Annotated in this window: 59 protein-coding genes and 2 tRNA genes (2 of these 61 running past the window's edge); 15 read left to right on the forward strand and 46 right to left on the reverse strand. The window is 33.1% G+C overall.

All coding sequences use genetic code 11. The features are described from left to right. On the reverse strand, positions 1 to 315 hold the beginning of the coding sequence (locus ACZ098_RS13045) for a M28 family peptidase (RefSeq protein ID WP_487312195.1). 618 nt of this gene lie to the left of the window's left edge; only the first 315 of its 933 coding nucleotides appear in the window; it begins with the start codon at positions 313 to 315; its stop codon lies off the left edge, out of view. A 138-nt stretch (positions 316 to 453) separates the two neighbouring features. On the opposite strand from ACZ098_RS13045, the gene gldA reads away from it, so the two are divergent. Beyond that, positions 454 to 1,353, forward strand: a complete 900-nt coding sequence (gene gldA / locus ACZ098_RS13050; RefSeq protein ID WP_487312196.1) for a gliding motility-associated ABC transporter ATP-binding subunit GldA — start codon at positions 454 to 456, stop codon at positions 1,351 to 1,353. A 163-nt stretch (positions 1,354 to 1,516) separates the two neighbouring features. On the opposite strand, the gene ACZ098_RS13055 is transcribed toward gldA, so the two are convergent. The 4 genes from ACZ098_RS13055 to gldB all read right to left on the reverse strand — a co-directional run bounded on the left by ACZ098_RS13055 (position 1,517) and on the right by gldB (position 5,112). Beyond that, a complete protein-coding gene (locus ACZ098_RS13055; RefSeq protein ID WP_487312197.1) occupies positions 1,517 to 2,272 on the reverse strand; it encodes a head GIN domain-containing protein in 756 nt (251 codons plus the stop codon). A gap of 2 nt (positions 2,273 to 2,274) precedes the next feature. Then, on the reverse strand, positions 2,275 to 3,366 hold the full coding sequence (locus ACZ098_RS13060; protein ID WP_487312198.1) for an acyloxyacyl hydrolase: 1,092 nt from the start codon (positions 3,364 to 3,366) through the stop codon (positions 2,275 to 2,277). A 454-nt stretch (positions 3,367 to 3,820) separates the two neighbouring features. Continuing rightward, positions 3,821 to 4,153 (reverse strand): gliding motility protein GldC, encoded by a 333-nt coding sequence (gene gldC, locus ACZ098_RS13065; RefSeq protein ID WP_487312199.1) that lies wholly within the window; start codon positions 4,151 to 4,153, stop codon positions 3,821 to 3,823. Next, complete coding sequence (gene gldB / locus ACZ098_RS13070; protein ID WP_487312200.1) at positions 4,153 to 5,112, reverse strand: gliding motility lipoprotein GldB; 960 nt, start codon at positions 5,110 to 5,112, stop codon at positions 4,153 to 4,155. Before gldB ends, gldC begins: the two co-directional genes overlap by 1 nt. A 299-nt stretch (positions 5,113 to 5,411) precedes the next feature. Between gldB and nadE the strand changes: the two genes are divergently transcribed. Further along, positions 5,412 to 6,218, forward strand: a complete 807-nt coding sequence (gene nadE / locus ACZ098_RS13075; protein ID WP_487312201.1) for an NAD(+) synthase — start codon at positions 5,412 to 5,414, stop codon at positions 6,216 to 6,218. Between the two features lie 83 nt (positions 6,219 to 6,301). After that, positions 6,302 to 6,931, forward strand: a complete 630-nt coding sequence (locus ACZ098_RS13080) for a LuxR C-terminal-related transcriptional regulator (protein ID WP_487312202.1) — start codon at positions 6,302 to 6,304, stop codon at positions 6,929 to 6,931. A gap of 103 nt (positions 6,932 to 7,034) precedes the next feature. Here ACZ098_RS13080 and ACZ098_RS13085 read toward each other — a convergent pair whose 3' ends face one another. The 3 genes from ACZ098_RS13085 to sppA all read right to left on the reverse strand — a co-directional run bounded on the left by ACZ098_RS13085 (position 7,035) and on the right by sppA (position 12,136). Next, positions 7,035 to 7,517, reverse strand: a complete 483-nt coding sequence (locus ACZ098_RS13085) for a hypothetical protein (RefSeq protein ID WP_487312203.1) — start codon at positions 7,515 to 7,517, stop codon at positions 7,035 to 7,037. A gap of 71 nt (positions 7,518 to 7,588) precedes the next feature. Further along, the gene (locus ACZ098_RS13090) at positions 7,589 to 10,201 is read right to left on the reverse strand and encodes an AsmA family protein (RefSeq protein ID WP_487312204.1); all 2,613 of its coding nucleotides are present in this window, start codon (positions 10,199 to 10,201) and stop codon (positions 7,589 to 7,591) included. A 177-nt stretch (positions 10,202 to 10,378) separates the two neighbouring features. Then, positions 10,379 to 12,136 carry a signal peptide peptidase SppA gene (sppA, locus tag ACZ098_RS13095; protein WP_487312205.1) on the reverse strand — a complete coding sequence of 586 codons (1,758 nt, stop codon included), beginning with the start codon at positions 12,134 to 12,136 and terminating at the stop codon, positions 10,379 to 10,381. A 138-nt stretch (positions 12,137 to 12,274) separates the two neighbouring features. Here sppA and folK point away from each other — a divergent pair, with 138 nt between their 5' ends. Further along, on the forward strand, positions 12,275 to 13,411 hold the full coding sequence (folK, locus tag ACZ098_RS13100; protein ID WP_487312206.1) for a 2-amino-4-hydroxy-6-hydroxymethyldihydropteridine diphosphokinase: 1,137 nt from the start codon (positions 12,275 to 12,277) through the stop codon (positions 13,409 to 13,411). A gap of 1 nt (position 13,412) precedes the next feature. Here the strand turns inward: folK and ACZ098_RS13105 are convergent, their stop codons facing one another. The 3 genes from ACZ098_RS13105 to ACZ098_RS13115 all read right to left on the reverse strand — a co-directional run bounded on the left by ACZ098_RS13105 (position 13,413) and on the right by ACZ098_RS13115 (position 16,669). Continuing rightward, a complete protein-coding gene (locus ACZ098_RS13105; protein ID WP_487312207.1) occupies positions 13,413 to 15,539 on the reverse strand; it encodes an Ig-like domain-containing protein in 2,127 nt (708 codons plus the stop codon). 56 nt (positions 15,540 to 15,595) lie between these two features. Then, positions 15,596 to 16,129, reverse strand: coding sequence for an RNA methyltransferase (locus ACZ098_RS13110; protein ID WP_487312208.1), 534 nt, complete (start codon positions 16,127 to 16,129; stop codon positions 15,596 to 15,598). A 66-nt stretch (positions 16,130 to 16,195) separates the two neighbouring features. Continuing rightward, complete coding sequence (locus ACZ098_RS13115; protein WP_487312209.1) at positions 16,196 to 16,669, reverse strand: DUF1573 domain-containing protein; 474 nt, start codon at positions 16,667 to 16,669, stop codon at positions 16,196 to 16,198. Positions 16,670 to 16,860: 191 nt separating this feature from the next. On the opposite strand from ACZ098_RS13115, the gene mutS reads away from it, so the two are divergent. The 3 genes from mutS to ACZ098_RS13130 all read left to right on the forward strand — a co-directional run bounded on the left by mutS (position 16,861) and on the right by ACZ098_RS13130 (position 19,759). Next, on the forward strand, positions 16,861 to 19,428 hold the full coding sequence (gene mutS / locus ACZ098_RS13120) for a DNA mismatch repair protein MutS (protein ID WP_487312339.1): 2,568 nt from the start codon (positions 16,861 to 16,863) through the stop codon (positions 19,426 to 19,428). Positions 19,429 to 19,560: 132 nt separating this feature from the next. Further along, a tRNA-Gly gene (locus ACZ098_RS13125) sits at positions 19,561 to 19,633 on the forward strand. A gap of 41 nt (positions 19,634 to 19,674) precedes the next feature. Next, a tRNA-Leu gene (locus ACZ098_RS13130) sits at positions 19,675 to 19,759 on the forward strand. 90 nt (positions 19,760 to 19,849) lie between these two features. Here ACZ098_RS13130 and ACZ098_RS13135 read toward each other — a convergent pair. The 11 genes from ACZ098_RS13135 to ACZ098_RS13185 form a co-directional block, all read right to left on the reverse strand. After that, on the reverse strand, positions 19,850 to 23,221 hold the full coding sequence (locus ACZ098_RS13135) for a tape measure protein (RefSeq protein WP_487312210.1): 3,372 nt from the start codon (positions 23,219 to 23,221) through the stop codon (positions 19,850 to 19,852). Then, positions 23,218 to 23,781, reverse strand: coding sequence for a hypothetical protein (locus ACZ098_RS13140; protein ID WP_487312211.1), 564 nt, complete (start codon positions 23,779 to 23,781; stop codon positions 23,218 to 23,220). Before ACZ098_RS13140 ends, ACZ098_RS13135 begins: the two co-directional genes overlap by 4 nt. Beyond that, positions 23,778 to 23,921: a hypothetical protein gene (locus ACZ098_RS13145; RefSeq protein WP_487312212.1), complete on the reverse strand. Its 144-nt coding sequence runs from the start codon at positions 23,919 to 23,921 to the stop codon at positions 23,778 to 23,780. The genes ACZ098_RS13140 and ACZ098_RS13145 overlap by 4 nt, the downstream gene beginning before the upstream one ends. 57 nt (positions 23,922 to 23,978) lie before the next feature. Further along, positions 23,979 to 24,509, reverse strand: coding sequence for a terminase small subunit (locus ACZ098_RS13150; protein ID WP_487312213.1), 531 nt, complete (start codon positions 24,507 to 24,509; stop codon positions 23,979 to 23,981). 3 nt (positions 24,510 to 24,512) lie between these two features. Next, positions 24,513 to 25,208: a hypothetical protein gene (locus tag ACZ098_RS13155; RefSeq protein WP_487312214.1), complete on the reverse strand. Its 696-nt coding sequence runs from the start codon at positions 25,206 to 25,208 to the stop codon at positions 24,513 to 24,515. A gap of 105 nt (positions 25,209 to 25,313) precedes the next feature. After that, positions 25,314 to 26,228, reverse strand: coding sequence for a hypothetical protein (locus ACZ098_RS13160; protein WP_487312215.1), 915 nt, complete (start codon positions 26,226 to 26,228; stop codon positions 25,314 to 25,316). 16 nt (positions 26,229 to 26,244) lie between these two features. Further along, positions 26,245 to 26,754, reverse strand: coding sequence for a hypothetical protein (locus tag ACZ098_RS13165; protein WP_487312216.1), 510 nt, complete (start codon positions 26,752 to 26,754; stop codon positions 26,245 to 26,247). A 78-nt stretch (positions 26,755 to 26,832) separates the two neighbouring features. Continuing rightward, positions 26,833 to 27,114, reverse strand: a complete 282-nt coding sequence (locus ACZ098_RS13170) for a helix-turn-helix domain-containing protein (protein WP_487312217.1) — start codon at positions 27,112 to 27,114, stop codon at positions 26,833 to 26,835. A gap of 90 nt (positions 27,115 to 27,204) precedes the next feature. Beyond that, positions 27,205 to 27,987 carry a hypothetical protein gene (locus ACZ098_RS13175; RefSeq protein ID WP_487312218.1) on the reverse strand — a complete coding sequence of 261 codons (783 nt, stop codon included), beginning with the start codon at positions 27,985 to 27,987 and terminating at the stop codon, positions 27,205 to 27,207. A 51-nt stretch (positions 27,988 to 28,038) separates the two neighbouring features. Beyond that, the gene (locus ACZ098_RS13180; protein ID WP_487312219.1) at positions 28,039 to 28,533 is read right to left on the reverse strand and encodes a hypothetical protein; all 495 of its coding nucleotides are present in this window, start codon (positions 28,531 to 28,533) and stop codon (positions 28,039 to 28,041) included. A gap of 272 nt (positions 28,534 to 28,805) precedes the next feature. Next, entirely contained in the window at positions 28,806 to 29,036 is a 231-nt protein-coding gene (locus tag ACZ098_RS13185; protein ID WP_487312220.1) for a hypothetical protein, read from the reverse strand. A 196-nt stretch (positions 29,037 to 29,232) separates the two neighbouring features. Here ACZ098_RS13185 and ACZ098_RS13190 point away from each other — a divergent pair, with 196 nt between their 5' ends. Further along, the gene (locus tag ACZ098_RS13190) at positions 29,233 to 29,490 is read left to right on the forward strand and encodes a hypothetical protein (protein WP_487312221.1); all 258 of its coding nucleotides are present in this window, start codon (positions 29,233 to 29,235) and stop codon (positions 29,488 to 29,490) included. Between the two features lie 62 nt (positions 29,491 to 29,552). Here ACZ098_RS13190 and ACZ098_RS13195 read toward each other — a convergent pair whose 3' ends face one another. The 3 genes from ACZ098_RS13195 to ACZ098_RS13205 all read right to left on the reverse strand — a co-directional run bounded on the left by ACZ098_RS13195 (position 29,553) and on the right by ACZ098_RS13205 (position 33,490). Continuing rightward, complete coding sequence (locus ACZ098_RS13195) at positions 29,553 to 30,386, reverse strand: hypothetical protein (RefSeq protein ID WP_487312222.1); 834 nt, start codon at positions 30,384 to 30,386, stop codon at positions 29,553 to 29,555. Between the two features lie 186 nt (positions 30,387 to 30,572). Continuing rightward, complete coding sequence (locus ACZ098_RS13200) at positions 30,573 to 32,018, reverse strand: ATP-binding protein (RefSeq protein WP_487312223.1); 1,446 nt, start codon at positions 32,016 to 32,018, stop codon at positions 30,573 to 30,575. A gap of 164 nt (positions 32,019 to 32,182) precedes the next feature. Beyond that, positions 32,183 to 33,490: a tyrosine-type recombinase/integrase gene (locus ACZ098_RS13205; RefSeq protein ID WP_487312224.1), complete on the reverse strand. Its 1,308-nt coding sequence runs from the start codon at positions 33,488 to 33,490 to the stop codon at positions 32,183 to 32,185. A 287-nt stretch (positions 33,491 to 33,777) separates the two neighbouring features. On the opposite strand from ACZ098_RS13205, the gene ACZ098_RS13210 reads away from it, so the two are divergent. After that, entirely contained in the window at positions 33,778 to 34,143 is a 366-nt protein-coding gene (locus tag ACZ098_RS13210; protein ID WP_487312225.1) for a YegP family protein, read from the forward strand. 73 nt (positions 34,144 to 34,216) lie between these two features. Here the strand turns inward: ACZ098_RS13210 and ACZ098_RS13215 are convergent, their stop codons facing one another. The 4 genes from ACZ098_RS13215 to ACZ098_RS13230 all read right to left on the reverse strand — a co-directional run bounded on the left by ACZ098_RS13215 (position 34,217) and on the right by ACZ098_RS13230 (position 38,521). Continuing rightward, entirely contained in the window at positions 34,217 to 34,459 is a 243-nt protein-coding gene (locus ACZ098_RS13215; protein ID WP_487312226.1) for a hypothetical protein, read from the reverse strand. A 156-nt stretch (positions 34,460 to 34,615) separates the two neighbouring features. Further along, complete coding sequence (locus ACZ098_RS13220) at positions 34,616 to 36,763, reverse strand: S46 family peptidase (RefSeq protein WP_487312227.1); 2,148 nt, start codon at positions 36,761 to 36,763, stop codon at positions 34,616 to 34,618. Positions 36,764 to 36,789: 26 nt separating this feature from the next. Next, on the reverse strand, positions 36,790 to 37,233 hold the full coding sequence (locus tag ACZ098_RS13225; protein WP_487312228.1) for a GNAT family N-acetyltransferase: 444 nt from the start codon (positions 37,231 to 37,233) through the stop codon (positions 36,790 to 36,792). Positions 37,234 to 37,252: 19 nt separating this feature from the next. Continuing rightward, positions 37,253 to 38,521, reverse strand: coding sequence for a 3-deoxy-D-manno-octulosonic acid transferase (locus tag ACZ098_RS13230; protein ID WP_487312229.1), 1,269 nt, complete (start codon positions 38,519 to 38,521; stop codon positions 37,253 to 37,255). 391 nt (positions 38,522 to 38,912) lie between these two features. On the opposite strand from ACZ098_RS13230, the gene ACZ098_RS13235 reads away from it, so the two are divergent. The 3 genes from ACZ098_RS13235 to ACZ098_RS13245 all read left to right on the forward strand — a co-directional run bounded on the left by ACZ098_RS13235 (position 38,913) and on the right by ACZ098_RS13245 (position 41,433). Continuing rightward, the gene (locus tag ACZ098_RS13235; RefSeq protein ID WP_487312230.1) at positions 38,913 to 40,052 is read left to right on the forward strand and encodes a DegT/DnrJ/EryC1/StrS family aminotransferase; all 1,140 of its coding nucleotides are present in this window, start codon (positions 38,913 to 38,915) and stop codon (positions 40,050 to 40,052) included. 82 nt (positions 40,053 to 40,134) lie between these two features. Beyond that, the gene (galE, locus tag ACZ098_RS13240; protein WP_487312231.1) at positions 40,135 to 41,151 is read left to right on the forward strand and encodes a UDP-glucose 4-epimerase GalE; all 1,017 of its coding nucleotides are present in this window, start codon (positions 40,135 to 40,137) and stop codon (positions 41,149 to 41,151) included. A gap of 39 nt (positions 41,152 to 41,190) precedes the next feature. Beyond that, positions 41,191 to 41,433 carry a hypothetical protein gene (locus ACZ098_RS13245; RefSeq protein WP_487312232.1) on the forward strand — a complete coding sequence of 81 codons (243 nt, stop codon included), beginning with the start codon at positions 41,191 to 41,193 and terminating at the stop codon, positions 41,431 to 41,433. A gap of 25 nt (positions 41,434 to 41,458) precedes the next feature. On the opposite strand, the gene ACZ098_RS13250 is transcribed toward ACZ098_RS13245, so the two are convergent. The 4 genes from ACZ098_RS13250 to fabD form a co-directional block, all read right to left on the reverse strand. Beyond that, the gene (locus ACZ098_RS13250) at positions 41,459 to 41,710 is read right to left on the reverse strand and encodes a hypothetical protein (protein WP_487312233.1); all 252 of its coding nucleotides are present in this window, start codon (positions 41,708 to 41,710) and stop codon (positions 41,459 to 41,461) included. Between the two features lie 98 nt (positions 41,711 to 41,808). Continuing rightward, the gene (locus ACZ098_RS13255; protein WP_487312234.1) at positions 41,809 to 42,192 is read right to left on the reverse strand and encodes a DUF3037 domain-containing protein; all 384 of its coding nucleotides are present in this window, start codon (positions 42,190 to 42,192) and stop codon (positions 41,809 to 41,811) included. Beyond that, entirely contained in the window at positions 42,170 to 42,958 is a 789-nt protein-coding gene (locus tag ACZ098_RS13260; protein ID WP_487312235.1) for a HipA family kinase, read from the reverse strand. Before ACZ098_RS13260 ends, ACZ098_RS13255 begins: the two co-directional genes overlap by 23 nt. 313 nt (positions 42,959 to 43,271) lie before the next feature. After that, on the reverse strand, positions 43,272 to 44,144 hold the full coding sequence (fabD, locus tag ACZ098_RS13265; RefSeq protein ID WP_487312236.1) for an ACP S-malonyltransferase: 873 nt from the start codon (positions 44,142 to 44,144) through the stop codon (positions 43,272 to 43,274). Between the two features lie 137 nt (positions 44,145 to 44,281). On the opposite strand from fabD, the gene ACZ098_RS13270 reads away from it, so the two are divergent. Beyond that, a complete protein-coding gene (locus tag ACZ098_RS13270) occupies positions 44,282 to 45,913 on the forward strand; it encodes a hypothetical protein (RefSeq protein ID WP_487312237.1) in 1,632 nt (543 codons plus the stop codon). 77 nt (positions 45,914 to 45,990) lie between these two features. Here ACZ098_RS13270 and ACZ098_RS13275 read toward each other — a convergent pair whose 3' ends face one another. Next, positions 45,991 to 46,518, reverse strand: coding sequence for a YceI family protein (locus ACZ098_RS13275; protein ID WP_487312238.1), 528 nt, complete (start codon positions 46,516 to 46,518; stop codon positions 45,991 to 45,993). 98 nt (positions 46,519 to 46,616) lie between these two features. Here ACZ098_RS13275 and ACZ098_RS13280 point away from each other — a divergent pair, with 98 nt between their 5' ends. Beyond that, on the forward strand, positions 46,617 to 46,739 hold the full coding sequence (locus ACZ098_RS13280) for a hypothetical protein (RefSeq protein WP_487312239.1): 123 nt from the start codon (positions 46,617 to 46,619) through the stop codon (positions 46,737 to 46,739). A gap of 87 nt (positions 46,740 to 46,826) precedes the next feature. On the opposite strand, the gene ACZ098_RS13285 is transcribed toward ACZ098_RS13280, so the two are convergent. The 12 genes from ACZ098_RS13285 to ACZ098_RS13340 all read right to left on the reverse strand — a co-directional run bounded on the left by ACZ098_RS13285 (position 46,827) and on the right by ACZ098_RS13340 (position 54,961). Next, positions 46,827 to 47,771 carry a bestrophin family protein gene (locus ACZ098_RS13285; RefSeq protein WP_487312240.1) on the reverse strand — a complete coding sequence of 315 codons (945 nt, stop codon included), beginning with the start codon at positions 47,769 to 47,771 and terminating at the stop codon, positions 46,827 to 46,829. Between the two features lie 22 nt (positions 47,772 to 47,793). Further along, a complete protein-coding gene (locus ACZ098_RS13290) occupies positions 47,794 to 48,522 on the reverse strand; it encodes a hypothetical protein (RefSeq protein ID WP_487312241.1) in 729 nt (242 codons plus the stop codon). An 83-nt stretch (positions 48,523 to 48,605) separates the two neighbouring features. Next, positions 48,606 to 49,982, reverse strand: coding sequence for a HAMP domain-containing sensor histidine kinase (locus ACZ098_RS13295; protein WP_487312242.1), 1,377 nt, complete (start codon positions 49,980 to 49,982; stop codon positions 48,606 to 48,608). Positions 49,983 to 49,984: 2 nt separating this feature from the next. Further along, complete coding sequence (locus ACZ098_RS13300; RefSeq protein ID WP_487312243.1) at positions 49,985 to 50,656, reverse strand: response regulator transcription factor; 672 nt, start codon at positions 50,654 to 50,656, stop codon at positions 49,985 to 49,987. A 52-nt stretch (positions 50,657 to 50,708) separates the two neighbouring features. Then, positions 50,709 to 51,239, reverse strand: a complete 531-nt coding sequence (locus ACZ098_RS13305) for an NADPH-dependent FMN reductase (RefSeq protein WP_487312244.1) — start codon at positions 51,237 to 51,239, stop codon at positions 50,709 to 50,711. A gap of 1 nt (position 51,240) precedes the next feature. Further along, complete coding sequence (locus ACZ098_RS13310) at positions 51,241 to 51,450, reverse strand: hypothetical protein (protein WP_487312245.1); 210 nt, start codon at positions 51,448 to 51,450, stop codon at positions 51,241 to 51,243. Next, positions 51,447 to 51,857 carry an AtaL-like protein gene (locus ACZ098_RS13315; RefSeq protein WP_487312246.1) on the reverse strand — a complete coding sequence of 137 codons (411 nt, stop codon included), beginning with the start codon at positions 51,855 to 51,857 and terminating at the stop codon, positions 51,447 to 51,449. The genes ACZ098_RS13310 and ACZ098_RS13315 overlap by 4 nt, the downstream gene beginning before the upstream one ends. A gap of 1 nt (position 51,858) precedes the next feature. After that, entirely contained in the window at positions 51,859 to 52,086 is a 228-nt protein-coding gene (locus tag ACZ098_RS13320; RefSeq protein WP_487312247.1) for a (4Fe-4S)-binding protein, read from the reverse strand. 2 nt (positions 52,087 to 52,088) lie between these two features. Next, positions 52,089 to 52,496 (reverse strand): OsmC family protein, encoded by a 408-nt coding sequence (locus ACZ098_RS13325; protein WP_487312248.1) that lies wholly within the window; start codon positions 52,494 to 52,496, stop codon positions 52,089 to 52,091. Positions 52,497 to 52,512: 16 nt separating this feature from the next. Then, positions 52,513 to 52,794 (reverse strand): GNAT family N-acetyltransferase, encoded by a 282-nt coding sequence (locus ACZ098_RS13330; protein ID WP_487312249.1) that lies wholly within the window; start codon positions 52,792 to 52,794, stop codon positions 52,513 to 52,515. Positions 52,795 to 52,898: 104 nt separating this feature from the next. After that, entirely contained in the window at positions 52,899 to 53,615 is a 717-nt protein-coding gene (locus tag ACZ098_RS13335) for a pirin family protein (RefSeq protein WP_487312250.1), read from the reverse strand. 137 nt (positions 53,616 to 53,752) lie between these two features. Continuing rightward, positions 53,753 to 54,961 carry a response regulator transcription factor gene (locus ACZ098_RS13340; RefSeq protein ID WP_487312251.1) on the reverse strand — a complete coding sequence of 403 codons (1,209 nt, stop codon included), beginning with the start codon at positions 54,959 to 54,961 and terminating at the stop codon, positions 53,753 to 53,755. A 491-nt stretch (positions 54,962 to 55,452) separates the two neighbouring features. Between ACZ098_RS13340 and ACZ098_RS13345 the strand changes: the two genes are divergently transcribed. Continuing rightward, positions 55,453 to 57,671 carry the 5' portion of a T9SS type A sorting domain-containing protein gene (locus ACZ098_RS13345; protein ID WP_487312252.1) on the forward strand. Its footprint extends 118 nt past the window's final position, so only the first 2,219 of its 2,337 coding nucleotides appear in the window; the start codon lies at positions 55,453 to 55,455; its stop codon lies off the right edge, out of view.

Genomic DNA, 57,671 nt, shown 5'->3' on the forward strand with positions numbered 1-57,671 from the left:
AAAAATAACGTATTCGTTGGCTTTAGATTTTCCTGGTAAAATACCAATTACATTGTTGGCTGCTTTATTTTTGACTGTAAACTCTTGTCGGTAATTTTTTAAATCGCCGTAAAAAGCCAATCCAACTTTAGCAAATTCTTTTTCGATAAATGCCGAAGCTAAGTCTATACCAGGTGAAAACAAGGCTCTTCCTTGCATTTTATCTGAAGCCAATTCGGTTTCAATTCGAATTACTTCCTCGCTTTGAATGGCGACTTTTTTCTGTGCTTGCGTAAGAAACGTCAAAAACAAAACTACAATGTGATACTTTTTCATTTTTTAAAAATTTGTTGAATTGAAGGATAATAGTGGTAAATATAGAAATCTAATTTTGAATAAAAAAGAAAGTTAATCGGAACAGAAAAATACTAAAGCAATGAAATTTCTGTTTACATTTGCTACAAATACAAAGTTATGTCGATAGAAGTTAAAAATATTTCAAAAAATTATGGCGCTCAAAAGGCGTTGGACAATGTTTCATTTTCTGTTCAAAAAGGTGAAATTGTAGGTTTTCTTGGTCCGAATGGCGCAGGAAAATCAACATTGATGAAAATTTTAACAACCTATATAACTTCTGATTCTGGAGCTGCGATTGTAAATGGACATGATGTAGGTGAGAATCAAAAAGCGGTACAACTTTCGGTGGGTTATTTAGCTGAGCACAATCCGTTGTATTTGGATTTGTATGTTCGAGAATATTTGGCTTTTAATGCCGATGTATATAAAGTTGCTAAATCTAGAATTGAAGAAGTAATTCAACTTACTGGATTATCGCCAGAAAGTCATAAAAAAATTAGTCAGCTTTCTAAAGGCTATCGCCAGCGAGTTGGCTTGGCGTCGGCTTTGTTACACAATCCAGATGTTTTAATTTTGGACGAACCTACTACAGGTTTAGATCCGAATCAGTTGGTAGAAATTCGTGATTTGATTCGGAATATTGGCGTTGATAAAACGGTTTTTTTATCTACACACATTATGCAAGAAGTTGAGGCTATTTGCGACCGCGTGATTATTATAAACGAAGGCAAAATTGTGACCGACAAGAAATTGGATAAAATATTTTCGGAAACTAAAGAACAAGTTATTGAAGTGGAATTTGACTATAAAATTGAGGAAGAAGCGATAAAACGAATTCCGCATTTAAAATCTTGGAAAAATACACACGACATGACTTGGGAATTGACTTTTGAAAGCGACAAAGACATGCGTCCTGCAGTATTTGATTTTGCTCATGACAATGGCTTGAAAACACTTCAATTGAATCAAAAGAATAAAAATCTTGAAGCCGTTTTTAGAGAAATGACTAAAAAATAAGCAATTACTTCTTGTGTTGGCTTAGCACTGATAGTAGTGAAAAGCTTGGCGCAGGAAAATTATACTTTTTCTTGAGCGAAAATTGCGACCAACGGAAGCACATTTTGGCTCGTAGAAAAATAGAATTTTACCAGCCAACTTGAACGGATAGCAGGAATAGCTTCTAATTATAAATAACACGACCTTGGTACAACTCTTGAACGTTGACAATTGGCGGATTATTTTTGAGTATTACATTGCCAGTACTTACCATTTTTCCGGTAATACTTTGAATTGGCCTAACAATCATATCATTGGAACCGCGATGAAAAATCTTGATGTTTTGAGCTGTTAAATTTCCTGCTTCTATGCGCGAATCGCCTTCGTAGCAATTCAGCAAGGCTTCGTTGGTTTGTCCAGAAATATAAAAACGTGCTATGTTGTTGGTCTCGATTACCAATTGCATGTTGTTAATTTGGAGATGAAAATCGTTGGTTCCTGCGCCTGGAATACCGTCAGCATCAGAGTCCAAAGCATACAAACGCAATATTGGATAGGTTAAAACTCCGTTAGAGGAAATATCTTTTTCGGTTTTAGAATAAATTTCGATAAGGTTAGGTGCGGTGATGAAAACTTTGGTTTGACCGTATTTTCGCACCCAGTTGCAGGTGGTATTGTCTTTTATCGACAGTATTGAATCTGATTGTTTTACTTCAATATCGGGCATTAAGTTGTCTCCAGTTTCTACCGTAACACTGTACGTTTCGCCTTCGGTAATAATCAATTCTATTCCAGCATTAACTTTTACAACATTAAAAGGTGTAACGGCCACTTCTTGAGTTATAGTAGTTCCTGAAGCGGTAATGCAATCGGATGGTTTTTCGCATCCAACTATCATAAAAAGGAGAACCAAAAGCAGTAGTGTTTTATTTGACTTCATAATTATAATCTTATGCCTATTACAAATTCCAGGGCTTCTGCTAAAAACAAATGGGTTTTTAAAGAAACTCCAGTAAATACTTTTTTATTGATGTAGTACTTCAATCCCAATCGGTCGTATATAGGGATGTCAAACTTGTACGGTTGATATATGTAATATCCTACTTGAGCTTCGAACGACAGCTTGTTGATAAACAACTCATGACCTATAAATAGTCCAGCTCGTTTATAATCGGTATTTGGATCTAGGTTTTCATTAGGATAAGCAACCGATTGGTATTTGATAAAATCTTTATTGTACTGCGACAAAAACAATTCGGTTCCTAGTTGCAAAGCACTTTTTCTAGAAATACGTTTGTCGACAAAAAATCCAATATGATAAAATGGATGTTGCCCACTATTAACTACTGAACTTTCATTTACACCGCCACGAAATACAATAGTGTACCGAAGTGGTTCGGTGAATTTGACAACGCTTTTGGTAGTATCAAGTTGCTTAATTGGAGCATCTTCAATACTGTAATTAATACCAAGACTGATGTTGTAGGTATTTATACCGCTGTTTGGAGATTTTGTACGACCATTGGAATAATGAGTGAAAAGTAAACCCGTTTCTAATCCAAAATTCCCAAGAAGGTTTGTTTTTTTATAGGCCAAACCCATATTGATATTAGACATGAATTTGGAACCAAATGCGTTATTTTTACTATTTGTTTCTTTGTCGTATGGATTGGTTGTTGCTGCAATTCCGGTTGCAATTTTAAACTGAAGGTTTCGGTGTAAAAAATAAAAATTGTAATGTAAACCGACTGCGTAGTTCTTTCCTAAAATTTGATTTTTAAAATCTTGGTGTAAAAAATAGACGCCATAATCAGGATAATTATATAATTTTTCCCAGTCGTTTTCACCAGTCGTTTTTTTAGAAAAACTAACCATTATTCCTTCGGGATGGCCTGTTATGAGATGATTCAGTTTGTCGGTATGGGCTAAAACATTTCCTCTTAAAAAATTGGCTTCAACATCAAAATGGGTTTCCGGAGTTTGACCAAAAACTGAAAAACATAGCAACACCAATAGACAAAAACTTCTTTTCATTTGGAAATATATGACCGCAAATATAACAGAATATAGTCAACAGCAATTCATTTAAAATGTATAAAAAAAGACTCGTAAAATAAATTAACATTACATTTGAGCACTTACTTTTACAATTATGATTGAATTTAAAAAAGAGTGGCATAAAGATTTTGCCTACATTATCTTGATAATTCTGTTTAACATCTCATTTCCATTAGCTAAGAACTTAAGCATTACAATGAGCTTGACTACAATTCGCTATCTAGCATTGGGCGTTTTTGCTATCTTTTTTTTGGCTATAACAATTTTTACAAAAGTTAAAAACAAAAACACTTTTTTTGAATCCTTTAAAAACGATTGCACTTTTCGTCAAACGGTACTATTTAAAAGTACAGCAATACTAGGAATAGTGTTGATTAGTATATTATATAAAAATTAAAAAGCAACCCTTTAGGCTGCTTTTATTTTAAACTTATTTTTTCAATTCTAATTTTTCGGCAAAATAATCGCAAAAATCGCGCATGGTATCGGCCATTTTCTCGTCTTGAGTAGCACGCTGAAAAGTATCGGCCATTGCCACCAATGTTTGATGAAAAAAGATTTTCATTTCATCTACTGGCATTTCTTTTGTCCATAAATCAATTCGCAATGTTTCTTGCGCTTTGCCATCCCAAATAGAAAGCAACATAGCTTTTGCTTCTTCCAACTGAACTCCGCCATCTTGCGCTGTCCAAGTTAATTTTTCGGGAACTCTATTTTCGTCTAGTTCTACTAGAAATTTTATTTCTGATGTAATTGTGCTCATTATTTTTTGGGTTTGTATTTTGATTTTTCAAATAATTCTTTGGCATCCATTTTTAGTAAATCCTTGATTGCCACTTCTGGATTATTTTCCATAAACGATCGTACAATTTGCCAACCAATCCACTGACCTATTCTACCTGGTGTTTCGTTGTCTATTTCTAAGTAAAATTTTGAAAACGGCGCCACATTAATAAAACGATTTGCCAATTTGGAATCGGAACTAAACAACAGATTTTCGTTTACAAATTGGGTCCAAATGTACTGTTCATTTTCTTGACTGAATTTTATTTGATCCTCAGTATATCCTATTTTTTCAGCATCAGTATAGTCGGGAAGCAAGATATCTTTCAGATACAACTCTTTACCTGCATAAATCATCTGCGACATGAATGTGTTATCTTTTGGCGGAGGAATTACACCAAATGCAAAACTCTGAACCACGTCGGGCAACATTTGTCTTGGTTCAAAATTAGCTTTTTGATAAGCTGGAAACGGCTGATAATATTGACAATCTTTTCCCAAATACAATTCTAATGCAATAAGCAACTTATCATTAGCATATATGGCTTTACTATTGGGATCAACATTGGCTATTAGGGTGTAAACTTGCGGCGTTATTACTTGCGGGAAATAATATTTTATGTGTTTAAAAAGTGCCTCAATCTCGGTTTGTTGCGCACTAAAATCTTTAAACTTTTTTTGCGATTCTTTGTACAAACCACGCCAATCTGGATTTTGCATTTTTTCAATCCAATACGCATCGGGTGTACCTTCGTCAAAGAAAAAAGGATATGCTGTTTTAAGCTTGGGCAAATCGGTTGGTTGGGCTTCAAAAAATGCTTGATCAAAACGAGTTACTTTCATTTCGACAGGAATTTCTTCTACTTCACGTTCGATTTTGGATTTTTTATCGCAAGAAATTATCAGAACGCTTAAAACCAATAACAGTATTTTCTTCATGTGTTTGAATTATTTTTAGCGGAAATCTAGACTATCTTTTTTGAATCATTTTTGTTTTGCATCAATCCAATGTATTATCAATAGCATTGCGAGTTTTTGAAATTATCTTGTTGCATTTTATTAAATAATTACTCGAAATAACACTTATTCCTGTACTTGAAACAAAACTAAAAACTTGACAAACCTTAGTTCAACAACTATTAAAACCTTGAAATTGCTAGATAAACTAGAACGAATTTAATTTTAAATTATTATTTTTGGCAAAGATACATTACGAATTTTTAATTATACCAACTGTTATGAAAAAAACTAGTACAATTGCGGTAGAGAAAGTAAACGATTGGATTGTAGATTGGTTAAAGACGTATGCCAAACAGTCAAAAGTAACTGGTTTTGTTATCGGAATTTCTGGTGGTGTTGATTCGGCAGTAACCTCAACACTTTGTGCGCAAACTGGCTTTCCAACGTTGTGTGTAGAAATGCCTATTCATCAAGCGGAAAATCAGGTTAGTCGTGGTCGCGAACACATCAACCAATTGATGGAGCGCTTTAGTAATGTATCAACAATACAGGCCGATTTAACACCAACATACGAATCGTTCAAAAGTGCAATGCCAACGTACGATGACCAAGCCAAGTACAACCTGTCGTTGGCTAACACACGAGCACGATTGCGCATGACAACTTTATATTATTTTGCCGGAATTCACGGTTATCTAGTAGCTGGAACCGGAAATAAAGTTGAAGATTTCGGCGTAGGTTTTTATACCAAATATGGTGATGGTGGCGTTGATGTAAGCCCAATTGCCGACCTGATGAAAAGTGATGTTTATGCGCTTGGAACGTATTTAAAAATTCCTGACAGCATACTTGAAGCGGCGCCAACAGACGGATTATTTGGCGACAACCGAAGCGATGAAGACCAACTTGGTGCGAGTTACGACGAACTAGAATGGGCAATGCTAGAAAGTGAAAAAGGAAGTACAACAGCACAATTTTCTGGAAGAGAGCATGAAGTTTTCGCCATTTATACCCGCTTAAATAGCATCAACCAACACAAGATGAAGGCTATACCAGTTTGTGAGATTCCAAATAATTTTAGATAAATACTACAATTGATTAACAATTGTTTACAAATTTTTATTAACTTTACAATTATTTAGAATAGTTTCTACTAAAATTTAAAATTATGATAAACGTTTGTCTAGCCGATAATTATCCAGTTGTGCATTTTGGTGTAAAGTCCTATTTTAAAGACCATCCAGAAATAAGCGTAGTATCTAACGTTGGAAGTTTTTTTATGGTTCCTGACGCACTTAGAAACAAGGAAATAAATGTTTTAGTTATAGACTTAGAGTTAGACGGTTTAAAAAGTATCTACGAACTCAAAGCCATTATCAAAAATTTTCCAAACACCAAAGTATTAGTTTTCACAAGTCTTAACGAGCAAATTTATGCTCCAAATGCAATAAAATCAGGAGTTTCTGGATATGTACACAAATCATCAAAACTAGAAACACTCGGAACTACAATTATAAGAGTACACCAAGGTTTGGTAATGATGAGTGACAGTATCAAGAAAAATTTAGCCTTAATATCCAAACAAAACAAAAGCGAACGCTTGTACCGCAAGTTATCTAACAGAGAAATTGAAGTATTACGCTACCTGTGTGATGGTAAAAAAAACAACGAAGTCTCTAAAATTTTAGGACTTAACGAAAAAACAATTTCAACTTACAAACTGCGATTGCTTCAAAAACTTAATGTAACCAACTTGGTTGACTTGGTAAATAAAGCCAAAACGTTAGATATCGTATAATAAAATATTTTTGTATTAAATGATTAAAAAAAATCCAAACTGTAATAAGTTTGGATTTTTTTTATGGATTACTTGAATTCAAATAAAATAATTTCTACAACGTTTAAAACTCTGATAAATGTATAGAAGTTATGACATCAGCCGAATTATAATTGATGACTATAAATTCATCTGCAGCAACTCCAGAATTCAATTGTAGATTTATGATTACAAACCCTAATCCATTTTTAACCTCTCTATTCGAATAGGAAAGTGGATATGCAGATGCCAAATTAGTGATATTTGCACCTATCTTTATACTTGAACTAATAAAGTAATAAGTTGAATCGTTTAATGAAAAATCAACTAATTTATCGCCTGAAAAATAGAAATCGTTACGATTATGAACATATTTATTGTACTTTTCATTCGTTAACTCAGAAACATATGCTATTGGTAATTCTTTAATTGCTAAAGAAGTTAAAATGGTGTTTTTACTTGCGTCTAACAGTACATTATTAATCTTGAGTTGACTGTAATTTATTATATTGTTTTGAGCGTACATTGTACCCACGAACAGCAAAAAAATACCTATTATTTTTCTCATAATTACTATTGATTGATTTTATAAATATATAAAAAAAATCCAAACTTAGTACAGTTTGGATTTTTTATACTTTAAGGCGTCGTACTCGTTGGCGCTGGTTTTTCTTTCTTCTTCAACAAACCATTAATTAAATCTTTAGCCTTAGTTTTAACTTCTTCTTTAGTAGCTGGCGTTGCCGTCTTTGAAGTATCACTCGGTTTTTTATTTTTATTGATTAAATCGGTTAATGCCGAAGTTCCTTTGCCAATTAATCGTTCTTTTTGCTGCTTAACCAAAGCATTAACCATCGTAGTAGTTGCCGCTTTAATATCTGTTGTTATTTTAGGCTGCGTAAAAGTTCCTGCTAACATCGCGTTTATAGGAATACTTTGCAACTTACTGGCATCGGCAGGACTTAACTTAGCAATCAAAGCATTGGCTTCGGTTCCTAAATATTTGGCTGGAACATCAAATTTTAAGGTGTAATTCATACTTTGGTCGAATCCGTGCGTACCACCAACATTCACTTTAATATCTTGGTATTTAATGTCAAATGGTTTTACGTTTACTTTACCATCTTTAAAAGTCACGGCAGCTTTCAAATCGTTAAGATTTATTTTCTTTAAATCTAAAAATTTTATGTTGCTCGTTAACGCTGTAAGCAATGTTGAATTACTAGAATTAACAGTGGTAGAAAGCAGCTGTCCGAGTAAGTCGCCTGTTAGAGTTTTCAAATCAGGTGTCATTTCTTTGGCATCTAAATTACCTGACAGTTTGATGGTAGAATTCAGTTTTCCGTTGATAATTCCGGCAATTGGAGCAATTTTTTTCAACATATCCAATTGCGTGAACGATTGCGCAATATCCACTTGATTTAAGTTTAAATTCATGTTGAATTTTGGCGTTTTTTCTTTGGTAGAAACATCACCTGTCAAACCAATTTGACCTCCAAAAATACTCGACTTCACATTTTCCAGCGTTACTTTTTGATCTCTTACAATTAATTTACCAGAAACATTTTTAAGGGTTAAATTATCATACAAGACTGTATTGGCAGCAGCGGTAAGCGTACAATTCAAAAAAGCAGGAATTTTCATACCTTCGGTAGGTTTTGCCGCTTCGGTTTTGGTTGCTGGTTCCGATGTAGTCATGAAATCATCAACCGCAATTTGATTGGAATTCAATTTAAAATCTCCTTTCAACTCTTGATTTCTAAATACAAATCCGTAAAAGTTGTCTAAAACTCCGGTAACATTCAAATCGGTTTTTCCTGTTGTAGCTTTAAATTCTTGCAAGTTTACCCGACTTGGATTAAAAGCAATTACGGCCGAATTGATGTTCATGGCTTTTCCGTTTTCATCGACATATTTAAATCCTGTTAAATTTAGATTTCCAGCATTGTTGATGTTTTCGTACTGCGAATTTTCTACCGATTTCATATCGAATTTAGTTGTAACATCCGCTTTTAATATTCCCGACAACGGCTTTTCAAGTTTAATTGGATAGGCTTTCGAAAGGTTTCCAAGATTAACAGTTCCTTTTAAAGCAGCATCAACCAAAGCATTTTCAGCAATATTTTTTATTGTTGCTTTAGCATTAAAAACATCTTGATCTATAGAAAAAGAAAGTTTATCTAAATTTACATAAGTATCGTTCATCACACCAGTTTCATTGATTATTTTGGTATCGATAATTATATTTTGCACTGACTTTGGCAAATTAGGATATTGAAACGAGGCATTATTAGACGCTATTTCTATATTAAATTTGGGAATGGTTGTATCGGTATACATTCCTTTGGCAAAACCTTTTACAGTAAAATCACCTGTAGTTTTTACATTATCCAATTGACTTGAATACGCAGATGGAATCAAACCCAAAAAGTTCTTAAACGATGAAGTTGGTGTGTTAAAAGTCAAATCATATTGTTGACCCGCTTCTAAAATTTGAATAAAACCATTAAATTTTAAAGGCAACTCATTTATTTTAGCCACATTATCTTTAAAGGTATATTTGCTGTTTTTTAAATCAATTCCTAAAATTGCATCTAAAGATAATTTTACTTTATTCATGTAATTTACCTTATCCATATCCAACGAAACCGTGGCGGTAGTCTTGGTATCTAGATCTAAAACATCATTAGCAAAATCGCCTGTTCCAGTATGATTTAAACTGTCTAAAACCATTTTCATTTTAGACGATTCATCGTAGTATTGAAATTTAAAATTTTCTATTTCATACTCATTGATTTTTAAAGCTAAAGGTTTGCTTTTGCCATCATCAGGTTTAGATTCTTGATTTTTGAGTGCAATATCATAATTTCCGATACCGTCTTTATTGAAAATAATATTGATTAATCCGTTTTTAGAAGCGAACGACTCGATATTTATAGGTTCGTTATCTCCTTTAAAAAGTTCTTTAATAGACATCTTTAAATTCAATTCTTCAAACGAAACCAAGGTATCACCTTCAAAAGGCGCTTTGTTGATTATAGAGAGTTTAGCAATAGAGACATTGGCTTGTGGAAAACTTTTAAACAAACTCAAATCAGCGTCGGCAAAAGCAACTTTGGCATCTACATTCTCGTTAATGGATTTGGCAATTTTAGCTTTTATTTGGTCTTCAAATAAATATGGAATGGCAAATGCAGCTACTATTAAAAGTAAAAACACTATTCCAACGATTTTTAAAATTTTCTTAATCATAACTTTAACTATTTTTTGAAAAAATTCTTGTTAGAATTTAACATACGTACTACAAATCTAATAATTTAGAATGTGGCTTGCTTGTAAAATTTTCACAAAATGTTATATAAATTCAATACTAAGGCGAATAAAAAAAATCCGTTGCTGTACAACGGATTTTAAAAAAATGATTTTACTTTATTTAATTTTTATGTCGTAACTCATTTTAGCTTGAACGCCTTTCTGGGTTGCGGCTTGTTTTATTTTTTGAAGAATTTGATAATTCTCGCTTCCAAGTTCTTCTTTGAGCAACTGCTCTTTAGTTTGAACCATACCGAAATTCTCTAAAATATCGTTGAAATCTTTTTCAAATTCTGGATAATCTTGTGTGCGGTATTTTTTGGTTTTCCCCAATTTAGCAGCTTCCTTAATAGCATCATCCATTCCGCCAATAGCATCAATTAATCCAATTTTCAAGGCATCACTACCGCTCCAAACTCTTCCTTGACCCACAGCATCAACTTGCTCGTAATTCATTTTTCTTCCCGAAACTACACGATTTACAAACGTTGCATATACTTGCTCAACGCCTTCTTGAGCGAAAGCTCTAGTATTGGCGTCCAATGGCGTAAAAGGTGAAAACCCAAGTGAATTGTTGTGAGTTTTCACAACTTCAGTAGAAATTCCAAGCTTATTGGCTGCTTGAGTAAAATTAGGCAACATTCCGAAAACCCCTATTGAACCTGTAATTGTATTGGCTTCAGCGAATATCTTATTGGCATTACAAGCGATATAATAGCCGCCAGAAGCAGCATAATTACCCATCGAAACAACAATAGGTTTTACTTTTTTAGTCAATTCAACTTCTCTTAAAATAAGTTCTGAAGTCAACGCATTGCCACCCGGACTGTCAATACGCAATACAATAGCTTTAACATTTTTGTCTTTTCTTGCTTGTTGTAACGAACGTCTCATAGCGCCTTCGGCAATAACGTTTACATCGCCTTCACCGCTTTGAATCTCGCCTTGCGCATAAATGATTGCAATTTTATCTTTCGCATCAAAATCGATCGAATTGGTTGCTACTTTTTCGGCATAATCTTCAATTTTTACCTTATCGTATTCCTTGTCTCCATCAATTTTTAAAGCTCTTTTTATATCAAAATGATAGGCGTCTTCATAAGCAACTTTATCGACCAAATTCCAACTTTTAGCCATCTGTGGTGTTCGAGCTAGCAATCCGTCTGCGATTTCATTCAATCTGTTTACCGAAATGTTTCTGCTTTTAGAAATCTCACCTACTACATTGTTCCAAATTGAATTTAACAATGCCGTAGTTTGTTCTCTATTGGCGTCGCTCATTTTATTATCCAAAAATGGTTCTACCGCACTTTTGTATTTTCCGTGACGAATTACCTCAACTTTCAATCCCGACTTTTCTTGAAAATCTTTAAAAAACATGATTTCGGCAGCTAAACCTTTAAATTCAAATTCTCCCACAGGATTTATATAAATTTTATTGGCAACTGAATTTAAATAATAATCGCGCTGCGAGTACGTGTTGGCATATGAATAGACAAATTTTCCAGACTTTTTAAAATCTTCCAAAGCATCACGTACGGCTTTAGTTTGCGCCATTCCAAGATTTGAAAAATTATTCAAAATTGATATTCCTTTTATTTTATCATCTGTTTTTGCATACTCAATAGCTTTGATTACATCGGTAACACCATTGTGTTCGGCTTTAAAAAAATCAAAATCTTTAAAATTAACTTTACCGGCATAGTCTAAACTTATTTCAGATAGATCGAGTTCGATAACCGAATTACTTTTGACTTGAACAGTATCGTCTCCGCTTCCAAAAAGTGCGCCAATTAGCAGCAATCCAAAAAAGCAAATCATAATAAAAACAAACAAACCAACAATAGTGGCTAATACATTTCCTAAAAATCTCATAGTTATTCTTTTTCTTTATTAGTTAACTTTACTCCTAATTTGTTACAAAAATGGGTTTAAATTTAACACAAAAATAGTTATCAACACAAGCTACAAATATACTTCAATTCTAAAAATGTTTTAGTTATTTTGCCAATTATGAGTAAGCAACACCAAATCATACTTTCTTTAGGCAGCAATCAAGGAAATCGTCTTGAAAATATTGAGCAATGCATCCATTTGTTGCATCACGAAGTGGGTACGGTTGTAAAAATATCATCTGTTTACGAATCAGAATCTTGGGGATTTGAGAGCGACTCGTTTTATAATTGCGTCCTACTACTTCACAGTTCTAAAAATGCACAACGTATTTTGAAAAGCTGTTTGAAAATTGAGAAAAAGCTTGGTCGAATAAAAAATGAAAGTCTTCAGTACGAGGCAAGACCTATTGATATTGATATTATTGCCTTTGATGATGACATTATTGAAAGTGAAAATTTAATAATACCACATAAACTTTTACAAGAACGATTGTTTGTATTAATGCCCATGTTAGAAATTGCTTCTAGTTGGAAACATCCTGTATTACATCAATCTGTAAAAGAACTTTTGAATTCTTGTCCAGATGCAACTCGTTGTGAGAAAAAAGAAAAAATTGCATCACCATTAAGCAAAATAAAATTAGACACCTTTAATTACATTGCCATAGAAGGAAATATAGGTGCTGGAAAAACTACGTTGACTAACAAAATATCTGAAGATTTTAATGCGAAAACCGTTTTGGAGCGATTTGCAGACAATCCATTTTTACCCAAATTTTATAAAGACCAAAACCGCTATGCTTTTCCGTTGGAAATGTCATTTTTAGCCGATAGATACCAGCAAATTTCGGATGATTTGGCGCAATTTGACTTGTTTAAAGATTTTATTGTAGCGGATTATCATATTTTCAAATCACTCATTTTTGCAAAAGTAACGCTTGCCGAAGACGAATTTAGATTGTACAAAACACTTTTCGACATTATTTATAAAGAAATTCCAAAACCTGATTTGTACATCTATTTGTATCAAAATACCGAACGGTTGTTGCAAAACATTAAGCGTCGTGGAAGAAATTATGAACAAGAAATTCCCGCTGAGTATTTAGAAAAAATAAACAATGGCTATCTGGATTACATAAAAACCCAACAAGATTTAAATGTTTTGATTCTGGATGTATCGCATTTGGATTTCATAAAAAATCAAGAAGACTATTTATTTATTCTTGACGAAATTCAGAAAAAAATTGATTGCTAGTTTATCGCTTCATTGAAAAATGACCTTTCATTTCAGGCATAGTATCATTGATATAAATAATATACCAATAATCTGTAGAAGGTAAATTCAACCCTTTGTAATTACCATCCCAAGAAGTTTTGGATGCATTAATTACTGCAACGAGTTTTCCAAATCTATCAAAAATTTTAGCCGAGGCTTCTGGAAAATAAATCATTCCTTTCACGAAAAAAGTATCGTTTACGCCATCATTATTGGGCGTGAAAAATTTAGGAATTGTAAGCACTACAAATTGTTGCTTGTCATCGCCACACATTCTTTTGGAACGAACATAGGCCATATATAAACCACCATCAGGAACGGTAAACACATTGGAATCCTGATAAAAAACACCATCTACAGAATATTCATAATCACCAAATCCGTTAGCAATTATAGTTACTAAAGTTTCATTTACAACGACTTGCTCAATTTCGGGAATGTCGTGTTGGATCACTACAATGTTCTTATTTATCGAACAATTTTGTGGTGTGGTAATTAAAACCGAATAATTTCCTGGAGTTGAAACTGAAATAGTTTGACTTGTTGCACCATTTGACCAAAGATAGCTAACATTAGCTACTCCTGCATCCAATGTTACCGAAGTATTTTCGCAAAAAATGACACTTTCATCACTAACAATTGGTAGTGAATTAACTACAACAGTTACTGGTATTCTTGATCCTGAAGAACATCCATTATTGAGAGCTTCTACATAGAAAGTAGTGGTTTGTGTAAGTATTGGTGTAGTAAAATTCAAGCCTGTAGCATATACTATTCCACCGGTTGGCGCATCATACCAACTCACAATACCTGCTGTTGCTGTGGCGGAAAGCACCGCGGTACTGTTTTCGCAAATTGGCGTTGGATTAGCAACCGTCAATATGGGAATCTGATTAATTGTTGCTACTATTGCAGTCCTTGAACCTGTTGTACATGAAGTTGCAAAAGCTGTAGCATAATAGGTTGTAGTTGCCGTTAGCATTGGAGTTGTAAAGGTATTTCCAGTAGCAATTGGCGTTCCTCCTGTAGCAGTAGCATACCATGTAACAGTTCCGTTGGCGGCATTCGCAATCAAATTCACACTACCGGTACCACATCTCGAACCAGCAACTGTAGTAGTTATGGACGGAATAGTAAGCGTAGTACTTGTAGCTATTTGTAAAACAGGATCACCTAGTGTACCACCATATTCAACTATATAGCCTTTAGGCTGATAATTACCACTTGCACCTCCAACATTGGACAAGTCATTCCAAGAGCCTAAAATTCCAACTCCTGGTGCAGTTATATGAGCATAATCTTCATCATTATCGTTATTTGGTTCGCCATTATTCCAATAATCAAAATTTGGAGTCGAACCATTTACAGCACCATTCCAAAAAACCAATCCCACTTCTGGTCCAGTCATCCATTTCCAAACACCTTCGGTTTCTTCGTCACTACCGCCTATCCAGCCAGCGCCTGAAGCTTGCTCACCAGAAATCTGAGCTTCTTCCATCGAGGTAATGGTAGCTAAATAACCTTGTAAACCATAATACAAACTATTTTGAGCTGCTAGTCTAGCGTTATTCCATGTAATTCCTAAACTAGGTATGTATTGGTAATAATGACCATTAGATGGAAGATAATTGGCCTGACCAACGGTAATTGAAAAATTTCTAGTTCCACTAGGATTTGCCGAATTGTTCGAAAATTCAATATCTTCAATAGCGTTTTCTAGATTCAAATAGGTTGGTTGTACCGATGCTACTCCAGTCAAAGTTAGCTTTCCTGCAACAGCATCCCAAGTACTTGCAATGGTGGGATGAAATCCTGTTAACGTCAATACATCTTGACCGTTAACATAACCAGATGATATTTGAATATAAACCGCATCAATACCAGAATCATCTGGATCGGTGAATACCATATTGGTGACAATTTTCACTGAATTTCCTGGACAATAAATTTGATTACCAGTTGCTGTTAATATTGGAGCAACATTAGCAAATGGATTTTTTGATGACGATTTGGACTTTAAGATAGTATCATTTGTAGAAAATGCACTAGCATTAGCTAATGAAATTACATACAATAGAGAAATAAAAAAATAACGAAAAAGAACCATTCGGTAAAAATAAGAAAATCTTCAACCTGTTAATGTTAAAAAAAATAATAATAACGTTAAAGCACTTCAATCTTTTGAAATAAATCCCAAACAACGATACCAGCACTAACTGATACATTTAAAGAATGTTTGGTTCCTAGTTGCGGAATTTCGATCGTTCCATGACAACTCTTTATGGCTTCTTGAGCAACTCCATATACCTCATTTCCAAAAACCAAAGCGTATTTGCAATTCTTTTCAGGAACAAACTGGTTTAGCATTATTGAATGCTCTACTTGTTCGACTGCATAAACTTTAGTGCCATCTTTTACTAATTGGTCAATAACTTGAAGTACATCTTTGTGATATTCCCAAGCAACAGTTTCAGTTGCTCCAAGTGCTGTTTTATGAATTTCTTTATTAGGAGGTACTGCAGTAATACCACATAAATATATTTTTTCTACAAGAAAAGCATCACTAGTTCTAAAAACTGATCCTATGTTGTGCAAACTTCTAATATCATCAAGCACTATGATAAGTGGTGTTTTCTCCGATTTTTTGAAATCTTCTACCGATTTTCTTTCTAACTCACTATTTTCTAATTTACGCATACCAAACTTTTTTAAATAAAAAAACCACGCAAAGTACGTGGTTTTTTTTATAACATTAAGTAAGATTTAGCTTTTTGAAGTTGCAGCAGGTGTTGCAGCAGGCAATACATTACCTTTTATCGTTAAAACCTTTGTATCACCTTGAACAGCGTTAGATTTTAAAGTAACTTGCTTGTTGAAAGCTTGACCAGCTCTGTTAGTATCATATTTTACACCAATAACACCTTTAGCTCCTGGAGCAATTGGTTCTTTTGGATAAGTTGGTACTGTACATCCGCAAGATCCTGTAGCACTTGTAATAATCAATGGCTTGTTACCATTGTTAACAAATACAAACTCTCTTTTACCGTCTGCATTATGAGGAATTGTTCCATAATCAATCGTCTCAGTTTCAAAAACCATTCCAGCACCTTCAACAGTAGGGATTTTTGGAGTTGCAACTTTAGTAGTAGTTTTTACAGCTTTTTTAGCTTTAGTCTGAGCATTTGCAGTAGAAAATGTGAAAACTGCAATTAATGCAACAAATAATATTTTTTTCATTTTATTTAAATTATTAATTTATTTAAGCAAATTTAATCAAAAACAACGATACGTTTCACAATGAACCTTAAATTTTTATTAAATGAAATGTTAATGGCAATCTTTAATTTTAAATAATTAATTTCGTAATCTAAATTTAAAACAAAAAAGCCTTGTCCTCAAAAGCAAAAGAAGTTAAAGAAACGCCATTAATGAAACAATACAACGAGATAAAAAGAAAATATCCCGATGCTTGTTTATTGTTTAGAGTAGGAGATTTTTACGAAACCTTTGGAGACGACGCCATTCGAGCTTCTAAAATTTTAGGAATTACACTCACAAAAAGAGGCGCTGGTTCTGATACCGAAACAGCATTGGCGGGTTTTCCACATCATTCCATCAATACTTACCTACCAAAATTAGTAAAAGCTGGACTTCGAGTAGCGATTTGCGACCAACTCGAAGACCCAAAAATGACTAAAACTATAGTAAAACGTGGTGTTACAGAATTAGTTACGCCGGGCGTTTCAATGAATGACGAAGTTTTACAATCCAAATCAAATAATTTTTTAGCCTCAGTTTATTTCGGAAAAATAAATATAGGAATTTCATTTCTAGATGTATCAACAGGCGAATTCTTAACAGCTCAAGGAAATGTTGAGTACATAGATAAGTTACTTCAAAATTTCGGTCCGAGTGAAATATTAATTCAGAAAAATAATAAATCGCAATTCGCTTCTAATTTCGGAGACGATTTCAATACTTTTTATTTAGAAGACTGGATTTACAAAGAAGACTATGCCTACGAAACATTAACCAATCATTTTCAAACCAATTCACTCAAAGGTTTCGGCATCGAAGAATTAACAGACGGAATTATTTCCTGCGGTGCTATTTTATACTATTTATCAGAAACCCAACATAATAAAGTACAACACATTACCAATATTCAACGTATTGCTGAAGATGCCTACGTTTGGATGGATCGTTTTACCATAAGAAATTTAGAATTGTACCACAGTTATAATCCCAACGCGGTTACTCTATTGGATGTTATCGATAAAACGCTGTCACCAATGGGCGGAAGACTTTTAAAAAGATGGCTGGCTTTACCCTTGAAAGATATCAACAAGATAAGAGGTCGACATGAAGTGGTTTCCTATTTAAAAGAAAATTTGGATATTCTTAGCAAAATTCAAAATCAAATCAAACAAATTTCTGATTTAGAACGTTTGATATCCAAAATTGCAACTGGTAAAGTTTCGCCTCGAGAGATTATATATCTTAAAGAATCATTAGATGCAATATTGCCTGTAAAAATACTTGCTTTGGAAAGCAAACAAGAAGCGGTAAGAATTATTGGCGATAGCCTACACAACTGCGATTTGCTTCGAGAAAAAATAAAAACAACTTTAAATCAAGACGCACCAGTTGCAATCGCAAAAGGAAATGCCATTGCAAAAGGAATTAATGACGAGTTAGATGAACTAAGAGCTATTTCAACTTCTGGAAAAGAATTTTTAGAAGGAATAGAAAAACGCGAATCAGAGTTAACCGGAATCTCATCCTTAAAAATTTCTTTCAATAATGTTTTTGGATATTACATTGAAGTTAGAAATACCCATAAAGACAAAGTTCCTCCTCAATGGATTAGAAAGCAAACACTAGTAAATGCCGAACGTTACATTACCGAAGAACTGAAAGAATACGAAACTAAAATTCTTGGTGCCGAAGAAAAAATACATCAAATTGAAAACCAACTTTTTGAGCAACTCATCCAATGGATTGCAACCTACATAAAACCGGTTCAACTCAATGCTAATTTAATTGCGCAATTAGACTGTCTTACTTCTTTCGCACAATTAGCTATAGAAAACAAATACGTTTGCCCAACTTTAGACGATTCTTTCGAATTGGAAATCACCAATGGTCGTCATCCAGTTATCGAAAAACAACTAGCAGTAGGAGTACCTTATATTGCCAACGATGTTTTTTTAGACAGAGAAACGCAGCAAATAATCATGATTACTGGACCAAACATGTCGGGTAAATCGGCAATTTTAAGACAAACAGCTTTAATAGTTTTGCTTGCGCAAATGGGTAGTTTTGTACCAGCCGAAGCCGTACGAATGGGAGTTGTGGATAAAATATTTACACGAGTTGGCGCCAGTGATAACATATCTATGGGAGAATCTACATTCATGGTTGAAATGAATGAAACCGCTTCGATTTTGAATAACATTTCCGACCGAAGCCTAGTACTTTTAGACGAAATTGGTCGCGGAACCAGTACCTATGACGGAATTTCAATAGCCTGGGCAATTGCCGATTTCTTACATGAAAATCCAGCCAAACCCAAAACTTTGTTTGCAACTCATTACCATGAATTGAATGAAATGAGCGAACAATTACCTAGAATCCAAAACTACAATGTTGCTGTAAAAGAACTTAAAGACAACGTGCTTTTCATAAGAAAGTTAGTTAAAGGAGGTAGCGCGCACAGTTTCGGAATTCACGTAGCTAAAATGGCTGGAATGCCACAAACTGTAATTCAAAAAGCGCAAAAATTACTCAAAAAATTAGAAAAAAATCATTCTAGCGAAGAACTTTCTGGACTTAAGTCGATGAAGGATGACTTACAACTGAGTATTTTTAATTTGGACGATCCACTATTGGAAGAAATTAAAGAAGAAATTCTAGGTTTAGATATTAACACATTAACTCCTGTTGAAGCCTTGATGAAACTAAACGAAATTAAAAGAATGTTAATTAAAAAGTAATGTTTAGGTTATCAGTTGGTTATGATTTTATACTAAATTTTTTCAAAAAAACGTTTGCATAATTGAATTTAAGTGTTACATTTGCATCCGCAATACGGAACAAGTATTGTTGTTCTAATAAAATTTGATAATGCGAAAATAGCTCAGTTGGTAGAGCGCGACCTTGCCAAGGTCGAGGTCGCGGGTTCGAGCCCCGTTTTTCGCTCTTTACCATATGAGATTTAAGATTTTTTTAAATTTCAAAATGCTTGGGTGGTGAAATTGGTAGACACGCTGGACTTAAAATCCAGTGACTGTAATGGTCGTACGGGTTCAAGTCCCGTCCCGAGTACAAAGAAATTCCGTAAAACATTGCAAACAATGGCTTTACGGAATTCTTTTTTTAAAAAACCAGACATTTGCCAGACAATCTTAAAATACCTTATTTTTTTGAGTTCCAGTTGAGGTTTTTAAACCTGAATATTTCGTGATTAAGATCATCAGTTTTCACCTCATTATTAATTTGAATTTTAGCTCTTTTGAAACCCTCTTTTATTCCTTTTTCAATTTTATCTTCTAATTTTGAAAAATCATTATTTGAGTTTACTAAGATTTGATAGTTTTTTGCATCTGAGACATTTTTATTCATATCTGCCATCATCGATGCACGAAGGTACTTTTGATAATCTTCTTCCGATTTATGAACTATATCGCCAGCTTTCAAATAAGTAAGCGTTGGAGTATTTGGAGTTCTAATTGCATCCGAACCATCTGGACGTGATATAATTTCACTTTTTCCACCATCACCAGTAATTGCAAACTCAGCTGGACCACCTTTTCGACCATCTTTATATTTTGGTAAAGGTGTTGCTAAAACAGCTGCTAATTGTATCGCTCCTATTCCAGCTACAAAAGCAGCTAAAGTTGATGCCGATATTCCAAAATCAAATTTTGGAACTTGAGCCAAAGTAGATATGACCGCTAAAGAAGTTGCCATTATAACTTGGGATGCCTGTATTCCTTTATTAAAAATTGCTTGTTTAATTTGTTCTTTTCTTTTTCGATCCTCAAGCTCCTTATTCTTTTTCTCGCGCTCTTTCTCAAGCAAATCTTTTTGACGATTATCATTTCCAGCAAGTTCAATTTGTCGATCATAATACTCATTATTTTTGTCGATTTCATAGTCAATATTTTGTATTTTAGTTTCAAAAATTGCTGATGCTAAATCTGATAGCGCACTCGTTAATTGTTGTGATATTTCTAAAATAGCTTTGGCTTGTTCGCGTGCCGCATTATCTGAAATTGATTTTTTTTCTTCCTCTTTATTTTTAAAAGTTTTATTTTCTGCTTCCCAAATTGCTTTTTTTGCTAATGATAATCTATTTTCTATATCCTCAATTATTTTAGCAGACTTTTCAGAGCCATCGCTTTGTAGTTTAAATGCTTGTAGTTCGTTTTGAAGATTGTCATACTGAATTTTAGCAATCGCAATGGCAGCATCTCTTTTAATATTGAATAAAATCTCCTCATGTCGTTCCGTCGCTTTTTCAATATCCTTTTGGTTTTTGTCCAATGATTTAAGTTCTTCATTGAAGCGCTTTTCCTCCTCTGCGGTTAGATTATTCATCTCGGTCTCTGCAACCTTTACTTTTCTTTCTAAATCTGATTGATATTTCTTTAAATCAAATTGATTTATCTTATCAATTTGAGCCTGAGTTTTAGAATTTATCTCTAATACTTTATTTGAGAAATCTTCTTCAATCCTTATTCGATCATTAGCAGTTAATTTATCATTATCTAATAAATGATTTTTAGTAAGTTCTATTAACTCCAATTGCTTTATTTGACTATTTGTAAGTGCCTGTAACCTGACATCGTCCGACTGTGTTTCTTCGTTTACAATCTCTTCATTTAATTTAATAGTTTGTTCCAGGCGTTGTTTTTGCAGTTCATATAAAGAATCAGCTAATTGTTTTTCTAAATCGGCTTTTTCTTTGGCCAACTTCTTTTCGGCCTCTAAACGCTTTTTGATCTCATCTTCACTTTCAGTAATTTTTGATTTTTTACCTTTAAATGTTAACTCTTGAAGCGCAGAAATCCATCCGTTATATTGCTCAATGGCTTCATTTCCTTTATTGATTTCTTTGTTGTTTTTTTGCCATTGTAAGTAATCTTTTTCGCCTTCTTTTGAGTACAGACCACTATCAAAACCTTTTCGATCCGCCTTTAGTAACTTATTTACTTTAATAAAATTATCAACAAGACGCTCGCGTTGTTTTGCCTCTGCAGCAAAATTTGCAATTTTATTTTTCAAATCATCATCACTAAACTTCTTCTCATCATCATAATATTTAAGTGCATCTGCTTTGGATTCGTCTCGGATTTTTTGTAAATAATTTTTTCTTTCAGTTCCACTAGATGTAAAGATTTTTCTCCAACCTTCAATGGTTTCAGTCATTAATCCTAAAATTCCTTTAAGTACTTTACTCATTGTATTTCCGTCCTCATCCAAACTTCTAACAAAATCTGTCCATGCATTAGAAAGTCTTGTTTGAGCTGCAGACAATGTATCTACATTTTTGACGTTTTCTATACCAAAAGTTTTCTCTAACTGTTTGGCGAATTCTGGAAGTATTTCACTTGCGATAATTTTACCATCCTTCATTAATTTTGCAAAATCAGATTCTGTGATTTTAGCTTCTGGATGTAAACTTTGATAAGCTTTGACCATGGTTTGAAAAGCTCCAGGAAGTGCTTCACCAAGTTGACCTCGCAATTCCTCCGCTTGAATAGTCCCTTTACTCATCATTTGGTTAAGAGCTAAGAATGCTCTTTGTTGACTTTCAACGCTTAAACCCATTGATGCACCAGATTTAGTAATGCTTTCAAAAATATTTTGAATCTCAGTTCCAGCCAATTTATCTTTGGCAGCAACATAAAACTGAGTATATTGTTGAGTTAATCCCTTTATTTCAACACCATAATCACGTGAAATTCTTTTTAAAAATGATTGTTGCTCTGCAAAATTAGCTTGAGTTCCGGTTACTTGTTTCAATGCATTATCAAGAGATTGCAATTCTTTTGTAACTTCAAAAATATTTTTAACCGCTCCAGCAAACAAAGTTATTCCACCAACAACTCCAAATGCTCCAAGAAGATTCGAAAGAATTCCACCAAAACCACTAACGGCACTTTTATAATTACCTATGTTTTTAGTATAATTATCGGTTGCCTTATCAACTTTTAACACTTTGGTATTTAGAGTTTCATATTCTTTTTGAGCTTTTCGTATTTCAGCATTATTCTTGGTTTCAGCTGCTAATAAATCTGCAAGTTTATTTTTTGCTTCGGTGCGAGATCTGTTTAGCTTTTCGTAAGCACCAACTAGTCCCAAGTTTTCCCGAGCTTGTTGTTTGAGCGCTCTATTATTCAATTCGTTTTGAACGCGTTCCTCAGCTGTAAGAGAAGTATTTCTTTTTTGAGCACTTGCTTTTTTACTAGCAACATCAAGCGAAAGTTTTTCTGTCCTAAGTGATTCCTGACGAACTTTTTCAACATTCGTTTCTGCTACAAGTTGCTCTTTAAGTGCCCCTATATTTTTTTCAATGGCAATTTTAACCTCACTTTTTTGTTTCAGGAATTCCGTTTGATTTTCAGATCTTCTCAGCTTGACATTCTCTGCATTTAGTAAAACAAGTGAATCAACAAACTCTTTGTTTTTAGAAATTGCAATATCTAGCTGTTTAGCATATTCTGGACCCCATCGCAATGCTTCATCTTCGATGATGTCTCTTCTTGTTATTTGTCCGCTCATGATTTTCTTATTTCATTTAAAAAATTGATTGCTTCCTTTTGAATCTCGAAATATGTCCCAACTGTTAACTCGCCGTAGGAAATAATATCTAAGTATTTATCTAAAATTATTGTCCAGCATACGTAATAATCCATCAAATCAAACTGATTAATATCGTCTGGAAGGAATTCTATACATTCAGTTTGCGCTTCAATAATTTTGTGCAACTTTTTGATGTCTGCTTTAAGTGTTCTTCTGGAAATCTGATAACCATGACTACGAATTAAATCTATTAAATCTTGATTATAGGCAAATTCTAATGCTTTAAGTGAAAGATATATTACGTGGTATTTCTTTTTCAAATAGGCCAATTCAATAATAATCTTAACAATTGAAAATCCGTTTGATTTTGTGATTTTATCGATTTCCTGGAAATTATTCTCTAAATTATTCCAATGATTAATAAGATCCGCAATCTTCTCTGAATCATCAGGAGAAAGTAAGTGAATATTTTCTGGAATATTATCCTTTATTTTTTTATACACTTTAAGCGGCAACGTATTTAAATTTTGGTACTTCATGATTTCTTTTTTTTACTAATTAATTTTTTTGCCTTTTCAAAATCCACTTCTATTAAATCTAAAAATGCTAGTCCAATCAATTCAGGGTTTTTAGTTGGTTTTCCGTCAACGTAAATGGTTTTATTTTGAATTTTCAGCATAGTTTCATTCTCGTTTTTAATAACATATTTTACTATAAAGTTGCAAAATATGTTATTTTAGTTCTCTTCAGTTTTTTGTCCAGTTGCTTTATATATAAGCTCTTCCAGCCTTTTCTTCTTGTCTGGTGTAAAACCTTCAAAATCATAAATAGATTGTTTCTGCTCATTGTTTTTTTCATAAAAACCTAGTTTCTTAGAAACTCTTTCCATCGCTGCATTAAAGCCTTGAACTTTTATAAATGCCATAGCTCTTTTGGCGGTATTCACTTGCTTTGTTGTTGAAAGTGGATTTTCTAATATTTCCAGATGCTTTTTATACCTGTTAATCAATTCAAAGTCGAGTTTCAAAGAATCTTTCAAAGTGTGATTAAATTCAACCTCAGCAACGTTTTTTGCAATACTTTGTAATTCTTCTATCCTTGCCCTAACCTTGCCCTGATCGCTTAATAAAGATGCTTTGCTGTGAATGGTTGTTGTCTTCATATTTTGGCAAGAATAAACCTCACGATAAGCGGCGGACTTATCCCCCAATCGAATAAATGCCTGAGCAAAATTTTCTTGTTTTAAAGTGAGGTTACTTGTTTTCATAATTTAAGATTTTGACATTCTTTCTATAAATTCAGGACTATTTAGGATATTAACAATCGATTTAATATTTACTGGAGCAGCACCAGAATCGAAAGCATCTTCGTTTACAAAAGTTGACAATTGAATATGGCTAGCACTTCTGTAATAATTGTTTTGTAAGAGGAATTTTTTTAATTCTTTGTATGAATTCGAAAACGTTTTTACTTTCTCAAACAACAAATGATCTCTTTCTGTGGTCAGATAAGTTCTGCAGCTCTGCTCCAAAATATTTTCTTCATTCTCATCACTTATAAAAAAACGACCATTTTCGTAAGTGATTTGATGAAGTTTTAAAAAGTCATAACGTTGACCGATCATTTTCGAAATATTGAAAGGCTTGAATGATTTCAGTTCTTGAACCGAAATTTTAAAACTTTCTCTAATATTTAAGGTGTCTGACATCATACTTGAACGAATGATTGTAGATGTAATATTTGCCTTATCAAACTGATTAATCATGCTTGAATTAAATTTCTGTAATGATTTATTTGCACCAAAATCTATTATCTCTTTATATATATCCTGGGTAAAATCACCTAGTTCCAGATTCTCATAAGATTCTTTTACTTTATTTAGTAACGGCACATACTCTGAAAAATCTCTACAAATTGTCTTAAGTAGATCTCTATCTTCTTTTATTAAAATTCTTTCTTTTTTCATTTTTTACAATTTTAGATTGTCTAACATTTCGTTAACTGCTTCTTGGATCTCTTCCTGAGTTAATTCTTTTTCTTCTGTTGATTCTGCCATGATTTTTTTATTTAATTATCGATTGTGTTGAATTGGTTTTTCAAACATTGCTTTTACTGCGTTTACTGCGTTTTTACGGTGGTCTTTATCAATGACTGATTGTGCACTAAAGACAAATCTTTGTTTTTTTGATGCTTGATCGGAATTATCTAAATTTTCAACCCATTTATGTTGAAAACCACTCCAGCTATTCTTTACAGCTGTTTGCAGCATTTCATTAATATCACAATTCTTATTTTCTATTTCTGTAATAAATGATTTGAATGCTGTTTCGGTATTTGTTGCTTTTTTTGTTTTTCTAACTTCCAACCAATCATCAACTAATTTTTCATCGAATCCGTATTGAATTAAATTTGATCTAAAATCAAACTTTTCTTTTTTCGCGGAACTTTTTTCTTTTTCTAAATTTCCTTTGATATTATTTGAATTTTCTGAGAAGAAGTTTTCTAAAGTCGAATTAAAATTTTCTAAATTAAAATTGATTGTAGATATATTATTGTTTAGTAGTTTTATAGTTTTATAGTTTAATTGTTTTGATAGTTTAGATAAGGTCTCACTACTTGTATCTATAGATGTATCATTACTTGTATCATAAGATGTACTGAACTTGTTTATAACTATATCACTACTTGTATCAAATCTGAACATGTTGATAACACTACCTTTTAAAGGGTTTTTACTTGGTTTGTACTTAATAAATTCTAATTTATCGAGTTCCTTTAAGCATTTAAGGTATGTATTGACAGAGCCAATTTTTGAAAGCTTCATTACATCATTTCGATTTATACTAAGTTCTTCTTCAAAACCACAATTATTCCATAATTGAAACAATGCATTGTATAAAGCTATATGACTTGAGTTTAAGTCCGTATCATACAATTTATGATTGACATTGTTTAAATGAGATATGTAATTTATGTTTTGTTTCATGATCTGATACTTTTACTTACCGGTTAATAAATGAATCAAACCAGTTGTAAAACTGCTCGAATGTTCTAACAATGATGTATATACCTCCAGCATTTTCTATTTGTTTTTGATACTCTTTTTGTGCTTCACTTTGATAACGATCTCTCGAAGATTCACATTTAATTTCAATCTTTACACTACGGCCTTTAATAGTTGCGCTTATGTCAGAAGTTCCTTTTTGAGTAGTACTTTTTATCCAGCTTACACGTCCAATAGTTCTAATGTTACCTAGAACATCAGTTGAGGTTTTACGATTGTCTTTTACGGCTCCAGTTGAATTAACTCTTTCTGCATGAAAGCCTTTTATTTTGATATATGAAATTACAGCTTTTGTTAATCCGTTCGAATTAGCATCGGTGTGTTTTGGCCTAATTGGATATCGACAATTTGGATATCTAGCTTTTAGTAATTCAAATTCTAAATTCTCAAGCTCTTTTATTGCTTCAGATTTAATATTTCTTTTTGCTTTTGATTCTGTGTTTTTCATATATTTGCTCTTTGTTACTTGGGTAAGCCATTCGAGTACGATATTTTTTAAACCATGCCATGAACAAGCATGGTTTTTTTATGCGCTAATTTGTATTAAAGATTTTTCGATGTCGGATAACTTGAAGTAGATCCTTCCAGAAAGCTGCAAGGGTTTTAGAGTTCCGTTCTTTTGCCAATTGTTAATTGTTACGATTGAAACGCTAAATTTTTCGGCAACTTGTTTTATTGTAAGATACTTCTCTTCACTTAACTGAGGTTGTAAGTGAGTTTTTAATTCGTCTATTTGACTTTTTACGCCTTTCAGTATTTCTTCTTGAAGTTCCTCTGGTGATATCTGAATAAAAGTAACTTTTGACATAACTAATTGTTTTAATTAACTATGTCAAAAGTATAAAGGATATGAAAGTTTAATTTAAATTTACAGTACTGTTCAAGGTACGATTTAGTACTATTTAAGGTCCGGTTTTTCGTAAGGTATTATGTCGAGAATTTCTACAGCTTGATGGTAGATTTTTTCCAAACCATCTTTTGTTTTGTCACCTATATTAGCAAATGCTTTCTTTTTTATTGTGCTAATATCTATTTTATATTCATATTCAAAAAAAGCATTAAAATGTTTTTCAGCTTCATGTATCCGTTTTTCTTTTTGCATTATTCTGTAAAAAAAAGAAAGCTTTGTTTGCCCGCCCTTAGTAGTAATATCTTTAATCACATTTTTGTATAAATAATCAAATAATTCAAACCCTTCTGGATTAAAACAAGTTACCCTATACTTTTCCAATGCTTGCTCGTGTATTGATTTCTTTGAATTTACATTTTGTACCACTTTAGAATTCTCTAAATTTATAGATTGTACTTTAGCTTCTAAAAATTCAAGAATTCTATTGCATTTTGACAAATGTGATTTAATGAATTTAAGAGATAAATCTCTATCTTTTGATTCTTTGGTTTCTATTAGGGAAAATTCCTCCGCAAATGTCTCGCATTCATCAGAATTCCCAAAATTTAATCTATTATCTAAATAACGTAATATTTCTTTCCAGTCACCATTAACGTTTTCAATTTGTTTCTCGAAATTTACAAATTCTAAAAATTCTAAGTTCCAAATTTTCTTTTCACATTCAATGAAATATTTTTCAGTATTATTATCATCATTTAATAAGTAGGCCGCTAAACTCTCATGATAATCATCTTGATATTCACTAAATGTTATTTTAAATAGATTTTTCATTTAAGTAATTTTAGGAGTATATATTTTTATAGGAATTATAATGAAACAAAATTACTTTCTAAAATTTGATATTAGCGCCTTTGCCTTTTTGATAAAAGTTTCAACATCATTATCTTCATTAAGAAGATCGCTATAAGCTTCTGAAATTTCTTCTTTTTTATCGGATTCCAATTTAGTGAAATCTTTAATTGGTAATCCCAGCAGATGCATTTCAACTTCATAAGTAATATAAATTCTATCGTAGTCAATAATTTTGTAAGTAAGATCTATAAAATCTTTTAATTCTTTTTGGCCTCTAAAGTAAACCAGCTGCTCCGAATCGTTAAATGATCTATTTTGCAATATAGAATCCATTGCTTTAAAAATGATGTCTGTATTCGCTTGAAATGGACTTTTTATATCTCGGCAAATCTTATTGATTAAATTTAACTGAGTAATAGTGTTCAGCAGCCGGATATTTTCAATTAAAATTTCTTTTTCGTCTCGGTAGTCAAAATGTTCTACATTGATTGTAATTGTTTCGTGATTAATTTCTTTGATTAACATAAGATTTTTGTTTTTGAGTTATTAAAATGAGCCATTTGTATTAAACGATATTTTGTATTCTGGATGTTATATTAACTTCTGGAAAGTGAACAGCTTTCCGTTATATATAACATCAAATTTTACTGATTCTTTGAACTGATTTCCGAACCATCTATAACCATGCGATTCCTGGACCAGCTCGCTAAATTTATTGTGAAACTCTTTAAGGTTTGTTTCGAATACAAATACTGAGTTGTCGCAGCAGCATGTATATAAATTTTTGATTACTTCATTCATGGTTTCTTATTTTTTAAGTGATCTGGTTTGGCAGCTCTTTTTCCAGTGCTAAATAGTTTGTCGTATTTTTTCACTTTGTCGGCTTTGGATTCTTTAGGTTTACGAATGGGAGTTGTATCGATAGAACTCCCATTCAAACCTTTGCTATTAAGAATTTCTTCAATAGCTTTCAATGATCCCCGCAGAACATTTATTTCTTCTTGTGTGAATGATATATTTTTATCCATTTTGAATAAGTTCTTTGTTTAATTCTTTTACAAATTTAAATACAATATTTTGAATAAACTAATAAAAAATACAATATTTGTTTATATATTGTATTTATTGATGAATTTACACGTTATTTATTACTGAAAAATTGATGTCCTTTTTATAAAAAACTTATTAAACTACTTTCGTTAATTAATTTTAAAAAAGTAAAATATGGAAACTTGGGAAGTAAAACGTTCGATTGAAGCGCAGTTGAATCGACCAGGAAATTATCTCTTACATAATTCTTTGAGAATATGTAAAAACGCACTATTTCTTGAAGGTTTAACCAAAGCACAAAAAGAGGAAATTAATCGTATACAGAATCTACTTAATAAAGCCGTAGATCCTTGGCAATTTAGTGGATATCCAAATATGAAAGCTGCAAATATAATTTTAGAATATTTGAATTCTTTGAATTGCGTTTTATAAAATAAGAAATCCCGCAAAAGTTTACATATTGCGGGATTTCTTTAACATTTAATTTATTAAATCTATTCCTTTTTTTCTACAATTAATTTTTCAAATGGAATTATCACTAACTCATCTACAGTACTAGTCTTTTTTGTGATTATAGAAACATAATGATTATATTTCTTGATAAAAATGTATTTGTCATTCAAATATAAAATCTCATAAGTTTCATATTCATTTCGACTAACTACTTTTTTTTCTAAAATAACTTTTGTGTTTAAAAGATCTTTCGATAAAACAAATGAGTTATGAAATTGTGGAATTAATCTAAAAAAGATTAACAAAATCAAAATGGGAACGATAAAAAATAGTTTATCTAATGTTTTTTTTGCGTTTGCTCCAAAATATTCTAATATCCAAACAAAAGTCAATATTGTACCAAAAATTAAAATGATAGATACCGGTATGTAAATAATTATAAGTGAATTATCTAAAGGAATATCATCTCCAAAAAATATATAGAGCAATAATAGCAAACAGAATGTAAAAACTAAAAAATTTATTGCTTGAAATGCTTTTAAGCTGGAAGATGCGACATTTATGCTATCCTGATTATTATTTATTTCCGTATTACTTAATTTCTCATCTTTAACTTTTAATTTGATGAGGTAAAAAAAAGCATTGATAATACAAAAAGATAAAATTAAAATCAAGGAGATCAATAATCCATCAGGTACAATTTGACTAATAGAGAAAAATCTTATCAGAGATGGTGAGATATAAATTAACTCGCAAAGTTGCCAAAACCCTCCTAAACCAGCAGGAATTAATATTATCAGTCCAATATATTCCTTTAAAAAATCTATCTCCTTTTTTTTGTTATTGAACAGTGTTTTTAAATTTGCTTTAATCATACGGATATATTTTTTTTATTAAAATAATAATTTCTGCAATCTCAAATTATTTGATTTGCATCTAGCAAATAATTTTAATAGCGGTTAGTATATTTTAAAGTGATTTGAAAAACAAATAAAAAAACCTTGATAGTCAAAGGTTTTTAACAAAGTTATTAACAAAAGTGATTTCATAATGAAATAAACTTATGACGCCCAATAAGGAATATATGACGCATACTTTTTAGAAATATTATCGGGTCTTGAAGGCTTTATTAAGCCAGCCTCAATTGAATCCGAAATAATTTTAGACGCATAAGAAGTGTTGTTAACTCCAATTTTAAATCGTTCCCTAACAGATTTGTTGTTCACTTGTAAATTATTTACATATCTTAGACAAGTATGTTGATAGCAAGCTCTAATTCTATCCTCACTATTCATGTTTTTTAATAATACAGGTGCATACATAGTGATCTTTGTATAATCATCCCCTTTATCAAATTTTGGTGCTGGCAATTGATGTAACTCAATTGCTTCAATAGCTCTATCAACACCGCTTCCCCTTCTTTCACAAATTTTAGACCTCATCATTAGATCGGCCATCTGTTCATTTCGCGACTTTGGAGGTGAATCAATAAATCGGTTGGTATCAACTAACGGAACTCCTGGATTAGTTATTTCAATTCTATCTGGAAATATTTCAATCATAACCGTACGACCAGAAATATTTAAATCCTGATGTATTAATGCGTTAGCTACAAATTCACGGATGGCCTTTTCTGGATATACTTTTGCTTTTTTGCGGAGTGCATTTTCGATAACTTCATTAGATGGTAACTCATTCATTATGTAGTTAATCAATCCTTGAAATCCAGTCGCATAACCACGCCTACCTGAAATTTCTTTAACTGCAGTTATTCTACTAGAATCCTTATAAACAATAACTCTAATAGCTTTTCTTTTTAGGGCTCTAAAATCTAACAAATCCTTTGCGAAAAGCATTGCTCCTAAATTTGTAATATCCCATTTATCACCATTTTTTATAACAATTTCATCTTGAGATAATTTCTCTAAAATAGCTAATTTTGTATCAGGCAATCTTGTATCAGTTAAATCAAAATAACTATCGTAGCTTAAAATTTTTAATGCATCATCAGAACTAATTTTTTCAATAACAATCTGCTCTTCAAAGTCCAAACCAGATGCTGACATAAGCATAGTTTGAATTTCTCGCTTAGTCATTTTAACAGTTTGTCCAGCGCTTCTTCTGAAACAAGCAAAAGGATCATTCTTTGTATGAACAGGCCGTTCTGTACTTTGTGGAATTTTTATAAATAAGACAGGATATCCTTTAAAACTTACAATTGAATGTTCTAAACTTATGGGAGGATAAATATTATTTCTTGCAATGTTTCCAATTTTACTAATTACCAGCTCAATACTATCTGCATTTAAAGGTGATGATACTCCATTATTATTAATGCCATAAGCTAGATATCCACCACCATCATAATTTGAAAATGCAGACAAGTGCTCGGCAATTCTTTCAGAATTTGCAGATAGCTTTTCCTTCCAATCGATTTCGTTTAATTCACTAGGTATTGGATCTAAACTTTTCGCTAATAGTAAAACTGCTTCATCAATCCAGTTCATTATTTTTCAAATTTACACAAACTTACAGAAAATATTTGAACCTAAAAAATTTAGAGTTTTCCAAATTTCTGATTATTCAATGTAGTAAATTAATCAATTTCTGAATTCGCTTTTAGAATCAAATAATTTCTATATTTTTAATTAAATTTCTTGCGTGATAGTTATCATAGAACTTTCTTAAGTTGAGGCGCTTTGTTTTGGTTTATCTGCTCATAAAATTTCATGAATAGATCCGCGTTTGCATCCTTATCTTCATGCTTATTAATGTACTTCAAAAATTCACTTTCTTTTGAATGGCCAGTAATCGTAATTAAAATTGGAGTAGGTATAATTTTGTAGTAATTCGTAGCAAAGGATCTTCTAAAACTATGCGTTGTAACAAGCTCATATTTTGGATAAAAATTGAGTTTTTTACGTTTAGTTATTTCATCATACTTTTTACCTTCAATACTTTCATTAATCTCTGCGAGTTCACAAACCTTTTTAATGTAATCATTCATTTTTTGAGTACTAATTTTGTGAGGAAATCCGTTCTCAATAATTTCAATGATATTTGGGTTTATTACGCCAATCGTTACGCTTTTCTTAGTCTTTTGCTGGATAACGTCAATATACATATTTCCAGATTTATAACGAATATTATCTTTAGTGATACTAAGTAAGTCGCCACCTCTTTGGCCAATCTCGCACCCAATTAAAAGCCATTTTCTAGCATTAATATGCGAATCGTTTACAATCTTATCTGAAGTTCTTATTTTATCCAAATCATCAAAAGAAAGCGTGACAATAAATCGATCTTCATCTGCTTCAGAAAATCCTTGAATTTGCTTCACAAAATTATTTGTAGGGATTTCGCATTTTATTGCATCTAAACAAACTGTTTTTAGATTGTCAATTTGTTTACCGGAATAATTAACTGAATACTTTTTTTCATTCATCAACCAGGTTTCAAACTTTGAAACGAAAGATTCATTGATCGACATAAAAGTGATTTGTTTTTTTAGTTTTACCTCATATTCTTTTGCGATATTTAAAAACGCCTCATAACCTTTTTTTCTACTTTCGGACAGTCCAATTTTAAAACCTCCTTTAACTTTTATTTTTCTGTTGGCGGCATTATCAATAATATACTGAACATGGTTTACTAAAAAGCTGTTATCAGTTACTTCCAATCTGTTAAAACATTCATCTATTTTAAGCTTCATCCAGTGTGAATCTATTACAATTCCAGATCCGACATCTTGATTATGTTTTTCAAAAATATAACTTCTTAACTTCAATAAATTTGCTGAAATCAATTTGTTTTCTGCTTTGGTTTGTTTAGGTAGTTTTTTCTCTTCGCTCCATTCACTTGGAAGGATTGAAAAGCCAGTTTTAAGTTCTAATTGGGTTTCTTTTCCATTAACAAAAATTACTTTTATTGATGTCGGTTTGTTTGAATTATTTCTAATTCGGAAGTTAATTGTAGCCATTTGTGTATAAGTTTGAACAACACAAAGTTAGCTAAAATTATAACTTGCCAGACATTTGCCAGACAATTACTTTATAGTATTTTATAATTTTTTATAATTTCAGACAAATAATTTCTATTGAAAGCCTTTCTAATAATAAACTTTCAATTATATTTGTCGATAACTTCAAGGTTTGAAAAATTTGTATATAAAGCGGTTTCAACTCCCGTCCCGAGTACAAAGAAGCTTCAAACAATTGTTTGGAGCTTTTTTTATTTATAAACATAACTAATTTATTTCATCTTCCTATGGGGACATTTGTAATTACTAAAAGACAAAGTGGCTATTACAAATACGAATTCACTTCTAGAAAAGGAAAGACAATTTTTATAAGCAATGATTTTGAATTGCGATTTGAATGTGAAGACGATGTGGATTATCTAAAAAAATCTATAGAGAAAGTCTTCTTTATGAAATTTAAATCCAAAAACGGTAAACTCTACTTTAAACTTATTTTAAACGAAAGAGAAGTTGCTGTAAGCAGAAAATACACCACACCATTGTTAATGCAGAAAGGTATTGACGAAATCATGCGATCGATTTCTAAAGCGGAAATTCTTGATTTCTCAAACCAAGACCTTATATTTCCACCGGCCGAAGAATTATTTGGCTAACTGTGAAAGTTTAGCGCATAAAAAAAGTCTCGCAAAGCAAGACTTTCTTATAAACTAGAAATTTAATTTCTAATTATTTTTTTGCAGCTTCTGTAGCAGTTTCAGCAGCTTCAGTAGCAGTTTTTGCAGCTTCAGTAGCAGTAGTAGCAGCAGAATCAGCAACTACAGCAGCAGAATCAGCAACAACAGCAGCAGAATCAGCAACAACAGCAGTTGAATCAGCAGCAGCCTCTTCAGCTGGAGCAGCGTCAGCTTGTTTACAAGATACTACAGTTAATGCAGCAACGATAGCTAAACTTAAAAATACTTTTTTCATCTTACTTAATATAAAAGGTTAATTATTAATTCGGAGCAAAGATATAAATTTTTTTAATCGGAAAAATTTTTATTTAACTTTTTTTTTCAATTTGTTTTCTTTGAATTCCGAATACTTATTTACAAATTTCGTGCCAAACTTAAATTTACAACAAAATTATTTTTTATTGCCTTTTGATATGATTTTCAGCTCATTAATGATATTTTTTGCACCTGCAAATTTATCAATGATGAATAAAACGTATCTTGCATCTACCATAATATTTCTACAAATGTCTGGAGAATAGTAAATATCACTCATTGTTCCTTCCCAAACTCTATCAAAATTCAAACCTATTAAATTTCCTTTTGCATCCACTGCTGGACTTCCAGAATTTCCTCCTGTTGTGTGGTTTGTAGCGATAAAACATACTGGCATCTTACCATTTATACCGTAAACTCCGTAATCTTTAGCATTATATAAATCAATCAATTTCTTTGGAACATCAAATTCATAATCTCCAGGAATGTACTTTTCCATAATTCCATCAAGATACGTTACGGGTTCATAATAAACAGCATCATTAGGCTTATACCCTTTTACCTTTCCGTAAGTTACTCTAAAAGTACTGTTGGCATCTGGAAAAATTCGATCTTGCTTGGTGCTCAATTCCAAAATTGCCTTCATGTAAGTTCTTTGGGTTGCCACATTTTTAAGATTGATTTCGTCGTACTTTGGAGCTACATTCTTCAAATAAGAATCGGCCATAACCTTAATTAATTGGTAACCTCTGTCATTATTCAGTTTCTCCAAAACAGTTTTGCTATCTCCAGCCAATAATTCTTTCACTTTTTCATAACTCACAATTTTAGAATTGGTATAAATATCTGATGCTAAACTTGCAGCATTTATAGTTTCTAATGAAGATGGCAAAAACTGTTTTGGATATTTTTTCGAATAAATATCAATTAATTGTTCGAAGACTTTTTGATCGACAGTGGCATTGAAATCTTTATAAAAATCTCCTAAGCCATTGCTTAAAGTGTTTTTTCTATCGGTAAAAGATTGTTCTCCTTTTGAGGCCAAAATCCCTTCCAATTGATACAATTTATAAGCAGTTGACAATAATTCCGTATTTCTTAATACTATTTCGGTAAAATAATCTCTTGCAATCGCGTAGTCCTTGATATCAGCATAATTTTTCTCAAAATCTGATAATAAATTTCCGTATTCAGCTTGTTTTCCTGCTTTTGTAACTTTATTTTTAAAATCGGATTCAAATTTTTGCTTCGCTGCAACCGCATTCGATTTTTTCAAACCTTTAGTTTCGCCTATCCATTTTTTCCAATAATTGGCAATGCTAGCATATTTTGACGCGTATTGAATTTTGATTGCCTGATCTTTTCGCATAAATCCATCTTGCACTTTCAATGCTGCATCACGAACTTCGATTTTGGCTGGATTTAAATCGTTTACAATTTGCGAAACAGCGAAGGATGGCAAATACTCGGTTGTTCTTCCTGGAAAACCTAAAACCATTGTAAAGTCGTTTTCCTTAATTCCGTCAATAGAAATTGGTAGCGATTTTTTAGGAACATAAGGAACATTGTCTTTAGAATACGCAGCTGGTCGGTTGTTTTTATCCGCATAAATTCGGAATAACGAAAAATCTCCTGTATGACGTGGCCAAACCCAGTTGTCGGTATCCGATCCAAATTTTCCAATAGAACTTGGTGGCGCACCCACAAAACGAACATCTTTAAAACTCTCTATAACAAATAAAAGGTACTGATTACCATCATAAAAAGTTCTAATTCTGTTTTCTTGCCAAGATTCTTTAGGCAACGTTTTGGTTAATTCACTAATGTTTTGTTGAATTTTCTTTTGTTTTTCTGCTTCCGAAGTTATAGCAGCAACACCTTCTAGAACTTGAGTAGTTACATCTTCAATTCTTATAATAAAAGTTACTTCTAAATCTTTATTTGGAATTTCATCTTCCATTTTATAAGCCCAAAAACCATCACGTAGGTAATCGTGGTCTACGGTAGAATGGTTTTGAATCACATCAAAACCGCAATGGTGATTGGTTAAAATGAGCCCTTTATCAGAAATGACTTCCGATGTACAACCGCCGTTAAATTGTGGAACGGCATCTTTTAAACTCGAAGAATTGGCATCATAAATATCTTTAGCCGAAATTTTCATTCCAAGCGATTTCATTTCGGCTTCATTCATTCCTTTCAACAACGATGGAATCCACATACCGCCTTGTTGCGCTTGGGCTTGAACTACAAATAATACTAGTAATAATTTAATGAATCTCATAATTAGATTATTGGATTTTTAGAAAGTTAGAATTTGAATTTTAGAAGTTTGCGATGGTGAACTTCGAAATCGTTTGCAAGATACAATTTTTGTGCATTTTCATTATGGTTTTCGACTTCCAGATACAGCAATTTAACATTTAATTTTTCAGATTGTTCTTTTATAAATTGAATTGCTTGTTTGCCAAATCCTTTTCCACGAGCTATTTCTTTAATGTATAATTCGTCAAGAAACGCAATTTTTCCACCATATTCAAAACTGAAAATAAAGGTTAGAATTACGTAACCGACAATTTCAGAATCATCATAAATCAACCAAGCTTTCCCTAGACTTTCATCTAAAATAAATTCGTGAAATAGTTTTTTAGCAACATCAATATCAATAGGATAATTGTCAATGGCATAGAACTCGTGCATCAATGAAGTGATGGTTTCTATTTGAGAAAATTCTAAAGTATTAAATTGAACCATATAAGAAATGTAAGTTCATTTAAGAATTAATGTGATTCAAAATAATTTCCGTTGCACCTTTATTCATTTGAACAAAAGTCGAACAAATATGACCTTTTTCATGTCGGACATCTTCATTGAATAGCAAATTATCAAATGCTTCGTTCAATTCCTTTTGATTGGAAATAGAAACACAACCTTCTTGGTGAACCAGTGCAATTGCTTCTGCAAAATGCGAATAATTTGGTCCAATAATTATTGGAACACCGAATGTTGCTGGTTCCAAAATATTGTGAACGCCTGGATTTCCAAATCCGCCACCAACGTAAGCAATGTCTGCGTAGGAATATATTTTGGTTAGGATTCCAATCGTATCAATTATGAAAACTTGAAATTTTTCTAATTTGTCATTCTGAACTTGTTTCAGAATCTCGTCTTTTTCGGAAAATAAAATTGCTGATTTTTTAATTTGTGATTTTAGATTTGCAATCTGTTCCGATTTGATATTATGTGGAGCAATTATAAATTTTATGTTTTCGGGCGAATTATTGATGTAATTAATTAAAATCTCCTCATCTTTTGGCCACGAACTTCCAATTACAATTGTTGTCATTCCGATATTTGAGGAATCGCCTTTGAATTGTTCGATAAAATCTAACGAATTATCTCGTTCTAAAATTGAAACTACACGATCAAAACGTGTATCACCAGAAATCTTTACATTATTGAAACCTATACTTTGCACTAGTTTTTTGGAACTTTCATTCTGAACAAAAAAGTAATCGAATGTTTTTAAGGCGTTTCTGTAAAAACCGCCGTACCATTTGAAAAAGGCTTGTTTTTCTCTGAAAATCCCTGAGATTAAATAGGTTTTGATGTTTTGTTTCTTCAATTCATTCAAATAATTAGGCCAATATTCGTATTTTATGAAGAATACCAATTCTGGATTTATTGCTCGTATGAATTTTTGTGCGTTTGATTTTGTGTCTAATGGAAGATACACTGTAGCATCGGCAACGGGATTGTTTTTTCTCACTTCGTAACCTGATGGAGAAAAGAAAGTAACCACTATTTTATGGTTTGGGTAGTGAACTTTTATTTTTTCTATAACCGGCAAACCTTGCTCGTATTCGCCCAAAGATGCGGCATGAAACCAGATTGTTTTGTCGTCTGAATTGAGTTTACTTTTTATAATTGAAAAAACTTCTTTTCTTCCGTCGACAAAAAGTTTCATTTTCGGACTGAAAAGCGCTACTAACTTTACGATTTGCGAAGCGAGGATTATAATTAAATTGTATAGAAAAAGCATCTTAAGTTTTTTGTTTTAACCACATAGAAACATAGATTATTGTGCTGAAAATTAAGTCGTTTCACTATTTCAAAAATTTCATAGATGCTATGTGAAAAAACACTTTTCTATGTTATCCTTGTTAATATATTAACGGACTATGTTTCTATGTGGTTAAAAATAAATAATGTTGCTAAATTAAGGTTTTTGCCACAGATTTTACAGATTTAACGGATTTTAGCAACTTAATTTCTTTTGAAAAACTGATTTTGCAAAAGACAAATGCTAATTAGCCCTGATTGAAGGAAACGCCGTGCGTGACGAAAGCAGGAAAATGGAAACCAAAAAAAGCCCGAACCATTCGCTCCAAATAATAAGAAATGTTATACTTTTGTATTTCAAATTTTTTAAGATGAAGAAATTACAAATGGTTGACTTGAAAGGTCAATACGAAAAAATAAAAGACGAAGTTAACGCGTCGATTCAAGAAGTTTTAGAAACAAATACTTACATAAACGGACCTTTGGTTCATCAATTTCAGAAAGATTTAGAAGATTATTTAGACGTAAAACACGTGATTCCATGTGCCAACGGAACCGATGCGTTGCAAATTGCAATGATGGGATTGGATTTGAAGCCTGGTGATGAAGTAATTACTGCCGATTTTACATTTGCTGCAACTGTTGAAGTGATTGCATTGTTGCAATTGACTCCGGTTTTGGTGGATGTTGACATGAATAATATGAATATTTCTCTTGACGGAATTCGTAAGGCGATTACATCAAAAACAAAAGCGATTGTTCCAGTACATTTGTTTGGTCGTGCCGCCAATATGGACGCGATTATGGAAATTGCAAACGAGCATAATCTATATGTAATTGAAGATAATGCCCAAGCAATTGGTGCCGATTACAAATCGAATGATGGTTCAAAAAAGAAAGTTGGAACCATTGGACATGTTGGTGCGACGTCGTTTTTTCCATCTAAAAATTTAGGTTGTTATGGTGATGGTGGAGCGATTTTTACCAACGATGACGCTTTGGCTCATAAATTACGTGGCATTGTAAATCACGGAATGTACGAACGTTACCATCATGATGTAGTTGGAGTAAATTCAAGACTAGACAGTATTCAAGCTGGTGTTTTGAAAGCGAAATTACCACATTTAGATACTTACAATAAAGCGCGTCAAGATGCGGCTAGAAAATATTCGATTGCGTTGAGTGTAAATCCAAACATTTGGGCACCATTTATTTGTGATACTTGCGATTGTCATGTTTTTCATCAATATGTTATCAGAATTACAAATGGAAAACGCGACGGATTGTTAGCGCATTTGCAGGAAAAAGGAATTCCGTGTGCGATATATTACCCAATTCCGTTGCACAGCCAAAAAGCATATGCGGATTCGAGATATAAAGAAGAAGATTTTCCGGTTACAAATCAACTTTGTAAAGAAGTGATTGCGTTACCAATGCACACCGAATTGGATGATGAGCAAATTAAATTTATAACGGATACGGTTTTAGAATATTTAGGAGAGAATAGATAGTAGACAAAGAGATAAAAGACAAGTTAGTTTACGATAGAAAAGTCTATTATCTATTCGTCTTTTATCTATAATCCAAAAGAAAATGAAAATAGTAGTAACAGGAGGTTTAGGTTTTATCGGTTCGCACACCGTTGTTGAATTACAAAACGAAGGTTTTGAAGTTGTAGCCATTGATAATTTATCTAATTCATCGGAAAGTGTTTTGGATGGAATTTTCAACATTACAGGCAAAAAGCCAATTTTTGAAAAGATGGATTTGCGTGATAAAGCATCGGTTCAAAATTTCTTCAAAAAACACCATGATGTGGCTGGTGTAATTCACTTTGCGGCCTCAAAAGCGGTTGGTGAAAGCGTTGAAAATCCGTTGTTGTACTATGAAAACAACATCAATGCACTGGTTTATGTTTTACAAGAATTGAAAGAATTGCCAAGTGCCAATTTCATTTTTAGCTCTTCGTGCACCGTTTACGGTCAAGCCGAAACAATGCCAATTACTGAAAATGCTAGTGTTCAAAAAGCAATGTCACCTTACGGAAACACGAAGCAAATTGGTGAAGAAATTATAACCGATGTTGCAAAGGTGACTACTATTAATTCGATTTTATTACGCTACTTCAATCCAATTGGATCACATCCAAGTGCTGAAATTGGAGAATTACCGCTTGGTGTTCCACAAAATTTAGTGCCGTTTATAACACAAACTGCTATTGGAATGCGTGAAAAGCTTTCGGTTTACGGTGATGATTATCCAACACCTGACGGAACTGCTGTTCGTGACTACATTCACGTGGTTGATTTAGCGAAAGCCCATGTGATTGCAATGCAGCGTTTATTGAACAAACAAAATCTGGATAAAGTTGAAACCTTTAATTTGGGAACAGGAACAGGAAGTTCGGTTCTTGAAGTTATTAAAGCTTTTGAAAAAGTTTCAAATCAAAAACTAAATTATCAAATTGTAGGCAGAAGAGAAGGCGATATTACAGCTGCTTACGCGAATACAGATAAAGCTAATACTGTTTTGGGTTGGAAAGCACAATCTAGCTTAGAAGACAGTTTAGCAAGTGCTTGGAAATGGGAACAAAAGATTAGAAAGAAGTAGGCAAATTTAGATAACAGAATTAAAAAAAATATTTTGAAATTGGAAAGAGCTCAATTCATTCAAGATGAAAATATTTTTTTTCTACTCGGTATTGGTATTCTATGTATCGGTTTTCTGTTTTTTTATTATCGATATGAAAAAAGTGAAAGTGAGAAATTAAATAATGATAGCCTTTCAAAACATACTCTTGATAAAATAAATCGTAAAAGATTTTATTTATTACCTGTAGTTATTTTAATAATTATAGTATTTCAAATTTTAAAAAAAACCTCACATTATTAAATTTGTGAGGTTTTCCTTTTTCAATTTACTTCTTTGCAGCTTCTTTCATTTTCTCAGCTGCTTCATCCATTTTTTCAGCGCCTTTTTCTAAAGCTTCTCCAGTTTTTGCCTGAGCCGAATCAATTGCATTAGATGCTTTTTCAGCAACTGTATCCAATTTTTGCTCTACTTCTGCTCCTACTGCTTCAGTCGCATCTTCTACTTTCTCTTTAGTTTTGTCTTGACAAGAAATCATCGTTACAGCCATAAATGCTGCTGCTAAAATTGTTTTTTTCATTTTTTTGGTATAGTATAAATTAATAAAAGGTTAACTAAATTTTCATATGCAAATTAGATGCCAAAATAATCTTAAAAACTATCAATTTTAAAAATTATTTACAACACCAATTCTTCATATAATTTATCAAATGTTGCATCCAAATTAACACTGAATCCAGAATGAGGTCGAGACGTTTGAATACTCGAACTTTTAACCGCTGTTAACCATCTAAATCGCTCAGCAATTTCAAAAGTGGCAATTGGTCCACCTTCTTTTGCTCCTGAACATATTTTAGAAAACGAATCTAAATTGATTTTCAATTGTTGCACATCAAATTCGGCATCAAATAATAAAATCTTTTCTGTTGGAATGTGGAATTGAATGCGTAAATATTTTTGCCGTTTACAGAACAGCATCAAACCAATATTTATAAATTCTTCGCGCTCTACTTTAGGTACAACACGAATTACAGCGTAATCATATAAGTGTTGTTCGTGCATCTTGAGCTTGTTTTAAAAATACAGCGGCATTGGCCAATCTAATCGATAAAAATTGAAAATAAACATCTTTAATTTCTTCTGGAGTAATTGCGCCATCTTCCCATTGTAACCAATCTTCTGGAATTTGATTTACAATTTCTCGTAAAATAGTATCGTTTAATTTTGAAGTGAATTCGGTATTAACTTCTTCTAATTTACTTGCTTTTGGCAACAAGACATGATCTTTTATTAAGGCAAAAGGCGAAACAGCATTGGCTTTCCAATTGTCCCAAGAATGGTGAAAATAAAAAGCGGCACCGTGATCGATTAACCACAGTTCTTTTCTCCAAATTAATAAATTGGTATTTCTAAAAGTTCGGTCTACGTTGGTAATAAAAGCGTCGAGCCAAACGATTTTAGAAGCCAAAACGGCATCACAATCATTGGTTGCAGCGTCATAAGTTATCGCACCAGAAAGGAAATGCAAACCCAAATTCAAACCTTGACTAAATTGTAATAAATCCTGAATTTCCTCATCAGCCTCGGTTCTTCCGAAAGCTTCGTCGAGATTGGCAAAAACCAATTCTGGAACTGGCAAGCCAAGAAATTTGGCAATTTGACCACCCAAAAATTCGGCAATCAAAGCTTTTACTCCGTGACCTGCACCACGAAATTTTAAAACATACTTAAAATCGTCGTCGGCTTCGGCCAAAGCAGGAAGTGATCCGCCTTCGCGAAGTGGCGTGATGTATCGTGTTACATTAACGGTTCGTAATTCTAAATTCATAAAATGAAAATTGTTGTAACAAAGATAGTTTAGATTTTTAGAATATTGGATTTTTAGATTGTTGGATTCTTAGATTGTTGGACTGTTGGATTTTTGGATTGTTGGACTGTTGGATTGTTGGATTGTTGGATTATTAGATTGTTGGAATGTTGGACTTTTAAATTTTTGAAATAAAAAAACTCCAATGGAATTTTGGAGTTTTATTTATTGAATAATTGTTCTTGTCTTTCTACTACCATTCCAGCAGAAAGACAATTGTTATGAACATCCTATCTGAAATCTGCAAACTGAAATCTGAAATCTGAATACTAAACTAAGCCGAATACGTAGCCACTTCTTTATCAATTTTATTTACCAATCCAACCAATACTTTTCCTGGTCCAACTTCTGTAAAACTTGTGGCGCCGTCTTGTATCATTTGTTGTACCGATTGTGTCCATTTTACTGGCGCAGTCAATTGGATAATTAGGTTTTTCTTAATTTCATTAGCATCAGAAACAGCACTTGCCGTTACATTTTGATATACTGGACAAACTGGAGTTGAAAAAGTGGTAGCTTCAATTGCGGCAGCCAATTCTTCTCGTGCAGGTTCCATCATAGGCGAATGAAATGCACCGCCAACTGGCAATATCAAAGCTCGTTTGGCTCCAGCTTCTTTCATTTTCTCACAAGCCAATTCAACTGCTTTGTATTCTCCAGAAATGACCAATTGTCCTGGACAGTTATAATTGGCAGCAACCACCACTCCATCTATCGAAGCACAAATATCTTCTACAATTTTGTCATCCAAATTTAATACTGCGGCCATTGTTGACGGTGTGATTTCGCAAGCTTTTTGCATCGCAATCGCTCGTTGTGAAACCAATTTTAATCCGTCTTCAAAACTCAAAGCACCATTAGCTACCAGCGCAGAAAATTCGCCTAATGAATGTCCTGCAACCATTTCTGGAGTAAAATCTTCCAATGTTTTAGCCAAAATAACCGAATGTAAAAAAACTGCTGGTTGCGTAACCTTGGTTTCCTTTAGTTCCTCGGCTGTGCCTTCAAACATGATGTCGGTGATTCTAAAACCTAGAATTTCGTTGGCTCTTTCGAATAATTCTTTTGCCAATGCTGAAGTTTCGTATAATTCTTTTCCCATTCCTGAGAATTGTGCGCCTTGTCCTGGAAATATGTATGCTTTCATTTGAGTAGTTTAAAAGTTTAATGTTTAAAAGTTTAAAGTTGTTGGCTGAAAACTGACGCAAAAATACTATTTTATTTAAATACTGTAACTTTATTTTAACATTTACGTCTAATAAGAGAACAAAAATCAACCCAATCATGAAAAAAATTAAAGTCAGCATTCTACTCATTATCATTGCTTTTTTATTCTTTTATTTTGGTTTACCCGTTATTAATTATGGTTTTATCAGTTTACCAATTATACTCTTGCTACTAACTATTTTGGCTCTCATTTTTGCAACTGGAGTTTCAGTTTCCAACGATGCTAAACAAGTCAAAATTCTTAAAAGACCTAGTAAAATATATTTTATCATCTGTGGTTTGATATTATTTTACATTACGGTTTTTCCTTTATTTACAAGCCTTCCAATGTTTAGAAGTCAAGCTTACAAAAACATGATAGGCAAGGTAGCTGATGGAAAATCAATCTCCAATCATATTGCACCCATTTCTATTGACGAAATTCGTGTGGTAGACGAGAATCTTGCTTATTTACTTGGCGAAAAGATTCTTGGTTCGCAACCTGCACTAGGTAGTCAGGTAGAATTGGGACATTTTTGTATTCAAAAAGTAGGAAAAGATTTGTATTGGGTTGCGCCATTATTACATTCTGGTTTTTTTAAATGGATGAACAATCAGGAAGGAACTGCTGGTTACGTCATGGTTTCGGCAACCAACGAGCGTGATGTAAAACTGGTACAGAATATTGGAGGAAAAGACATCAAAATAAAATACCAAACCGAAGCTTTTTTTGGAAGTCAGATAGAAAGACATTTATACTTTAATGGTTACGCAACAGTAGGTTTGACCGATTATACTTTCGAAATTGATGATGCCGGAAAACCGTTTTGGGTTGTAACAAAATACAATAAAAAAATTGGCTTTGCCGGAAACGATGCTACTGGTATTGTTGTGGTTGATGCACAAACTGGAGCAACAACCGATTATGAAATTGCTGATGCGCCAAAATGGATAGATCGTGTGCAACCTATCGATTTTATTGAAGAACAATTGAACGATTGGGGCGAATATGTACATGGCTATTGGAATTTTTCGAATGCCAATAAATTGCAGATTACCGAAGGATTGACCTTAATTTATGGCGAAAACAACAAGTCGTATTGGTACACCGGATTGACTTCGGTAGGAAAAGACGAATCGGCAGTTGGATTTGTTTTGGTCGACACCAGAACTAAAGAAACAACGTTTTACAAACAAAGTGGTGCAACCGAATTTGCAGCGCAAGGATCGGCGGAAGGAAAAGTTCAGGAAAAAGGATACAAATCTTCGTTGCCAATTCCGTACAACATCAACAACATTCCGACTTATGTAATGACGTTGAAAGACGACGGTGGATTGGTCAAAATGTACGCGATGGTTGCCATAAGTGATTACACAATTGTTGGTGTTGGTAATTCGATGCGAGAAACACTGACTTCGTTCAAAAGTGCCTACAACATGACAGGAAGCAAATTGAATTCGTCAAGTATAACCAATAAAAAACAGTTGGAAACAGTTGTTACGAGAATTACGAACGATGTAAAAAACGGAAACAGTTTTTACTATTTTACTACGAAAGACTATCCTAATATTTTTGTCGGTTCGTCTCAAATTTCGAATCAATTGCCAGTTACAATTGTAGGTGACAGTATCAAAGTTTCGTTTGATATAGATAATGAAGAAGTAATTGATGTATCCACATTTGAAAACACAACTATGAATAATAGATAAACTAGTAAACATATTAAAAACCCTGAACTTCATTACGAAATTCAGGGTTTTCTTATTTAATTAAAAAAGATTCTAAATTATTGTTTTACGAACTGTAATTCGATGTTCAATTTAACCTCTTCGCTTACTAAAACACCGCCTGTTTCTAAAGCAGAATTCCAAGTTAAACCGAAATCGGTACGGTTTATTTTTCCAGTAGCGTTCAATCCTACTTTGGTATTTCCCCAAGGATCTTTTAACAATCCGCTTACTTCAGTTTCTAATTTTACCGATTTAGTAACTCCGTTTATTGTTAATTCACCTACTAATTCATAATCATCGCTAGATTTAGTTAATGACGATGAAACGAAGGTTAGTTTCGGATTGTGCTCTGCATCAAAAAAGTCAGCGCTTTTTAAATGAGCATCTCTGTCGGAATTACCCGTATTGATTGAATCGATAGAAGCCGAAAATTCGATTGAAGCTGTTGTAAAATCGTCTTCCTCAGTAGTGATGGTTGCATCAAAAGTTTCGAATTTTCCTGATACATTAGTAAACATTAGGTGTTTTACTTTAAAACCTACTTCTGAGTGTGTTGGATCGATTGTCCATTTAGTTGTTGCCATAATTGTATATGTTATTTTTATTATTAGTATTTGTTGATACAAAGTTACAGCGGTTGCCAACAAATAGTACTTAACCTAGATTAAGAAATGGTTGTTGTATGATAAAGTTTAGCCCAGATGGTAATGGAAAGCTTTTTGAAAAGAAGTGCCAAATTTTCTTGACAGAAAAGAGCGACCCAAGAAGCTCCTTTTATGGCGTAGAAAATGGTGCTGATTTTTAAAAACTTGCAATGTACAGCTGGAATGGCTTCTTATAAAAATAAAAAAAGTGGCATCTTTTACAATACCACTTCTCTTTTCATAGCAATTTAAAGTACGTAATAACTTTTGGTAGTAGGAACTAGTTCTTTGTTTTTTTGCAACTGCGTTTCTTCTTCCAATTCATCGCGGTATTCATGTACCATTTGCATTAAGTTGCGTTCGATGTTTTCTGAAATGGCGTTCATCGGTGTGTCTGATGGACGGCTTTCAAATGGATCTTGCAAGTGTATGGCCATTTTTTCGATTAAGAAAAAGGCTGCAGCAACGGTCGTGATTAACGGAATTTCTAACCAACCCAACAAATCGGTCAAACTGAAAGGTAGAAGTAAGATGAAAAGACACAAAGCAAATCGGGTGTACATACTGTAAGTAGTAGGAAAAATGGTGTTTTTAATACGTTCACATTTTCCCATGGCGTCACACAAACGAGACAACGTATTGTCGATTTCTACTTGCTGATACACTGATAATTTTTTATTTTGTTGGGCAGCTTTTAAATCTTTGGCATGTAAAATTAATAAGGCATTTGGGACGTGTTTGTGTTTTTTAACAAAACGTAAATCGTCTTCAGACAGTAAATGTTTGATAGGTTTAATAGGATCTTTTCCGCGTAAAAAAGCACTTAAGCTAAAGCACCATGCAATTTGTCTTTTAGCAAACTTTTCTTTAAAATCGTTAGCACCAACTGAAAAATCGGGATCTTTATAAAAAGTAATTAACTGGCGAACCAAGGTTCGAGAATCGTTTACAATAGCACCCCAAATAATTCGTGCTTCCCACCATCTATCATATGCTTGATTGGATTTGAAAGCTAAAAGCAACGAAATTATGGTTCCAATCATAGTTGGAATTGCAATTGGAATACTAAGTGATATGGTGATGAAATAATGATGAATAATTTCAAAAGTCACCGTGTACAACAAAGCCAAAAGCAATTCGACTTTGATTTTTCCAAGCACATAGCGCATGGGTATTTTCTTTTTTAATAGCATATTTTTTTATTTTTCTAGTGAATTAAGAATAGGCTTCCTCATAAATAGATAAAACTGGCAAACCCAAAACATCTTCTACCGTTTGTTTTTTAGACTTGTTTCTTCTTATTTTTTCAGCCTTTCGGGTTTCAATAATAATATCAATATCGTTTTTGGCTATGGCTTCCGAAACTATAGGTATAAGTTGCTCACTAGTTTCTTCTGATGAAATTTTAGCCTGACTGACAATTTTTAATGAAAATTGTTTTTGAACCAACTGCTGCACATTGGCTAACGGAAAGTTGGATTTTTCATGCTCTAAATAAATAGCATTAGCAAATTGAACATCTTCAGTAGTAGAACTAACATGCAAAATTGGAGTTTTATAATTGGCTAAAACCTGACTGCAATACTGATGAATTTTTAAAGACGAGTTATTGAATGATTGTGGCAGAATGATTAATTCAATTGCATGAAAATCAAGCAAATTTTTGATTAAAGGTGAGCTCACTCCAAACTGGTGATGAATTTTAAGTTTACAATTGGCATGAGCTGCAATAAGCTCGCGACATTCATCTAAAACTGCTTCTTGCGCATCAGTCCAAGTGGTGTCCAAATCGCGTAACAAACTGGATGCACTAAAAGTATCTTGCACTTCCGAAACTTGCATTACAACCATGGTACATGCTTCTCCATTAGCATAATGAATACCTGATTTTACTGCTTCTAAAGTATCGTTTTGAAAAGTCGTTGGAATTAATAAAGTTTTCATATGTATTTTTTTTATACATACAAAATAAGGATTACTACATTAGAGTAAAATTAATCTAACATTAGAAAATTCTAAGATTTACATTAGAGTTTTTTAATATTGGCTTTTTTAAACGTAATATTTACAATTGTCCCTTTTTTGGGTTCCGATTGAATGTGAAGTTCACCGCTGTGCATTCGGATAATTTTCATGGCCAAAGGCAATCCGAGTCCGTAACCTTTAAATTTAGATGCTTCTTTTCCTCTAAAAAAAGGTTCGTACAAATGCGGAATATCTTCGGGCGGAATGCCTATTCCCAAATCGGAAATTGCAATTTTTATACCATGCTGATCGGCTTGCAAAGAAACAAAAACTTCCTCGTTATTAGAATATTTAACCCCATTCGTAATAATATTATTGATGGATAACTCCAACAACGATTTATTACAAGGCAACAACAGCAATGTTTCGTCTTCGGGCAATGTATTGAGTTTTAAGGTAACTCGATTTTCTGGAAAAATTTTATTTAAATCCGATTTTACATCCATCAATAGTTCATCTATACGCACTACATCCAGCAACTGCTTTTTCCCATCATAACCGGTTTGAGTCAGTTTCAACAAGCTTTCGGTTAAAATACCCAGTCGGTTAGCTTGACTATAAATATTTTCTAAAGAGGCAATGTATTCTGTTTTGTCACGCTCTTTTAATAGCATAATTTCTGCTTCAGCAATAATTGTAGTAATAGGTGTTTTAAGTTCGTGCGAAGCATTGTTTATAAAATTGGACTGAATTTCGAACGAGGTTTCTAAACGATCCAACATATCGTTGAAGGTGTTAGTAAGATCGGCAATCTCATCATCAACGTTACTATTTTGAAGTCGGTTGTGCAAGTTAGAAGCACTAATGCGTTTTACCTCACTGGTAATTCTTGAAACTGGATTCAACACTCTTTTGGCAAAATAACGACCCAAAAAGTAGGCTAAAATAACGAAAGCTATTCCTCCAAAAATTAAAATCTGAATAATATAAATCGTACTCGTATTACCTCGACGGTCTCTTGCAGTAACAATTACCATAAATTTTTTACCATTGTTTTCAAAAACTTGACCGTAATGGTATTGACTATCATTTTCAATCCAGCTGTCGTTATTTTTTATAACCTCAGCATAAAAACTGGCAGGAACATCAATTGCTGGATTGAATACAAAAGTATTTTGAGCAGATATGGGAATGAAATATTCGTTTTCATTAATCATTTCTACCAATCCGTCTTTCCTAAATTCTTTGAAATATTTAGTTTTAATAGGATCGTATTGCGTGTGAATAGCAGCTGCAATTTTGGCTCTGTCATGCAAACGCTTTAAGAAATAATACTCGTTGTTGTTTTTAAACAAAAACAAAATTACCAAACTCAATAACAAGGTACTGAAACTCGATAGCGCAACATAAGTTCGGGTAATTCGTTTTCTTATTGGCATAACTACGACTTTAACACATACCCAAGTCCTTTAAGAGTATGAATGAGTTTGGTTTTAAATGGTTTGTCAATTTTTCTTCGCAAATAGTTAACATACACATCGATAACGTTGGTATTCATATCAAAATTAATATCCCAAACGTTATCTAATATTTTTTCCCTCGACAATACAACGCCTTTATTGGTAGCCAAATAATGGAGTAATTTAAATTCTTTAGAAGTGAGTTCGATTGTGATATTTTCTCTTTTTACCGTTTTAGAACTTTCGTTGATTTCTAAATCGCCAATGGTAATTAAAGACTGCGTTATTGCCTGATTTGACCTTCTGTACAATGCGTTGACACGTGCATCAAGTTCTAAAAATTTGAACGGCTTGGTAAGGTAATCATCGGCACCAGCATTCAATCCGTTTACGATATTTTCTGAACTGGCTAATGCCGTTAAAAGTAATATAGGAACAAAATTCTTGGCAGCGCGCAAACGTCGGCAAATTTCAACACCATTAAAATCGGGCAACATGACATCAAGAACAATGACGTCAAAAGTAAAATTAGCAATCAAATCCAAGGCAGTTGTACCATCAAGAGCCACACTCACATCGTGGTTGTTCTCTGAAAATCCTTTACGGATGATGGCGCACAAGTTGGGCTCATCTTCTACAATTAATAACTTCATAACTACTTGAATATAAACAAATATAAGAATTGATTTCTTAAAATTATACTAATTAAAAATCAATAGAATCAACGAGTTTCTGCAATTCTTTTTTCAAATCTTCGTTGGTTATTCCTAATTCAGCATCAAAATTATCATTGAAACTAGGCAACGAAAAACTACCTTTTACCACAGCGCCTTGAAAAGGAAAACGCTTATTGGCCATTTCTAAAACCGAACTTCCGCCACGAGCGCCAGGAGAAGTGGCTAACAGTAAAACAGGTTTTTCTTGAAACGTTTTACCGTTAATGCGCGACATCCAATCTAAAATATTTTTGAATGCTGACGAATACGCACCGTTGTGTTCGGCAAAAGAAATTACAACTAAATCACTCGCACCTATTTTAGCATAAAAATCATGTGCCAATTGCGGAATGCCTTGTTCTTTTTCTTTATCGATTGAATAAATTGGCATTTCATAATCGTTCAAATCCAAAAGAGTGGTTGTTGTATTTTCAAATAAACTCGCAGCGTAACCAGCCAATTTTTTATTGATAGATGTTTTGCTTGACGATGCTCCAAATGCTAGTAATTGTTTTGTCATATTATTTGTATAACCAGTTTTTTAAAATTTTCGAAAGTAAAGGTAACAATATAAATACCATTAACGGAACTAAAATTCCAGTCATAATTAGTGTGCGAATTGCTAACGGTAAGTTTTTAAGCAAATCTCCTATCATGTAAGATACTAAAGTAATCGAAGGATAAATTGCAATCCAAACCATTAAAGCAAATTTCCATTTAGGTGGTTTCATGGGGTTTCTTCAATATATTTTTTTGTTTTTAAAACGGCGTTTTGCACCATTTCTAGGTTGTTGTGTGCAGCTTTGGTAACTTTGTCTGTCCAATTAATACTAAAAGTTAACTCGGTTTCGTTATCAGAAATGAAAGCAATATCATTGTCAACATAACCTTCAAATTGAGGATGTTCCAACAGCAAAAAGCGAACTTTGTACGGAACAAAAGTAATATTTTCTTTCAAAATTGACGAAGTTCCACCAGCAGTCACGGTCATTTGTCGTAAAACATAGTCGTTACTTTTTTCGATAATTACGACATCGCTAACACCGGGAACAAATTTTTCTGGTTGCTCGATTTTTAAGATTAAATCGTGCCACACTTTTTCTAACGAAGCATTTACAACAGTTGAAAATTGCGACATGTTACTGTTGATTTAAAAAATACGTCAACGCGCCCGAAGGACATTTTTTTACAGTCTCTATTATTTTATCAGTAGATGAACCTTCTGGAGTGATCCACGGTTTTTCTTTAGGTTTAAAAACATCGGGGTTGTTTTTTACGCAATTTGCCGAGTGTATGCATAAGGCATTTTTCCACACAATAGTGACTTCGCCATTGCTGTATTCTTTGGTTAAATCGTTAGCTTCCATAATTATAGTTTGGTGTTAATAGTGACTTTGCTTTTTAATATTTTAGAAACCGGACATTTTTCGGCTATTAGAAGTAAGCGCTCTTTTTGTTCATCGCTAATTTCTGAAGAAAAAGAAATGGTTCTTGAGATGGTAGTTTCCAATTCTGTAGCAAGCGATTGAGACATGTTTAATGCAATAGTGATTTCAGGAATATCCCAACCTTTTCTATCAATGTACATTCGCAAAGTTGATAATGTACAACCTGCCAACGACGCCAAAAGTGTAGAATATGGATCAGGACCAAGGTCTTTTCCTTCAATATTCTCGGGTTCGTCCATTAGGAATTGTCCGTTGCGCCATGAAATTTTGCACAAGTATTTTTGAGTTCCAATAGTTCCGGTAAGGTCTTTTTCTAAAAGATTGGCCATTTTATTTTACATTAAATTACAAAACGTCGCTAAATTCGGGATTTTTATCGAAAACACTTTTTGCAAACGGACAAAGCGGAATGATTTTGATTCCGTTCTCGCGAGCATATTCTATTGCTTGCACGACCATTTTCTTACCAAAACCTTTACCTTCATTTCCGGGCTTCACTTCGGTATGATCAATAATAATTTTGTCTTCACCAGCAAAAACAAAGGTCATCATGGCTTCGTGTTTTCCGTCGACATCAATAAAAAAAACACCATTTTTTTCATTGATTTTTAATTGTACTTCGTTCATAATTTCATGTTTTTAAAACTTCAACATTCGTTAATCAAAATTGATTATTCAACATTATAACTTGGAATATTCACTATCGGATTTTGAATGTTGAAATTTTGTTTTTAGTGTTCCATCGGAATTTCCATCAATAAAAACTTCGCATCCGAAGTCGCTTTAAAATCTAGGGTGTCAAAATTGGTAATTCCCAATCCGTCACGAGTTTCTAATTCTTGACCGTCAACAGTTACCGTTCCAGAAATTACAAAAACATACATTCCGTTTCCAGGTCTTTTAAGTTCGTATGTTTTAGAAAAGCCGCTTTCAAAATAAGCCAAATGAAACCAAGCATCTTGATGAATCCAAACGCCTTCATCATCAGCATTAGGAGAAAGTATTTGAGCGAAATTATTTTTTTGCTTCGATTGGTCCAATTGAATTTGTTGGTATCGTGGTGTTACATTTTGCGTTCTAGGAAACAACCAAATTTGAAATAACTTGGTACGTTTATCGTGATTCGGATTGAACTCACTATGACGGATACCAGTTCCGGCACTCATCACTTGCACTTCGCCAGTAGTAATAGTTTCAGCATTTCCCATGCTGTCTTTGTGAGCCAAATCGCCTTCTAACGGAATGGTGATGATTTCCATATTATCGTGACCATGCTCTCCGAATCCCATTCCTGGTGCAACGGTGTCGTCATTTAAAACGCGAAGTGTTCCAAATTGTACGCGTTCTGGATTGTACCAACTTGCAAAACTGAAACTGTGGTAAGCATTCAACCAACCGTGATCGGCATGTCCTCTTGTATTGGCTTTGTGTAAAACTGTATTTTTCATATCATTATAAATTTAGTAATTATTATGATACAAATTTACAATCGATGCTGTGAAAAATCACTTAATGTAGGTTAAGAAAAAACTAGGTTATTAAATAGCAGTTTTTTTATGAAGGAAAAAGGTATTGTAAGCGACTCTTATTTTATTTCGGTACGGTGTTCAATATCCAATATTTCATAAATAATTTTAAGGTGGTACTTTACGGTATTTTCAGAAATAAAAAGAAGCGAAGAGATTTCTTTATTGGACTTACCTTCCTGAATTAAACTTATAATTTCCTTTTGCCTATCGGTTAAGTTGTACTGCGTAACATCCAAGCGCTTATTCCCTTTTTCATCTAAAGCTTTGGTAAGTTGCTCAATATCATTATGAATTCTGGTGTTTTCTTTTTCAACTAAAACTCTTTTTTGGTTGTTGATTACGTACAAACGACCTGATATAACTAGTAACAAAACCAATACCGAAATGAGCCCAATTAAAAAATACCTAACAATGCGTTCATTTCTTAATTCCAATTCTTTTTTCTCTTCATCAATTTGCTTTTCCAACGCTTGAATTTTACCGTTGTTGTTGGTCGAATTGTATATAAAATTTAAAGAATCATACTTTTGTTGCGACTCAAATGCGTTTTTATAATCGTCATTCAATTTGTGCTGGTTGGTAAGCACTTCGTACAAATACATTTCATACTTCATGATTTTGTATTGCTTGGCATAGTTCAAACCCAGTTGTAAAGCTTCATCACGCTTAGCATATAATTTCATAGCATTGTACAGCTCTATTTTTTTACCATAAATATTCGGAGCATTTCTAGGCATGTTCTTAAGCACTAAATCCAAAGAAATGTCTAACTTTTTTTCGGCCTCTTGGTATTTTTTATCTAAGAAAAGTAAATAACCTTCCTGCATCACAATCCATGCTTTGGTTTCCAAATCAAGGTATTGGTATTTAGATTCATACAATTCTTGCATCAAACTTTTGGCCAGGTCATATTCGTGGGTATCGAAATAAACAAAGGCTTTTTCAGCTTTAATGCTATTCTCCACTTCCGCTTTCTTATCGCTTTGTAATCCTTCTTTTAATGCTAAGTCTAAATTATGTAAAACTTGCTCATAATTAAAAACACGCTTATAAGTATACGATTTGTAAAGGTACGCTTGATATTTTTCGTAGGGTGTACGATCAGGATGGGAAATAAAATTACTAATCAACTTTATAGACACTTCATATTCTAAAGCATCATTTTGTTTTGTAACCACTTTTTCTAATTGCTCAACAGTAGTTATTTGAGCAAATGATAAAGTGCATATTAAATATATTCCTACTAAAAAAAGAAATTGTTTCAAAGCAGACATTTTTATTTTTTTCAAATATAAAGAACATATCTCAATTGAACGTTTTTTTTGATTGTTTTTAAAATACTGATTAACAGCAATATAAATAAGACTACCCGACGGGTAGTCATCAAAACTACCCGTTAACTACCCGTGATAAGTTAGGTTTTATTTAACAAGTGTTGGAAGTTTGCAATCTCTAAACAAAATTAAAATGGAACAAGTACTAAATTTTTTAAAACTCTTATTACCCAAAAAAGACGAAGCAATTTATACCTGCTTCAAAAACAACATCAAACTTACCACAAAAAATATAAATGAAGTAAGACAAATTTTAAATCACAAAAGAAGAAAATCAATTAAAAATTAAATAAACCAACCATCAAAAAGTATGTTCGTAAGACAACTAATTTACAAAACCAAACACTAAATTTTACGTATATACTCTACTGATAAATCTAAAACCTTTTAAAGAACAATTAAAAATTAATAAACCAATTCTAATGAAGAAAAAATTATTTTTACCAAGTTTTATTCTACTTTTAATGTTATTACATAATAATAATATTTCAGGTCAATGCAATACTTCGCTTACTTCAGCTGCTTCGACAACCAATTTATTAACTACAACAGGGCAGTCTTTTCAAGTTTCTTGTACAGGCACTTTAGGAACAATATCTTTTACACCAACAGCAGGTTCTGGTGTAGATGTATTCAATCCAGGTGAAGGTATAACTGTTGGAGTCCGTTTGTTAAATGCCACAGGAACTGTTCTTGCCACTGGATCAATTGCAGGTCAAACTACAACAGATTCATGGGGTCCAGGAATTACTAAAACTTTTGATTTTACAACTTCCAACATAAATTTAATTGCAAACACCACATACCGTTGGGAGCTTTACAATAATTTTGGCACACTTTATCTTTTAACCTTATCTAATTCAAATCTTTATACAAACGGTACTGCCTTTTATAATGGAGTAGCGCAAACATCTTCCGATTTTCATGGTTGGACTGTTAATGTGAATGCTGGTGCACAAAATACCTTCACAATCGGCAGCGGCGCCAATGTTGTAACCTCTGGAAACGTAACCATCAATTACAAAGGTGGCGCACTAACCAATAACGGTACAATTACCAACAATGCTGGTTCGCTTGCTTTTTCAGCACCTGTAACTTTTGCAGGTTCTGGAACTACCAGCACAAGAAACCTTAAAATACAACATACTGGCACAAGTTTACTCAACAACCGCATCAATGTAGCTGGAAGTCTTGATGTGAGCAACGGAAGTTTGAATGCCAACAACAACCTAACCTTACTTTCTAACGCTACGAGTTCAGCAGTAATCGCTCCGGTTGCAGTGGGAAGCAGCATTACTGGTAAAGTTACCGTGCAACGTTACATCCCGCAAGGAAAAAGAGCATTTCGTTTTGTAACACCAAGCGTTACAACCGATAATTTCATCAGCAACAACTGGCAATTGGCAACGCACATTACCGGTTCAACAACAGGTGCCAACGGATTTGATGCTACTGGAACAGGTAATCCATCATTATTTACCTACAACAACCAGCAAGCTACTGGAACAGGTTGGACACCTATCGCAACAACCAATGCAACGAATTTAGAAGCTACCAAAGGATACCGTTTGCTTGTTCGTGGCGACCGTAACGTAAACATCAATGCGGCATCAGTAGCCAATATGAACAACCCAATCACACTTACAGCAACTGGAACAGTAGCTACAGGTACTGTTGCCCTTACCACTAGCTCGAATCCTGCCATGAACAATACTACCAATACGACAACTAACGGCTATAGCCTTATCGGAAATCCGTATGTGAATACTGTAAACTGGAATACCTTAACTAAATCTGGACTTACCGATGCGTATTATGCTTGGGATGCCAACATGGGAACTGCAGCGCAAAGAGGTAGATATGTAGTGTTCAGTACTGCAACAGGTTCTAACAATATGGCTTCAGCAGTAAACCAATTCATTCAGCCAGGACAAGCTTTTTTTGTAAAAAACACTACCTTAGGAACTGCTGGTAGCATAACTTTTAACGAAACCGATAAATTGGGTACCAATGTAAACCCAACCTTTTTTAGAACTTCAGAAACGACTTTGGCACGTTTAGACCTTCAAGTATTTGAAACCAATGAAATGGCGCTAAACACCAACCCAATTGATGCAGCTGTAGCAGTATTTGGAAGCGAATTTACAAATCAATTAGAAACTGGCGATGTAGAAAAACTAAGTACCGGAATCGAAAATCTTTCGTTCTTAAACAGTGCTACGTCATTAGCTATCGATGCAAGACCTACGGTTGTTGCAACCGACGAACTTGCTGTTCAATTACAAGAATTTCAAGCTAGCAAAAGCTACACGTTTCGTCCGCAGTTCAGCAATTTCGACCCTACTACTACTCCATTTTTATGGGATACTTATTTAAGTCAATATACGCCATTGGCCTTAGATACACCAACCAACGTAACCTTCACTACTACTACCGATGCGGCTTCGTATGCAAGCAATCGTTTTAAAATTGTGTTCCAAAATGCGTTGTTAAGTAACCCAACATTCAATGCGGCACACGTGGTGTTGTATCCTAATCCTGTGGCAAGCAATCAATTCAACATTGCATTACCATCGTATTTCTCAGGAAGAGTAAACGTAGCCCTAATCAATACACTGGGCCAAGAAGTCTATACTACTTC

The sequence above is a fragment of the Flavobacterium sp. SP2 genome (assembly GCF_057626655.1).

Coding starts and splice junctions, on each gene's coding strand:
- gldA (WP_487312196.1), top strand. CDS start 454: ATGTCGATAGAAGTTAAAAATATTTCAAAAAATTATGGCGCTCAAAAG.
- ACZ098_RS13055 (WP_487312197.1), bottom strand. CDS start 2,272: ATGAAGTCAAATAAAACACTACTGCTTTTGGTTCTCCTTTTTATGATA.
- ACZ098_RS13060 (WP_487312198.1), bottom strand. CDS start 3,366: ATGAAAAGAAGTTTTTGTCTATTGGTGTTGCTATGTTTTTCAGTTTTT.
- gldC (WP_487312199.1), bottom strand. CDS start 4,153: ATGAGCACAATTACATCAGAAATAAAATTTCTAGTAGAACTAGACGAA.
- gldB (WP_487312200.1), bottom strand. CDS start 5,112: ATGAAGAAAATACTGTTATTGGTTTTAAGCGTTCTGATAATTTCTTGC.
- nadE (WP_487312201.1), top strand. CDS start 5,412: ATGAAAAAAACTAGTACAATTGCGGTAGAGAAAGTAAACGATTGGATT.
- ACZ098_RS13080 (WP_487312202.1), top strand. CDS start 6,302: ATGATAAACGTTTGTCTAGCCGATAATTATCCAGTTGTGCATTTTGGT.
- ACZ098_RS13085 (WP_487312203.1), bottom strand. CDS start 7,517: ATGAGAAAAATAATAGGTATTTTTTTGCTGTTCGTGGGTACAATGTAC.
- ACZ098_RS13090 (WP_487312204.1), bottom strand. CDS start 10,201: ATGATTAAGAAAATTTTAAAAATCGTTGGAATAGTGTTTTTACTTTTA.
- sppA (WP_487312205.1), bottom strand. CDS start 12,136: ATGAGATTTTTAGGAAATGTATTAGCCACTATTGTTGGTTTGTTTGTT.
- folK (WP_487312206.1), top strand. CDS start 12,275: ATGAGTAAGCAACACCAAATCATACTTTCTTTAGGCAGCAATCAAGGA.
- ACZ098_RS13105 (WP_487312207.1), bottom strand. CDS start 15,539: ATGGTTCTTTTTCGTTATTTTTTTATTTCTCTATTGTATGTAATTTCA.
- ACZ098_RS13110 (WP_487312208.1), bottom strand. CDS start 16,129: ATGCGTAAATTAGAAAATAGTGAGTTAGAAAGAAAATCGGTAGAAGAT.
- ACZ098_RS13115 (WP_487312209.1), bottom strand. CDS start 16,669: ATGAAAAAAATATTATTTGTTGCATTAATTGCAGTTTTCACATTTTCT.
- mutS (WP_487312339.1), top strand. CDS start 16,861: ATGAAACAATACAACGAGATAAAAAGAAAATATCCCGATGCTTGTTTA.
- ACZ098_RS13135 (WP_487312210.1), bottom strand. CDS start 23,221: ATGAGCGGACAAATAACAAGAAGAGACATCATCGAAGATGAAGCATTG.
- ACZ098_RS13140 (WP_487312211.1), bottom strand. CDS start 23,781: ATGAAGTACCAAAATTTAAATACGTTGCCGCTTAAAGTGTATAAAAAA.
- ACZ098_RS13145 (WP_487312212.1), bottom strand. CDS start 23,921: ATGCTGAAAATTCAAAATAAAACCATTTACGTTGACGGAAAACCAACT.
- ACZ098_RS13150 (WP_487312213.1), bottom strand. CDS start 24,509: ATGAAAACAAGTAACCTCACTTTAAAACAAGAAAATTTTGCTCAGGCA.
- ACZ098_RS13155 (WP_487312214.1), bottom strand. CDS start 25,208: ATGAAAAAAGAAAGAATTTTAATAAAAGAAGATAGAGATCTACTTAAG.
- ACZ098_RS13160 (WP_487312215.1), bottom strand. CDS start 26,228: ATGAAACAAAACATAAATTACATATCTCATTTAAACAATGTCAATCAT.
- ACZ098_RS13165 (WP_487312216.1), bottom strand. CDS start 26,754: ATGAAAAACACAGAATCAAAAGCAAAAAGAAATATTAAATCTGAAGCA.
- ACZ098_RS13170 (WP_487312217.1), bottom strand. CDS start 27,114: ATGTCAAAAGTTACTTTTATTCAGATATCACCAGAGGAACTTCAAGAA.
- ACZ098_RS13175 (WP_487312218.1), bottom strand. CDS start 27,987: ATGAAAAATCTATTTAAAATAACATTTAGTGAATATCAAGATGATTAT.
- ACZ098_RS13180 (WP_487312219.1), bottom strand. CDS start 28,533: ATGTTAATCAAAGAAATTAATCACGAAACAATTACAATCAATGTAGAA.
- ACZ098_RS13185 (WP_487312220.1), bottom strand. CDS start 29,036: ATGGATAAAAATATATCATTCACACAAGAAGAAATAAATGTTCTGCGG.
- ACZ098_RS13190 (WP_487312221.1), top strand. CDS start 29,233: ATGGAAACTTGGGAAGTAAAACGTTCGATTGAAGCGCAGTTGAATCGA.
- ACZ098_RS13195 (WP_487312222.1), bottom strand. CDS start 30,386: ATGATTAAAGCAAATTTAAAAACACTGTTCAATAACAAAAAAAAGGAG.
- ACZ098_RS13200 (WP_487312223.1), bottom strand. CDS start 32,018: ATGAACTGGATTGATGAAGCAGTTTTACTATTAGCGAAAAGTTTAGAT.
- ACZ098_RS13205 (WP_487312224.1), bottom strand. CDS start 33,490: ATGGCTACAATTAACTTCCGAATTAGAAATAATTCAAACAAACCGACA.
- ACZ098_RS13210 (WP_487312225.1), top strand. CDS start 33,778: ATGGGGACATTTGTAATTACTAAAAGACAAAGTGGCTATTACAAATAC.
- ACZ098_RS13215 (WP_487312226.1), bottom strand. CDS start 34,459: ATGAAAAAAGTATTTTTAAGTTTAGCTATCGTTGCTGCATTAACTGTA.
- ACZ098_RS13220 (WP_487312227.1), bottom strand. CDS start 36,763: ATGAGATTCATTAAATTATTACTAGTATTATTTGTAGTTCAAGCCCAA.
- ACZ098_RS13225 (WP_487312228.1), bottom strand. CDS start 37,233: ATGGTTCAATTTAATACTTTAGAATTTTCTCAAATAGAAACCATCACT.
- ACZ098_RS13230 (WP_487312229.1), bottom strand. CDS start 38,521: ATGCTTTTTCTATACAATTTAATTATAATCCTCGCTTCGCAAATCGTA.
- ACZ098_RS13235 (WP_487312230.1), top strand. CDS start 38,913: ATGAAGAAATTACAAATGGTTGACTTGAAAGGTCAATACGAAAAAATA.
- galE (WP_487312231.1), top strand. CDS start 40,135: ATGAAAATAGTAGTAACAGGAGGTTTAGGTTTTATCGGTTCGCACACC.
- ACZ098_RS13250 (WP_487312233.1), bottom strand. CDS start 41,710: ATGAAAAAAACAATTTTAGCAGCAGCATTTATGGCTGTAACGATGATT.
- ACZ098_RS13255 (WP_487312234.1), bottom strand. CDS start 42,192: ATGCACGAACAACACTTATATGATTACGCTGTAATTCGTGTTGTACCT.
- ACZ098_RS13260 (WP_487312235.1), bottom strand. CDS start 42,958: ATGAATTTAGAATTACGAACCGTTAATGTAACACGATACATCACGCCA.
- fabD (WP_487312236.1), bottom strand. CDS start 44,144: ATGAAAGCATACATATTTCCAGGACAAGGCGCACAATTCTCAGGAATG.
- ACZ098_RS13270 (WP_487312237.1), top strand. CDS start 44,282: ATGAAAAAAATTAAAGTCAGCATTCTACTCATTATCATTGCTTTTTTA.
- ACZ098_RS13275 (WP_487312238.1), bottom strand. CDS start 46,518: ATGGCAACAACTAAATGGACAATCGATCCAACACACTCAGAAGTAGGT.
- ACZ098_RS13280 (WP_487312239.1), top strand. CDS start 46,617: ATGATAAAGTTTAGCCCAGATGGTAATGGAAAGCTTTTTGAAAAGAAG.
- ACZ098_RS13285 (WP_487312240.1), bottom strand. CDS start 47,771: ATGCTATTAAAAAAGAAAATACCCATGCGCTATGTGCTTGGAAAAATC.
- ACZ098_RS13290 (WP_487312241.1), bottom strand. CDS start 48,522: ATGAAAACTTTATTAATTCCAACGACTTTTCAAAACGATACTTTAGAA.
- ACZ098_RS13295 (WP_487312242.1), bottom strand. CDS start 49,982: ATGCCAATAAGAAAACGAATTACCCGAACTTATGTTGCGCTATCGAGT.
- ACZ098_RS13300 (WP_487312243.1), bottom strand. CDS start 50,656: ATGAAGTTATTAATTGTAGAAGATGAGCCCAACTTGTGCGCCATCATC.
- ACZ098_RS13305 (WP_487312244.1), bottom strand. CDS start 51,239: ATGACAAAACAATTACTAGCATTTGGAGCATCGTCAAGCAAAACATCT.
- ACZ098_RS13310 (WP_487312245.1), bottom strand. CDS start 51,450: ATGAAACCACCTAAATGGAAATTTGCTTTAATGGTTTGGATTGCAATT.
- ACZ098_RS13315 (WP_487312246.1), bottom strand. CDS start 51,857: ATGTCGCAATTTTCAACTGTTGTAAATGCTTCGTTAGAAAAAGTGTGG.
- ACZ098_RS13320 (WP_487312247.1), bottom strand. CDS start 52,086: ATGGAAGCTAACGATTTAACCAAAGAATACAGCAATGGCGAAGTCACT.
- ACZ098_RS13325 (WP_487312248.1), bottom strand. CDS start 52,496: ATGGCCAATCTTTTAGAAAAAGACCTTACCGGAACTATTGGAACTCAA.
- ACZ098_RS13330 (WP_487312249.1), bottom strand. CDS start 52,794: ATGAACGAAGTACAATTAAAAATCAATGAAAAAAATGGTGTTTTTTTT.
- ACZ098_RS13335 (WP_487312250.1), bottom strand. CDS start 53,615: ATGAAAAATACAGTTTTACACAAAGCCAATACAAGAGGACATGCCGAT.